Raw genomic sequence first — 57671 nt, 5'->3', positions numbered from 1 at the left:
GCCTGGCGATATCGCCAACGCTTATCGGATCGCTGGTGGTCATGGGCGGGGCGCTGTTTATTCCGCTCGGCGCGATCGTTGTCGGGTTGATTATCAAATGGTTCGACTGGCTGTATGAACTGGGTAACCGGGAGCCCAATCGCTATAAGGCGGCGATTCTGCACAGTTTCTGCTTTGGCGCCATCTTTAATATGATTGTGCTGGCGCGAGAAGGGCTGGATTCGTTTGTTTCGCGCGTGGTTTTCTTCCTGGTGGTTTTTGGCGCCAGCCTGCTGGTCGCTAAGCTTCTGTTCTGGTTATTTGATAGCGCCGGACTGATTCATAAACGTACAACTTCGCTCCCTCAGGCACAGGTGGAAGGAAAACTATGACCAATAATGCCGCTGCGCCCCTTTACTCGCTGCGCGGGTTACCTCTGATTGGCTGGCGCGACATGTCACACGCGCTGAATTATCTGTTTGCCGATGGTCAACTGAAGCAAGGCACGTTGGTGGCGATCAACGCCGAAAAGCTGCTGACGGCGGAAGATAATCCGGAAGTCCGCGCGTTGATAGCGGCGGCGGAATTTAAATATGCCGATGGCATCAGCGTGGTGCGTTCAATACGTAAAAAATTTCCGCAGGCGCAGGTTTCTCGTGTGGCTGGCGCCGACCTTTGGGAAGCGTTAATGGCGCGCGCGGGGAAAGAAGGCACGCCGGTATTTCTTGTCGGCGGCAAGCCTGAGGTGCTGGCACAGACGGAAGCAAAACTGCGGACGCAGTGGAACGTCAATATTGTGGGTAGCCAGGACGGTTACTTTACGCCGGAGCAGCGTCAGGCGCTATTTGCGCGTATCCATGCCAGCGGCGCGAAAATTGTCACCGTCGCGATGGGATCGCCAAAACAGGAATTACTCATGCGCGATTGTCGGGAAGTGCATCCCCATGCGTTATATATGGGGGTGGGCGGGACCTATGATGTGTTTACCGGTCACGTTAAACGCGCCCCAAAAATATGGCAGAACCTGGGGCTGGAGTGGTTGTATCGTCTGCTTTCGCAACCGAAGCGTATTACCCGCCAGATGCGTCTGCTGCGCTACCTTCGCTGGCACTATACTGGCGATCTCTAATTCTCCCTTCTGATGACTTGAGCAGCGGATTGTGCTTATGGCGCTGCTCATTTACAACATAATCGATGATTTCTTACACAATAAGTGCATTTTTTTAATGCTCCATTTGCCATTTGTCCAAATTTAAGAAAATATTCGCAACAATCGATGTACCCATAACAATAACCGGTACTACCGGAACCGTTGCAAACACGACATGAGGATTTATGGCAGAGAAAAAACCGGAGCTACAGCGTGGGCTGGAAGCTCGTCATATTGAATTGATTGCCCTCGGGGGCACCATCGGCGTCGGACTCTTTATGGGCGCCGCCAGTACGCTGAAATGGGCGGGCCCGTCAGTGCTGCTGGCGTATATCATCGCCGGATTGTTCGTCTTTTTCATCATGCGTTCGATGGGGGAGATGCTCTTTCTGGAACCTGTTACCGGCTCCTTTGCCGTGTACGCCCACCGGTATATGAGTCCTTTTTTTGGCTATCTTACCGCCTGGTCATACTGGTTTATGTGGATGGCGGTCGGGATCTCGGAAATTACCGCCATTGGGGTCTACGTCCAGTTCTGGTTTCCGGAGATGGCGCAGTGGATACCGGCGCTGATTGCCGTCGGACTGGTCGCGTTGGCGAATCTGGCTGCGGTGCGCCTGTATGGTGAAATCGAGTTCTGGTTTGCGATGATCAAAGTCACCACGATTATTGTGATGATCATCATCGGTCTGGGGGTGATTTTCTTCGGCTTTGGTAACGGCGGCCAGGCGATTGGCTTTGGTAATCTGACCGAGCATGGCGGCTTTTTTGCCGGCGGCTGGAAAGGCTTTCTGACCGCATTGTGTATCGTGGTGGCCTCTTATCAGGGGGTTGAGTTGATCGGTATTACCGCCGGTGAAGCGAAGAATCCGCAGGTGACGTTGCGTAGCGCGGTGGGTAAAGTGCTGTGGCGTATCCTGATTTTTTATGTTGGCGCGATTTTCGTGATCGTCACCATTTTCCCGTGGAATGAGATTGGCAGCAACGGCAGCCCCTTTGTGCTCACCTTCGCGAAAATCGGCATCACCGCCGCGGCAGGCATTATCAACTTTGTCGTGCTGACGGCGGCGCTCTCCGGCTGTAACAGCGGAATGTATAGCTGTGGGCGTATGCTTTACGCGCTGGCGAAAAACCGTCAACTGCCGGCGGCAGTCGCGAAAGTCTCTCGCCACGGCGTGCCGGTCGCGGGCGTGGCGCTCTCTATTTTGATTTTGCTGGTAGGTTCTTGCCTGAACTACATCATCCCCAATCCGCAGCGCGTCTTTGTTTACGTTTATAGCGCCAGCGTACTGCCGGGGATGGTGCCGTGGTTTGTCATTCTGATTAGCCAACTGCGCTTTCGTCGGGCGCATAAAGAAGCGATTGCGGATCATCCTTTTCGTTCCATTATGTTTCCGTGGGCGAACTATTTGACGATGGCGTTTCTGGTTTGCGTTTTAATCGGCATGTACTTTAATGAAGATACGCGCATGTCGCTGTTTGTCGGCATCATCTTCCTGCTGGCCGTCACGCTGGTCTACAAAGTTTTCGGCCTGAATCGTCACGGAACCGCCCACAAGGTGGGGGAATAAGCGCCAAAATGCGCAAAGCATAACCAAACGCGCATTTTATTTAAAAAGGCACTGGACAGCGGGGTGTGAAGTCCGTATTATCCACCCCCGCAACGGCGCTAAGCGCCCGTAGCTCAGCTGGATAGAGCGCTGCCCTCCGGAGGCAGAGGTCTCAGGTTCGAATCCTGTCGGGCGTACCATTTATTTAGGTGCTTGAGCTGCGGTGGTTTAATACCGCGTAAAAAGTTTCAGTGGTGGCTATAGCTCAGTTGGTAGAGCCCTGGATTGTGATTCCAGTTGTCGTGGGTTCGAATCCCATTAGCCACCCCATTAATATAGAGTTGTGAAACGCGAAGGTGGCGGAATTGGTAGACGCGCTAGCTTCAGGTGTTAGTGTCCTTACGGACGTGGGGGTTCAAGTCCCCCCCCTCGCACCACGACTCAATGAATTGAACTAAAAATTCAAAAAAGCAGTATATCGGCGAGTAGCGCAGCTTGGTAGCGCAACTGGTTTGGGACCAGTGGGTCGGAGGTTCGAATCCTCTCTCGCCGACCAATTTTGAACCCCGCTTCGGCGGGGTTTTTTGTTTTCTGTTCCTTTTCAACCCCTTATCCCGCACGTGTTGCCATTATGATTTGTTGGCGATATCCCAGGCTTCATTTGTCGCTATTCGGTGACGAGTAATCTATTGATTTATAATCACTTTGTAAAAAGCATCCTGTTCTGTCTCCACCGGGCGACACGCTAAAACCTCGCCAGCGGCGGGGGGATGACAATCGCGTGAATTCTCTACGTTTTTTTAATGCCTGCGCCTGTTTTTTAGCGGTACAAAGATGGCACGTTATGTGCAATAATGTACGGGTAGATGCTCATTCCATCTCTTATGTTCGCCTTCTGGCCTCATAAACTCAGGAATGATGCAGAGCCGTTTACGGTGCTTATCGTCCACTGACAGATGTCGCTTACGCCTCATCAAACACCCTGGACACAACGTTGAGTGAAGCACCCCTTTATGTTGTCATACAGACCTGTTTTGACGCCTGCCCCTTAACCGGGCAGGCGTTTTTTTATGCATCCCGAATGATTTTGTGTAGGCGGTAAGCCCGGTAAGCGAAGCGCCACCGGGCAAGAGGGAATTACTGCGGGGGATTGTTCTGTAATGTCAGCATCAGGCCGTCGCGCCGCATGGCGGCGGCCTCTTCCGGTTGATGCAGTCGATCAAGCGCATCGGCAAGCCAGGCATAATCATACGCGTCCGGGCGTTGTTTCAGCGCGGCGCGGAAAGCCAGGGTCGCCTCCTGCCATTCACCGTGTTTCATTAGCGACTGGCCGAGCGTGCTCCATAACAGCGGGCGATCGCCTACCGTCTTGATTTGCTGGCGCAGCACTTTCTCCAGTTGTTCCGGATTATTGGTTCTGAGGCGAGGAATGGGCAGCACCAGCCGATCGTCATACTGGCGTTTCAGACCGTCAATGATAATCTGCTGCGCCATATCATGATCGTCACATTCGATCAGATGCTCGGCCATTGCGACCTGCAGCGCCACCTGATGGCGGGTTTTACGGCTTTGGTTTTTCCACCAGGTGCGTAATCCTTCGCTGCCCTGCTCGGCGCGCGCCTGATCCATGAGTCCTATCCACGCCTGTTGTTCGAGCATGGCGCGATGCGCTTCATCGCCGACGTGCGCTTTCGCCATGGATGGGATGATATCCAGTAAAGAACTCCATGCGCTGGTGCGAATATAGGCCTGCTCCGCCAGACGCAGAACTTCCGGGTGACGCGGCGTGACCTCCAGCAGTTTGTCCACGCCGTGACGCGCTGCGTGATTTTCATTGCGCGCCAGCTGTAAGCGCACGCGCGTGATCTCGACCGGGATGGTGTCGTTCCCCGCCAGCTCTGCCGCACGTTCAAGGTGCTGATTAGCGCGCGCTTCATCGCCGCGCTGCTGCGCCGCTTCTGCCGCCAGCAGATAATTTACCACCGGTTGTTCAGCATGGTCGGCATTTTTTGACATCAGCTTTTCAACCTGCTGATAGTCGCCCTCCGCCAGCTTCAGCAGCGCCTGTTCGGTCTGCTTGCGAGCGCGACGGCGTTTACGACCGGCAAACCAACCGCGGGTGTGCGCGCCGGTACGAAACAGACGGCGTAGTAACCACTCAATGGCGAATAGCACCACCATAGCGACGATGAGAATGATCGCCAGGCCGGTGACGCTGGTTTCAATGTTGTAGGTATCGGTCTGGATTAACACATAGCCCTGGTGACCGGCTATCATCGGGCCGACCACGATACCCGCGAGCAACAACACAAAGAGCAATAATACTTTTAGCATCATTATTCTCCTTGCGGCGCGGCTGCCGGAGCGTCTGTCTGCGTGGCAGGCGCTGCCGTAGAGACTGTCGGTTGCGCCAGCAGATTACGCACGCGGGTTTGCATCAGTTTTTCAAGGATCGCCTGGCTTCCCAGGGTTTCCGGCAGATCCATCGTGATATTTTGCTGGCTTAATTTATCGACCTCCTCCAGGAAGGCTTTTGTCGCGGCGTCGTCAGTATCGTAATAAGCGCGAACCCAGGTCGAAACGTTATCCAGCGCCTGACGGTATGTTTCTTCCTGATGGCGTGGCACGGCCTGCGCGGCGACTAACAGGCGGGAGCGAATATTTTCGCGTAAATAGACGTCCTGGTTGGGCGCCAACAGCGGTACGGCGGTATCATCGCGGCGGCGAATGGTAATAAAGCTGTCCATAAAGTTCTGCCAGCTTTTTTGCAGGTTAACGCGCCATTCGCTTAGCGAGCTGGACAGCTCGCTGCTGTCTGAATCCATCGGCGAACCATCGGTATCGTTATCCGCCAGACGCAGGTTATCGATTTGGTTAGAGAGCTGATTGAGCTTGAGAATAATGCCGTCGTAGTCGATCTGCGCAACGGATGACAGGCTGGCGATATCGTCAGTAATCGCGCGTCGTGCGGTAATCAGGCTGGGGTCGTTCATGTCCGCCAGACTGGCGTCAGCGCTTTTGAGCAGCGCAGCGGCGGTAGTGACGTCCTGATCGCTCCATAGCTTGCGTCCGGCGAGTTTCACCAGGAAATCAGCCTGCGCCAGCAGCCAAGTTTTAGCATCGCTGCCGGAAATGGTGGCGACTTTTTGTTGTACTTCATCAAGCTGTTTCGCCAGCGCCGCCTGTTGGCGATTTGCGTCATCTAACTGCGCCGCTTGTTTTTTGATAATCCCTTCCAGCTCCGCTTTTTGGCTCTCCTGCGCCTTTTGCAAGGCGGTTAGTTGCGTCGCCAGCGCATCGCTGGTTTCCGTTTGCGCGGTTGCCTGCTGTTTCCCCCAGCTATAAAGCCCAATACCTGCCGCCAGGGCAATCGCGATCGCCACCGCGCTTAATACCAGCGCGGCGCCGTTCTTACTTTTTTTCTCGGTATTAACTGGCTGTGGCGTGGTTTCCACGGTCTCCCTGGTCTCATCAACCACGGCGGAGGATTTTTCTTGTTCCGTCATTATGGCATCCCATTATGAGAGTTATTGTAATGCGCGCAACAGCGCATCGTTGTCGGCGTTATCAGCGACCTTAATATCTTGCCAGCCCAGTTCCCGGGCGAGGTGCGCCAGACGTTCACTGACGACCAATAGCCGACAGCGTAGTAACCAGTGCTCACGATACCACTCGGGAGTCAGCGACCAGAGCCGTTGCAACATCTCGCCGCTGGTGACAACAAGCGTTGTTACGCCGCGAGTATGCCAGCGCATCGCTTCTTCCGCGCCATCGTAATGTTTCGCACATCGTTGATAACATTCACAAAAACTGACTTCGGCTCCGCGAGCTGTCAGGGTTTCGCCCAGCAGTTCGCGGCCGCCATTGCCACGCAAAATCAGCGCGCGTTTGCCCGCAATATTTTGTAATTCAGGTAATTGTAGCAAGGCTTCGCTGATTTCCCGATCCAATGGATAACGAATATCGAACCCGCTAACGGTATGAAGGGCGAGCGCCGTGGTGCGGCCAATCGCGAAATAGCGCGGCGACGCAGGCCAGTTTCGACCATCCCGCTGGAGCTGGGAGTGAGCAAAGGCGACAGCGTGCTGTGAAAGGGCAAAAACCAGATCGTTTTCCGTCAGCGTCGCCAGGCGGTCGGCCAGAGTGGGTAGCTCCCGACCAGCGACAAATTCAATCAGTGGAAAACTCCAGGCCACCTGCCCCAGTGCGCGCAGACGGCTCACTAATGCTTCCCCTGCGGGAGAGGGGCGGGTGATCAGAATACTCATGCGGGCGTCTCGCCGTTATAAACTTCCGTCAGAATCGCGCGTGCGCCGTTTTCCAGCAGTTCCTCTGCAAGCGAGATGCCCATTTGCTCCGCCTGCTCGGGAGAACCACGACGTTCGCCGCGCACCATCACCGAACCGTCCGGCGCGCCAACCAGCGCGCGTAGCCAAATTTCACCGTTGATGATTTCTGCATAGCTGCCAATCGGCACCTGACAACCGCCTTCCAGGCGGGTGTTCATAGCGCGTTCCGCCGTTACGCGCAGCGCGGTTTGCGAGTGATTCAACGGTGCGAGCAGCGCCTGCGTTCGCGCGTCGTCAAGACGACACTCAATCCCGACGGCGCCCTGGCCTACGGCAGGAAGCGAAACGTCGGGCGGCAAGGCTGTGCGAATGCGCGACTCCAGACCTAAGCGTTTCAGACCGGCCACGGCCAGGATAATGGCGTCATAGTCGCCGTTGTCCAGCTTGCCGAGACGTGTGCCGACGTTGCCGCGCAACGAACGGATAATGAGGTCCGGACGGCGTTCCGCCAGTTGACACTGACGACGCAAACTGGACGTCCCGACGATACTACCCGCGGGCAGATCGTCCAGACTGTGATATTTATTCGAGACAAACGCGTCGCGCGGATCTTCGCGCTCGCAAATGGTCACCAGACCGAGACCGTCCGGGAAGGCCACCGGAACGTCTTTCATAGAGTGCACGGCGATATCAGCGCGTTTTTCCAGCAGCGCGATTTCAAGCTCTTTAACAAACAGTCCCTTACCGCCCACTTTCGCCAGGGGAGTATCGAGAATCACGTCGCCGCGTGTGACCATCGGCACCAGTTCTACCGTCAGTCCCGGATGGGTTGCCATCAATGCGTCTTTGACATAATGTGCCTGCCAAAGCGCAAGGGGACTTTGGCGTGTGGCAATTCTTAAAACATTGTCTAACATGCTTGTTACCGTCATTATCAATCATTGACCATCCTAACATCCTTATAGAGAGTATGTTAGTTTTCCGGTCACCGTGAGTGAGAGGATAAGGCGCAGTGTCGTCAATGACAGTGAATAATGACGAGAAACCGCCAGCCCGTATTTAAGAATTTACACGCAGCGAACGGTGCTACACTTGTATGTAGCGCATCTTTCTTTACGGTCAATGAGCAAGGTGTTAAATTGATCACGTTTTAGACCATTTTTTCGTCGGTATTAGATAAAAATATGCAGGCGAGAAAGGGTAACGGTTATTTTTGACATACGGTTTATCCCGAATGGCGACGGTCAAGTACTGACCTGCACCATGACGGGTAGCAACATCAGGCGATACGTCTTGTACCTCTATATTGAGACTCTGAAACAGAGACTGGATGCCATAAATCAACTGCGTGTGGATCGCGCGCTTGCTGCCATGGGACCCGCTTTTCAGCAGGTTTACAGTCTTCTGCCGACATTATTGCACTATCACCATCCACTGATGCCGGGTTACCTTGATGGTAACGTTCCCAGCGGTATTTGCTTCTACACGCCTGATGAAACCCAACGCCACTATCTGAACGAACTTGAGCTGTACCGCGGTATGACGCCGCAGGACCCGCCGAAGGGCGAGCTGCCGATTACCGGTGTTTACACCATGGGCAGCACCTCCTCGGTCGGGCAGAGCTGCTCGTCCGACCTGGATATCTGGGTGTGCCATCAGTCCTGGCTCGACGGTGAAGAGCGTCAGTTGCTGCAACGTAAGTGTAGCCTGCTGGAAAGCTGGGCCGCCTCGCTTGGCGTTGAGGTGAGCTTCTTCCTGATCGACGAGAACCGTTTCCGCCATAACGAAAGCGGCAGTCTGGGCGGGGAAGACTGTGGTTCTACGCAGCATATCCTGTTGCTTGATGAGTTTTATCGTACCGCTGTGCGCCTGGCCGGGAAGCGTATCCTGTGGAGTATGGTGCCGTGCGACGAAGAAGAGCATTACGACGACTATGTCATGACGCTCTACGCGCAGGGCGTATTAACGCCAAACGAATGGCTGGATCTGGGAGGCTTAAGCTCGCTCTCCGCCGAAGAGTACTTTGGCGCCAGCCTGTGGCAGCTATACAAGAGCATTGACTCGCCGTACAAAGCGGTGCTGAAAACGCTGCTGCTGGAAGCCTACTCATGGGAATATCCCAACCCACGTCTGCTGGCGAAAGATATTAAACAACGTCTGCATGACGGTGAAATCGTATCGTTTGGACTCGATCCCTACTGCATGATGCTGGAACGGGTCACTGAATACCTGACGGCGATTGAAGATCCGACGCGGCTGGATTTAGTCCGCCGCTGCTTTTACCTGAAAGTGTGCGAGAAATTAAGTCGCGAGCGTGCCTGCGTAGGCTGGCGTCGGGAAGTATTAAGCCAGTTAGTCAGCGAGTGGGGATGGGACGACGCGCGTCTGACCATGCTCGATAATCGCGCAAACTGGAAAATCGATCAGGTGCGCGAAGCCCACAACGAATTGCTCGACGCCATGATGCAGAGCTATCGTAATCTGATTCGCTTTGCGCGGCGCAACAACCTCAGCGTGAGTGCCAGCCCGCAGGATATCGGCGTACTGACGCGTAAGCTGTACGCGGCTTTTGAAGCGTTGCCGGGTAAAGTCACGCTGGTGAACCCGCAGATATCGCCGGATCTGTCCGAGCCGAATTTAACCTTTATCCATGTGCCGCCGGGACGCGCCAACCGTTCAGGCTGGTATCTCTACAACCGCGCGCCGAACATGGACTCCATCATCAGCCATCAGCCGCTGGAATATAACCGTTATCTTAATAAGCTGGTCGCGTGGGCGTGGTTCAACGGCCTGCTGACGTCGCGAACGCATCTGTTTATTAAGGGCAACGGTATTGTCGACCTGCCTAAGTTGCAGGAGATGGTCGCCGATGTTTCGCACCATTTCCCGCTGCGCTTGCCTGCTCCGACGCCGAAAGCGCTCTACAGCCCCTGTGAAATTCGCCATCTGGCGATTATCGTTAACCTCGAATATGACCCGACGGCGGCGTTTCGCAATAAAGTGGTTCATTTTGACTTCCGTAAGCTGGACGTTTTCAGCTTTGGCGAAGAGCAAAACTGTCTGATAGGCAGTATCGACTTGTTATATCGCAACTCGTGGAACGAAGTGCGTACTCTGCACTTTAACGGCGAGCAGGCGATGATCGAAGCGCTGAAAACGATTCTGGGGAAAATGCACCAGGATGCCGCGCCGCCGGATAGCGTCGAAGTGTTCTGCTACAGTCAGCATCTTCGCGGTCTGATTCGCACCCGCGTGCAGCAACTGGTCTCCGAATGTATCGAGCTACGTCTTTCCAGCACCCGTCAGGAGACCGGTCGCTTCAAGGCGCTGCGGGTTTCCGGGCAGACGTGGGGACTATTCTTCGAACGCTTGAATGTCTCGGTGCAGAAGCTGGAGAACGCTATCGAATTCTACGGCGCGATTTCGCATAACAAGCTGCACGGGCTGTCGGTACAGGTGGAAACCAACCAGGTGAAATTGCCGTCAGTGGTGGATGGCTTCGCCAGCGAAGGGATTATCCAGTTCTTCTTTGAAGAAACGGGCGATGAGAAAGGCTTTAATATTTATATTCTGGATGAAAGTAACCGGGCGGAAGTGTATCACCACTGCGAAGGTAGCAAGGAAGAACTGGTGCGCGACGTCAGTCGCTTCTATTCGTCATCGCACGATCGCTTCACGTATGGCTCCAGTTTTATCAACTTTAACCTGCCGCAGTTCTACCAGATAGTGAAAACCGATGGCCGCGCGCAGGTGATCCCATTCCGTACGCAGCCTATCAACACCGTGCCGCCAGCAAACCAGGATCATGACGCGCCGCTATTGCAGCAGTATTTTTCGTAAGTGCTGCGCCGGGCAAAGCTGCCCGGCCGGCGTTCACCGCTTCACATTAACTTCACCCAACTTCGTTACCGTGACCTCCGCATTTGGTTTACAGGAGGAGGTTTGAGGTGGCAGATGCGTTCATTTTGTTAGGGATAGTCATGGCGATGGTCAGCCTCGGCTTCATTCTTATAAATAAGTTATTCTGTTTTATATCTGCTGGGTGCCTGCTCTCGCTATGCGCCAGCATGGCCAGTTTTCAACTCTGGGATGCGTCTTACTGGGGGCGATGGGGAAAAGTATGTCCCGGTCTGGATGTGATCATCTCCTGCGACAATTACCATTTTCTCTATGATCTGGGATGGGAATTGTACGGTATCGCCTTTTTGTTCTTTACCGCGTTAATGCTCACATGTGCGGCCATTATTCTTATCAATATGATTATGGCTTTAGAGCGATACTGTGCCGGATGGCGGCGCTAATACGCCTTATCCAGCCTACATTCGAAGAATGCTCATTGAGCGGAACAAGGTTTAGACAATATTTTTTCTTATACAATTTATGTAGTAATATCCAGACCGTTCAAAACGCTATCGCGTCTTTCATTGTTTTCGTAAATATGTTTTGAAAAACCATATTAGAAACAAAAGCTCTTTAATGGTTTCTTATGGATGTTTTTATAAAAGGATATTATATGTCAATAAACAACCCTATTCTTATTTACGTGAATAAGAAACGACAAATAAAATTAGCTCTGTTTTATTCAGTGGTAGCTATAGCTCTTATGATGAGCCTCTTTCTAAATTATAGTATTATGCTAAAGATGGTGTGTGTTTTTTTAATACTCCTCATGATAGCAGGCGCAAGTGCTTACTGGTACTCCGCCTTTTCAGGAAAGCCACAGCTAACGTTGAACCAGGAGGGAGTAACATTACATACAACCAGGCTACCAATAGTTTACTGGCATGAAATCGACTATGTTGGTGAGCGTGTTAGCGATAATACGCCTGTGCTGGCCATTTTTGTCAAGGATGTTGAGCTTTATTGTCAGCGAATTACTAATGAGAAAATGCGTAATAATTTTCTGTCATTATTAAATAAGCATGGAAGTAATCGCGTGATGAATATCTCTCTAAACGATCTCGATTATGATTCAGATGAGTTACAGGATATTTTTAAAATGGCTGTTGCCAGAAACCTGGAACAATAGGGTAGAGATATATGTTTTTTGTTATTACTCACCATATTGATGTGCTGCCTCTGGCAACCCTACCCACACATGAAACATGCCCTTATTGTAATAATCAGGATGTATGGTTGATTATTCGCCAAAAAAGGACCCGTACATGTGGTCTGTCTCAAGCGAGAAAAAGAGATAAGTTTGGTTTAGCGATATGCAAGCATTGTAGCAATGAAATCAAGGAAAAACGTTGGTCACCAGCGTTACGTCAACTTTTTACCGAGCAGAAGCCACTATTTAACCTAACCTTTTGGCAACGCTACGGTTTTTGGGTTGGTTGGTTGAGTGTATGGCCCGCGCTGTTTCTGGCAACCTGGCTGTATTTCACATTTCGGGGTTGGTAATACGATCGCATATCTCGTTAAATATACGCAGGAAAGCGCTATTCTTCTGGCTCTCCTGCGGAATTAAAACTTAGCGAAAACTCACCTTTTCACCCGCTTGCTGCGTCGCCGCCTGCTCCAGCAGCTCCCAGAACGTTTCGCCGCTGCGATCGCACACCCACTCGTCACCTTTCAGGTCAAAGTGATAGCCGCCCTGTTTGGTCGCCAGCCACACCTGGTGCAACGGCTCCTGACGGTTAATAATGATTTTACTGCCGTTTTCAAAGGTGATGGTCAACACGCCGCCGTTGATTTCACAGTCGATATCGCTGTCGCCATCCCAGTCGTCCAGACGTTCTTCGATGGCTAACCACAGAGTGTCGGCAAGGCGATGAAATTCACTGTCGTTCATTGTTTTATCCCGCTATTTAGTGATATCGCCAGTATAAGGGGAAGCGTCAGCTTCTGGAACTGATACGAATTACCGTTGTGAGCGGTAAAGGATAAAACCCAGCGGTAGATAAATGACGATAAATAGCGCACTGGTGATAAGTATGACGGACGCGTTAACCGGGAAATGGTTCAGAGCCGACAGCATTGCCACCATCAGTGCGACGCAGCCGCCGCAGAGGAGAAAATGCAACAGGATTAAGGGGGCGCGCGGCTTTGCTTTGATATCCAAAAGAGCGCTAAGCAGACCGAGTACCGCGCTTATCGTCAGAACCCCGGCAGCTTCAACACCGTTTATCGTGCCGTGCATAACGCTTTCAACAATGACGTAAATGCATGAACCGATCCCCACGCCCCGAAGGGCGTTTTTCAAATGTTTAATCAAGCGCGCCAAACGGCTTAGCGACGTGATTTTTGGCATTCCTGAGCCTGCGTTATGATGATGATGTCTTTATTGTCGGAGTACATACTCTGATTCAAATTGAGCGTCTTATCCGGACAGGGGGATGCTGTTCGGTAAAGCTGGCTGCCAATCCACGTATAAACGTAGCGGTTATCATACGCAAAACGTTCGGTGACTTTTAGCGGCCCATTGATGCTAAAGACATGAATACCCTGACCTTGCTGGCTATCACGCATAAAATAGTCGTGCTCTTTTCCGGCGTTAATTTCCCGGTTCAGGAAGGGGGTTGCGCTATCCAGTTCCAGCCCTGAGTTGCCGGGTTAATCAATGAATTGGGTAACCGACGCAGGCGTTTGAAACTCACCTCCGGCAACGAAAGATTGTTCTCCTCTTCTGGCTGGAGATAAACCACGCCGCTGCCTTGCCGCTGATAAACATTGTGCGGAGATTCACTCAGCCGGCATCCCCTGGCGGGAGGCAGCAGAAGTGAAAGCGAAAAAAGGCAAAACAAATTACGATATTGCATAAGGTCATCCGGACGTGGTACGTAAACCTAAAGTGATTAGCAAAGCATGTTTCCTGATGTAAATGCGCAATAATCATGGCAACGCGCCGCTTTTCAGATTTTATAAAGAGCCCCTAAACGCTTGCTTTTACGCCTTCTCCTGCGATGATAGAAAATAGAAAGCATGAACTTACAGGCAATCCATAATGAAAAACGTGTTTAAGACACTCGCTGTACTTCTGACTCTGTTCAGCCTGACGGGCTGCGGTTTGAAAGGGCCGCTTTATTTCCCGCCAGCCGATAAAAATGCGCCGCCGCCGACGAAAAAAGTCGATTCGCAAACGCAGTCCACGATGCCCGATAAGAACGATCGCGCAACGGGAGATGGCCCGTCCCAGGTCAATTACTGAGGATAGTTTTCTGTCCCCGCGTGAACGGAGTGAATGATGCAATTCTCTAAAATGCATGGCCTTGGCAACGATTTTATGGTCGTCGACGCGGTAACGCAGAATGTCTTTTTTTCGCCGGAACTGATTCGTCGGCTATCCGACAGACACCTGGGCGTAGGGTTCGATCAGCTGCTGGTGGTTGAGCCGCCCTATGATCCTGAGTTGGACTTTCATTACCGCATCTTCAACGCCGACGGCAGTGAAGTCTCGCAGTGCGGCAATGGCGCGCGCTGTTTCGCGCGATTTGTTCGCCTGAAAGGGCTAACCAATAAACGCGACATTCGGGTCAGTACCGCGAATGGCCGGATGGTACTGAGCGTCACGGAAGATGAACTGGTACGCGTCAATATGGGCGAGCCAAACTTTGAACCCGCGCAGGTGCCTTTTCGCGCCAACAAAGCGGAAAAGACGTATATTATGCGAGCGGCGGAACAGACCATATTGTGCGGCGTGGTTTCAATGGGTAATCCGCACTGTGTCATTCAGGTTGATAACGTCGACACGGCGGCCGTTGAAACACTGGGGCCGGTTCTGGAAAGCCATGAGCGTTTTCCGGAACGTGCCAACATTGGTTTTATGCAGGTTGTAAGACGTGAGCATATCCGGCTGCGAGTCTATGAACGCGGCGCAGGGGAGACCCGTGCGTGCGGCAGCGGCGCGTGCGCTGCCGTTGCCGTGGGGATTCAGCAGGGGCTGCTGGCTGAAGAAGTACGCGTGGAATTACCGGGCGGTCGGCTGGATATCGCCTGGAAAGGTCCGGGTCATCCGTTATACATGACTGGTCCGGCGGCACATATCTACGACGGATTTATCCATTTATGAAGCAACCAGAGGAAGAACTACAGGAAACGCTCACGGAACTGGACGATCGAGCGGTCGTCGATTACCTGCGCCACCACCCTGAGTTTTTTATCCGTAACGCCCATGCCGTGGAAGCGATGCGTGTTCCACATCCCGTGCGGGGAACGGTTTCGCTCGTTGAGTGGCATATGGCCCGCGCGCGTAATCACATCAATGTGCTTGAAGAAAATATGACGCTGCTGATGGAACAGGCTCATGCCAATGAAAGCCTGTTTTATCGCTTGCTGCATCTGCAAAGCCGTCTGGTCGCCGCGGATAGTCTGGATGAGATGCTGATGCGGTTTCACCGCTGGGCGCGCGATTTGGGGCTTGCCGGCGCGACGCTGCGTTTGTTCCCGGATCGGTGGCGTCTTGGCGCGCCATCGCGCTATACGCATCTGGCTTTAAACCGTCAGGCCTTCGAGCCGCTGCGTATTCAACGACTGGGACAGTCGCAGCATTATCTTGGCCCGCTAAACGGCCCGGAACTGCTGGTGGTCTTGCCGGAGGCGAAGGCTGTAGGCTCGGTAGCTATGTCGATGATGGGCAGCGATGGCGACCTCGGGGTGATTCTCTTCAGCAGCCGTGACCCGCACCACTATCAGCCGGGGCAGGGGACGCAGCTTTTACAGGAGATCGCGCTGATGCTGCCGGAACTGCTGGAACGCTGGATTAAACGCGTATGACGGAGGTCGCGCTTTCTCAGGATGTCTCGCGGTTCCTGCGCTATTTAGGCGTGGAGCGCCAGCTTAGCCCTATTACCCTGCAGAACTACCAGCGTCAGCTTGATGCCATTATCGCTTTAGCCGGAGAAACCGGGCTGAAAAGCTGGCAACAATGTGACGCTGCGATTGTGCGCAGTTTTGCGGTGCGCAGTCGGCGCAAAGGGCTTGGCCCTGCCAGTCTGGCGCTACGTCTCTCGGCATTGCGAAGCTTTTTTGACTGGTTAGTCAGTCAGGGCGAATTGAAAGCTAACCCGGCGAAGGGCGTCTCCGCACCGAAAGCGCCGCGTCATCTGCCGAAAAATATTGATGTCGACGACGTTAACCGCCTGCTGGACATCGATCTTAACGATCCGCTCGCCGTACGTGATCGGGCGATGCTGGAGGTCATGTACGGCGCGGGACTGCGTTTATCCGAACTGGTTGGCCTGGATATAAAGCACCTCGATCTCGATACCGGAGAAGTGTGGGTAATGGGTAAAGGCAGCAAAGAGCGACGCCTGCCGATTGGCCGTAACGCGGTGACGTGGATTGAGCACTGGTTGGATCTGCGCGGCCTGTTCGCCAGCGATGAAGAGGCGTTATTCCTGTCGAAGCTCGGCAAGCGTATCTCCGCGCGCAATGTCCAAAAACGGTTCGCCGAATGGGGCATAAAGCAGGGGCTAAACAGCCACGTGCATCCACATAAGCTGCGCCATTCGTTCGCGACCCATATGCTGGAATCGAGCGGCGATCTGCGCGGCGTGCAAGAGCTGCTGGGTCATGCCAACCTTTCCACCACCCAAATTTATACTCATCTTGATTTTCAACATCTTGCTTCAGTGTACGACGCGGCGCATCCGCGCGCTAAACGGGGGAAATAATGCGTTTTTACCGGCCTTTGGGGCGTATTGCCGCGCTCACCTTTGACCTGGATGATACCCTTTATGATAACCGTCCGGTGATTTTGCGTACTGAGCAGGAAGCGCTCGCTTTTATGCAGAATTATCACCCGTCGCTACGTTCGTTTCAAAACGTCGATTTACAGCGGATACGGCAGGCGGTGCGTGAAGCGGAGCCGGAAATCTATCATGACGTTACCCGCTGGCGCCATCGCGCGATAGAGCAGGCCATGCGGGATGCGGGATTATCGGCGCAGGAGGCCATTGCCGGCGCGAATGCGGCGATGATGCATTTTGCCAAATGGCGCAGCCAGATTGAGGTTCCGCAGGCTACCCATGAGACGTTACAGCAGCTTGCGAAAAAATGGCCGTTGGTGGCGATCACTAACGGCAACGCCCAGCCGGAACTGTTTGGCCTCGGCGATTACTTTAAGTTTGTACTGCGCGCCGGCCCGGATGGACGTTCCAAGCCGTTTAGCGACATGTATTTCCTGGCGGCGGAAAAACTGCATGTGCCGATCGGCGAGATCCTGCATGTCGGCGACGATCTGACTACCGATGTGGCTGGCGCTATTCGCTGTGGGATGCAGGCCTGCTGGATTAAACCTGAAAATGCCGACCTGATGCGGACGCAGGACAGCCGTTTACTGCCGCATATCGAAATTTCGCGGTTGGCATCTCTCACCTCGCTGATATAATCACCAGTAGTTCTGTATAAATTCCCAGTTATTCTGGCGGATGGCGCTATGCTTATCCGCCCTACGATAAGTAGCCCCGGTAAGCGAAGCGCCACCGGGCGTTTTTAGTTTTCATGTTTTTACGCGGCGGTGCCAATGGACGTTTCTTACCTGCTCGACAGCCTTAATGATAAACAGCGCGAAGCGGTGGCCGCGCCACGTAGCAACATGCTGGTGCTGGCGGGCGCGGGAAGCGGGAAAACCCGCGTGCTGGTGCACCGTATCGCCTGGTTACTGAGCGTAGAAAACAACTCGCCATACTCCATCATGGCGGTGACCTTTACCAATAAAGCGGCGGCGGAAATGCGCCATCGTATTGGCCAGTTGATGGGGACCAGCCAGGGCGGAATGTGGGTAGGGACGTTCCACGGTCTGGCGCACCGCCTGCTGCGCGCGCATCATATGGACGCTAATTTGCCGCAGGATTTCCAGATTCTCGACAGCGAAGATCAGATGCGTTTGCTTAAACGCCTGATTAAGGCGATGAATCTTGATGAGAAGCAGTGGCCGCCGCGTCAGGCGATGTGGTACATCAATAGCCAGAAAGACGAAGGGCTACGCCCGCACCATATCCAAAGCTATGGCAACCCGGTGGAGCAGACCTGGCAGAAGGTGTATCAGGCCTATCAGGAAGCGTGCGATCGCGCTGGTCTGGTGGATTTTGCCGAGCTACTGCTGCGCGCTCATGAACTATGGCTGAACAAGCCGCACATCCTGCAACACTATCGCGAGCGGTTTACTAACATCCTGGTGGACGAATTCCAGGATACCAACAACATTCAGTACGCCTGGGTTCGTCTGCTGGCGGGCGATACCGGTAAGGTGATGATTGTCGGCGACGATGACCAGTCGATCTACGGCTGGCGCGGGGCCCAGGTAGAGAACATCCAGCGCTTCCTCAATGATTTCCCCGGCGCGCAGACCATTCGTCTGGAGCAGAATTACCGCTCGACCAGCAACATCCTTAGCGCGGCGAACGCTCTGATTGAAAACAACAACGGGCGTTTGGGTAAAAAGCTGTGGACTGACGGCGTTGACGGCGAACCGATATCTCTGTACTGCGCTTTCAACGAACTGGATGAAGCGCGCTTTGTGGTTAACCGTATCAAAACCTGGCAGGACAACGGCGGCGCGCTTGCGCAATGCGCCATCCTTTATCGCAGCAACGCCCAGTCGCGCGTGCTGGAAGAAGCGTTATTACAGGCCAGTATGCCGTACCGCATTTACGGCGGTATGCGCTTCTTCGAACGCCAGGAGATCAAAGATGCGCTCTCTTATCTGCGTTTGATTGCCAATCGCAACGATGATGCCGCCTTTGAACGCGTGGTGAATACCCCAACGCGCGGCATCGGCGACCGCACGCTGGACGTGGTGCGCCAGACCTCGCGCGATCGCCAGCTAACATTGTGGCAGGCGTGCCGTGAGTTGTTACAGGAAAAAGCCCTGGCCGGGCGTGCGGCCAGCGCGCTACAACGCTTTATGGAACTGATCGACGCCCTGGCGCAGGAAACCGCCGACATGCCGCTGCATGTGCAGACTGACCGGGTGATCAAAGATTCCGGCCTGCGCACCATGTATGAGCAAGAAAAAGGCGAGAAAGGCCAGACGCGCATCGAAAACTTAGAGGAACTGGTGACGGCGACGCGGCAGTTCAGCTACAACGACGAAGATGAAGATTTAATGCCGTTGCAGGCCTTCCTCTCTCACGCGGCGCTGGAAGCGGGCGAGGGGCAGGCGGATACCTGGCAGGATGCGGTACAGCTGATGACGCTGCACTCGGCTAAAGGCCTGGAGTTTCCGCAGGTGTTTATTGTCGGCATGGAAGAGGGCATGTTCCCCAGCCAGATGTCGCTGGATGAGGGCGGGCGTTTGGAAGAGGAGCGTCGTCTGGCCTACGTCGGCGTTACCCGTGCCATGCAGAAACTGACGCTAACCTATGCGGAAACGCGTCGTCTGTACGGTAAAGAGGTCTACCATCGCCCGTCGCGTTTTATCGGCGAACTGCCGGAGGAGTGCGTGGAAGAGGTCCGTCTGCGCGCCACCGTCAGTCGTCCGGTGAGCCATCAACGAATGGGAACGCCGCTGGCGGAAAACGACACAGGCTACAAACTCGGCCAACGCGTGCGCCATGCGAAGTTCGGCGAGGGAACTATTGTCAACCTGGAGGGCAGCGGCGAGCATAGCCGGTTGCAGGTGGCTTTTCAGGGGCAAGGGATCAAATGGCTGGTTGCCGCGTATGCGAAGCTGGAAACGGTTTGACCGACTCTCATAGTGCCGGGTGGCACCTCTTATCCGGCCTACGCGCTGGCTAACATTTTGATTTGTAGGCCGGATAAGGCGAAGCCGCCATCCGGCGATATATTGATGTTAATATTCTGAAATCATAGATAAATACTCTCACTCTGCTAACCTTTCTGCATAAGGGGAAATTATTGCTTTTTCGCGTTTCGTTGCGTGTTGACGGCAAATTTTTGCTGGCGTAACATGCGCCCACGATTACGCTAAGAGGACATTCGCCTTGGACACACCCAGTAGATACTGGCTCATTATCCTGTCATCCAGGATCAACTCCTAAGGCTATCCCTTTTTGCTGATAGCCTTAGCGGTTGTCAGCGACCTTTCATTTTTTCCCGTCGCGTTGAGTCAGGCTGTTTAATGGTCTGAAACCCAATTTGTTTCTGTGTGCCCATCTGAACTGTCCGATATTTTTACGCATTGGGAGTCCCGGTCATGCTGAGCGCATTTCAACTGGAAAAAAACCGACTGACCCGGCTGGAAGTCGAGGAGTCACAAAGCCTGATTGATGCCGTATGGGTCGATTTGGTCGAACCGGACGACGACGAGCGATTGCGCGTACAATCTGAGCTGGGCCAGAGTCTGGCGACGCGTCCTGAACTGGAAGATATCGAAGCATCCGCGCGCTTCTTTGAAGACGAAGACGGACTGCATATCCACTCCTTCTTCTTCTTCGAAGATGCGGAAGATCATGCCGGTAACTCTACGGTGGCATTCACTATTCGCGATGGCCGTCTGTTTACGCTGCGTGAACGCGAACTGCCCGCCTTCCGTTTGTATCGTATGCGCGCCCGCAGCCAGGCGATGGTCGATGGTAATGCTTACGAACTACTGCTCGATCTGTTCGAAACCAAAATTGAACAGTTGGCGGATGAAATCGAAAACATCTACAGCGATCTGGAAAAACTGAGCCGCGTCATTATGGAAGGGCATCAGGGCGATGAATACGACGAAGCGCTCTCCACGCTGGCGGAACTGGAAGATATCGGCTGGAAGGTACGCCTGTGTCTGATGGATACCCAGCGCGCGCTGAACTTCCTGGTGCGCAAGGCGCGCTTACCGGGCGGACAGCTGGAGCAGGCGCGTGAGATCCTGCGCGATATCGAATCTCTGCTACCGCACAATGAATCGCTGTTCCAGAAGGTGAACTTCCTGATGCAGGCGGCGATGGGGTTCATCAACATCGAGCAGAACCGTATTATCAAAATCTTCTCGGTGGTTTCCGTGGTGTTCCTGCCGCCGACGCTGGTCGCTTCCAGCTATGGGATGAACTTCGAGTTTATGCCGGAACTGAAGTGGAGCTTTGGTTATCCAGGCGCGATTATCTTTATGATTCTGGCGGGGCTTGCGCCGTATCTGTACTTTAAGCGCAAGAACTGGCTGTAAAATATACGGACTGGCGATTTAACCGCCAGTCCGTTGGAAGTTCTTCATCATGAGGAAAGTTCTTGTTTTGAAGAAGCGATGAAAGATAGCAGTAGTGTTGTGAGTATTACCCAGGCAATATTGAGTTGTATACCAATGTTATCGCAATCAGCCCCATTGAGTGCGACACTGACTGTACAGAAGACATTTACACCTATAGACAATGCGATGAAATAAAGTGCCCTGCAACCTGAATCTCTGATTCTCTTCGCGCCAATATTAATATGGATATAGGTATTGGCAATAATAAATATTAAATTAAGATATTGGTTTTTAGGCATTATAGTAAATAATATTATCCATGATGATAATGTATAAATAACAAACTTTGCTCGCTTCAATGTATCCCTTGGGGAAGGGTGAAAAATATCTTTAATAATCCTAATCATATTATTTTTTCCATATTGATAACCAACTTCAGATCTCACATGTAAATATATTACACTGAATTTTCTAATGACAGCAATGGTAATTAATGTCATGATAATTACGCTGTACAGCAATCGATAATAATTAAATATATTATCTGGTAATTAACAATTTCAATGAATGGATTTCATAAAATGCAAAAGAAAAATTTCTGGCAAATTTATTTTGGTAAAGACCCTTTTTCTAAAGCCGAATTCATTAAAGCCTGGATTGGATGGTGGGTGATTGCTATTGTCCTGCTCGGTGTACTGTCGATTTGTACTTCATTAAATTTGAGGGGGATTGGAATAGCGTTGGGATTCGGCTTTTGCCAGATCCATGCCCGCTATTTAACGTTTGTTGGTTGGAATAAGTTTATTGGTGTGTTGGGCGTGTTTCCAGTAACAAATATTATATTATTTATTGTATTGCTATTTACTAAGAAGAAATAACATAAAATGGCAGCCAGATAATAGCTGCCATTTTATTATTTAATGCTTACGCCGCTGCGTATAAATCGCATCCATCACGAAAATCGCCAGCGCGACCCAGATAAACGCAAATGTCACCATCTTATCCGCGCCCGGCACTTCGCCATAAAACGTCACCGCCAGTAAAAACATCAGCGTTGGGCCGATATACTGGAAAAAGCCCAGTGTAGAGAGACGCAGACGCGTAGCCGCTCCGGTAAAGCACAGCAGCGGAATCGTAGTGACCACACCCGCCGCCATTAACAGTAAGTTCAACGATAGTGCGTTTTGCCCCATATGGCTGGTAGGGCTATCGGCGATGCCAAACAGATAAATTGCCGCGACCGGCAGCAGCCATAGCGTTTCGACCAGCATACCCGTCTGCGCTTCAACGGCGATCTTCTTACGCACCAGGCCGTAAAACGCAAAACTAAACGCCAGCCCCAGCGCGATAATCGGCAGCGAGCCAAAGGTCCAGAGTTGCACCAGCACGCCGCACACCGCCAGAATCACCGCCAGCCACTGCATTCGACGGAAGCGTTCGCCAAGAAAAATCATCCCCAGCAAGATGTTAACCAGCGGATTAATGAAATAACCCAGGCTGGCCTCCAGCATATGGTGATTATTTACCGCCCAAATGAACAATAGCCAGTTACCGCCGACCAGTACGGCGGACAGGGCCAGCAGGAAAATCTTCTTTGGCGTTTTCAGTAAGCGCTTAACCTGTCGCCACTGCCGGCTGACGCTAAGCAGCGCCACCATAAAGAAAAATGACCAAATCACGCGGTGCGTCAGGATCTCATCTGCGGGAACGTAATAGATCAGCTTGAAATACGCGGGGGCGATCCCCCAAATAAAATAGGCGGCAAGAGCGAGTAATACGCCCTGCCGTGTTTGTTTTGCGTCCATCCGGAAAACTCGTATCTGAAGTGTAACAACAGTTTACCTGCTTTTATCCCACCATATAAGTAGCGGTGGCGCTGGCGATGTACAGCTGATCTTCATTGTGTAATTCCACGCGGGCGACGGCCACTTTATTCCCTGCGCGCAGCAGGCTACTGGTGGCCGTAAAGCGGTTGCCTCTGCCCGGACGCAGGTAATCAACGCGCAGGTCAATCGTTCCCATCCGCGACAGGCGCTGGCGTAGTTCATCTTCGCTGATGGTTTCGTGGCGAGTTAGCGTGCTGCCGACGCATACCAGTCCGGCGGCGACATCCAGCGCAGAGGCGATCACGCCGCCGTGTAAAATGCTTTGCGCCCAGTTGCCGACCATCATCGGCTGGTTGTTGAAGGCCAGTTGGGCGAACGCTTTTTCATAGCGTTCCAGCTCCAGCCCTAACGCCCGATTAAACGGCATGTGGTAGACAAACATTTCACCCACTAATTTCAGAGCTTGTTCAGCGGTAAGTACAGCGGACATAGATTCCTGACACCTCATTGGTTAATGAAATGTTGATATTATGCTTCTTAATTGTTGTTTTCTACTTTAAGAAGGGATAACTAACGGCTATGTGTGTAAATATGTAAAAATGGTTGGCAGAGAATGATTCAAGCTGAAAATACTTCGTCAGGAGAACGTCAAGAATGCGGGCGATTTTGAGAGGGTTGTTGCCAGCCACGCTACTGCCATTAGCGGCATATGCACAAGAAGCTACGATAAAAGAGGTTCATGATGCGCCTGCAGTACGGGGAAGTATCATCGCTAACATGCTACAGGAGCATGATAACCCTTTTACGCTTTACCCTTATGACACGAACTACTTGATCTACACGAACACCAGCGATCTGAACAAAGAGGCCATAAGTACCTACAACTGGTCTGAAAACGCACGTAAAGATGAAGTGAAATTTCAGTTGAGCCTGGCGTTTCCGCTGTGGCGCGGAATACTGGGGCCGAACTCGGTACTGGGCGCTTCCTATACGCAGAAATCCTGGTGGCAGCTTTCCAACAGTAAAGAGTCTTCACCGTTTCGCGAAACCAACTACGAACCGCAGCTTTTTCTTGGTTTTGCTACCGATTATCGCTTTGCCGGCTGGACGCTGCGCGACGTAGAGATGGGCTACAACCATGACTCTAACGGACGTTCGGACCCCACCTCGCGTAGCTGGAACCGTCTGTATACCCGTCTGATGGCCGAAAACGGTAACTGGCTGGTAGAGGTTAAACCGTGGTACGTGATTGGCAGTACCGATGATAATCCGGACATCACCAAATATATGGGTTATTACCAGCTTAAAATCGGTTATCACCTGGGCGAGGCGGTATTAAGTGCCAAAGGCCAGTACAACTGGAATACAGGCTACGGCGGCGCGGAAGTTGGATTAAGCTATCCGGTCACTAAACATGTCCGGCTTTATACCCAGGTGTACAGCGGCTATGGCGAATCGCTGATCGACTATAATTTTAATCAGACACGTGTCGGCGTCGGCGTGATGCTTAACGATATCTTCTGATTGGATTGTGTTTTAAACATTGCAGTTTCTCTCGCAGGCGCTGAAAATAGCGCCTGTTTTGATTTATGGTGAACGGGGTTAATGTGGCGCAGGCGGAAGTGTTGAATCTGGAATCAGGGGCCAAACAGGTTTTGCAGGAAACCTTTGGCTACCAACAGTTTCGCCCGGGTCAGGAAGCGATTATTGATACTGCGCTCTCCGGTCGCGACTGTCTGGTCGTCATGCCCACCGGCGGCGGCAAATCTCTGTGCTATCAAATCCCCGCGTTGTTGCTGGACGGATTGACCGTCGTCGTTTCGCCTCTGATCTCGTTGATGAAAGACCAGGTCGATCAGCTACTGGCGAACGGTGTGGCGGCGGCGTGCCTGAACTCCACTCAAAGCCGCGAGCAGCAGCTTGAGGTGATGGCGGGGTGCCGTACCGGACAGATTCGTCTGCTGTATATTGCGCCGGAACGCCTGATGCTGGACAACTTTCTTGATCATCTGGCGCACTGGAATCCGGTATTGCTGGCGGTGGATGAAGCGCACTGTATCTCGCAATGGGGGCATGATTTCCGTCCGGAATATGCGGCTCTCGGTCAGCTTCGCCAGCGTTTTCCCGCTTTGCCGTTTATGGCATTGACCGCCACCGCCGACGACACCACGCGCCAGGATATTATTCGTCTGCTTGGGCTTAACGATCCGTTAATCCAGATCAGTAGCTTTGACCGACCGAATATCCGCTACATGCTGATGGAGAAGTTTAAGCCGCTCGACCAGCTAATGCGCTATGTTCAGGAGCAACGCGGCAAATCGGGTATCATCTACTGTAACAGTCGGGCGAAAGTGGAAGATACCGCCGCGCGCTTGCAAAGTCGCGGCATTAGCGCGGCGGCCTATCATGCGGGGCTGGAAAACGCTATTCGCGCCGATGTGCAGGAAAAATTTCAGCGCGACGATCTGCAAATCGTGGTGGCGACCGTCGCTTTTGGAATGGGCATAAACAAACCTAACGTACGTTTCGTCGTGCATTTCGATATCCCGCGCAATATTGAATCCTACTATCAGGAAACGGGCCGCGCCGGGCGCGACGGACTGCCTGCGGAAGCCATGCTATTTTACGATCCGGCTGACATGGCCTGGCTACGTCGTTGTCTGGAAGAGAAACCAGCCGGACAGCTTCAGGATATTGAACGGCATAAACTGAATGCGATGGGCGCTTTTGCCGAAGCGCAAACCTGCCGTCGCCTGGTGTTGCTTAATTACTTTGGCGAAGGCCGACAAGAACCGTGCGGCAACTGCGATATCTGTCTCGATCCGCCCAAACAATATGATGGCTTAAACGATGCCCAGATTGCGCTTTCTACCATTGGTCGGGTTAACCAGCGTTTTGGCATGGGCTACGTTGTCGAGGTGATCCGCGGCGCGAATAACCAACGCATCCGCGATTTCGGTCATGACAAACTCAAGGTTTATGGCATGGGACGCGAAAAGAGCCATGAGCACTGGGTGAGCGTGATTCGCCAGCTCATTCATCTGGGGCTGGTAATGCAAAATATTGCGCAGCACTCCGCATTACAGTTGACGGATGCCGCGCGTCCGGTACTCCGTGGAGACGTTCCGCTAAAGCTTGCGGTGCCGCGCATTGTCGCCCTCAAACCCCGCGTGATGCAGAAATCGTTCGGCGGTAATTACGATCGCAAATTGTTCGCTAAGTTGCGCAAGCTGCGTAAAGCTATCGCTGATGAAGAGAATATCCCGCCGTATGTGGTCTTTAACGACGCCACGTTGATAGAAATGGCGGAACAGATGCCGGTTTCCGCCAGCGAGATGTTAAGCGTTAACGGGGTTGGGATGCGCAAACTGGAGCGCTTCGGGAAAGAATTTATGGCGCTCATCCGCGCGCATGTCGATGGTGATGACGAAGAGTAGTCAGCCCGGCAAAAAAGTGCCAGGATGGTGACTCACTGAACTATTTCCCCGCGAGCCATTTTTATGATGATGCTATTTTTCACCGTGGCAATGGTGCACATCGTTGCGCTAATGAGCCCCGGCCCCGACTTTTTCTTCGTGTCTCAAACTGCTGTCAGCCGTTCGCGTAAAGAAGCGATGATGGGCGTACTGGGCATTACCTGCGGCGTGATGGTATGGGCGGGCGTGGCGCTGCTTGGCCTGCATCTCATCATCGAAAAAATGGCCTGGCTGCATACGATCATTATGGTAGGCGGCGGCCTGTACCTGTGCTGGATGGGCTATCAGATGCTGCGCGGCGCGCTGAAAAAACAGGATGCGGCGGCGTCTTCTCCGCACATTGAACTGGCGCAGAGCGGGCGCAGCTTTCTCAAAGGGCTGTTGACCAATCTGTCGAATCCGAAAGCGATTATCTATTTTGGTTCCGTTTTTTCACTGTTTGTCGGCGATAACGTCGGCGCTGCGGCGCGCTGGGGTATTTTCGCGTTAATCACCCTGGAAACGCTGGCCTGGTTTACCGTAGTCGCCAGCCTGTTCGCGCTGCCGAAAATGCGCCGCGGCTATCAGCGTCTGGCGAAATGGATTGATGGCTTTGCCGGCGCTTTGTTTGCGGGCTTTGGTATTCACCTGATTATTTCGCGCTAATTTACCTCCGGGCCGGATAAACATCATCCGGCACGACTATCACGCGTGTCTTGCCGACGCCAGGAGCGCGCCTACCAGCATAAACAACGAACCAAACGCTTTATTCAGCGCCTTCATCTGCTTTGGTCCTTTAATCCAGGCGGCAATGCGCTGCGCCAGCGTGGCGTAACCGGTCATCACAATCATATCCACCACAATCGTGGTGACGCCGAGAATGAGGTACTGCGCCAGTTGCGGTTGCTGCGGCATGATGAATTGCGGAAACAGGGCGGCAAGAAAGACAATACTTTTGGGATTGGTTAGATTGACAAATATCGCCCGTTTGAACAGCCGACCCCGCGATTGCGTCTGGGCGAGAGTATGCAGATCGATAGCGCCTGCGGCGCGCCATTGCTGGATACCCAGCCAGATAAGATAAGCCGCGCCAGCCCATTTCAGAATTTCAAAAGCGAGGAGCGAGCGCGAAAAGAGCGTACCCAGTCCGACGCCCACCAGTACGATATGTATCCCCAGCCCGGTCTGGAGTCCGGCGATAGAAGCCACTGCGCCACGATATCCATGGTTGATAGACGTCGTCATGGTATTGATGGCGCCTGAACCCGGAGAAAGACTCAGCAGAGTTGAGGTCAGTAGATAGGCGAACCACCATTCAAAGGTCATGCGAAACTCCCTGGTTGTCTGTTTTTGTGCCACAATACGCTACTGCCGCTGTGTTGTGTCAGGCACGACGCAAAAAACGATTTTACCTGGTAAACGAGGCCGAAAACCCGATGTTTCAGCAGCAAAATGACTGGGAAACAAGAGAAAATGCGTTTGCCGCTTTTGCTATGGGGCCGCTGACCGATTTCTGGCGTCAGCGGGAAGAGGCGGAGTTTATCGGCGTGGGTAACATTCCGGTGCGCTTTGTCCGTTTTCGAAATGATTCCAACGATCGGACGATCGTCATTTGTCCTGGCCGCATTGAGAGTTATGTAAAATACGCTGAACTGGCGTATGACCTTTTTCATCTCGGTTTTGATATCTTCATCATCGACCACCGTGGTCAAGGGCGCTCCGGGCGGATGTTATCGGACCCGCATCGGGGCCACGTTGATCATTTTAACGATTATGTTGAGGACTTAGCGGCGTTCTGGCAGCAGGAAATTGAGCCGGGGCCGTGGCGTAAGCGTTATATCCTGGCGCACTCAATGGGGGGCGCGATAGCCACTCTGTTCCTGCAACGCCATCGTGTGCGGTGCGACGCTATTGCGCTCACCGCGCCGATGTTTGGTATTGTGATACGCTTGCCTTCCTTTATGGTGCGCCATATTCTCGACTGGGCCGAGGGGCACCAGCGTATCCGTGAAGATTACGCTATTGGTACCGGTCAGTGGCGGGCGTTGCCGTTTGGGATGAATGCGCTGACCCACAGCCGCCAGCGTTATCAGCGCAACTTACGATTTTATGCCGACGAGCCGCAACTGCGCGTTGGCGGCCCCACCTGGCATTGGGTACGCGAAGGCATTCTGGCGGGTGAGCAGGTACTGGCCGGGGCGAGCGATGACACGACGCCTACGCTACTGATTCAGGCGGAAGAAGAGCGGGTAGTGGATAACCGCACCCACGATCGTTTTTGTGAAATTCGCGCCGCGGCGGGATACCCTTGTGAAGGGGGAAAACCGCTGGTTATCAAAGGCGCGTACCATGAGATCCTTTTTGAAAAGGACGCCATGCGCTCAGTCGCGCTTAACGCCATTGTTGAATTTTTCAACAAGCCTAATTTATCCAGCGGAAATCGCTTTGCTTAGAGGTTAAATTTTATTATGTATCAGGTTGTTGCGTCTGATTTAGATGGCACGCTGCTCTCCCCCGACCATACGTTGTCCCCTTATGCCAAAGAGACTCTGAAGCTGTTGACCGCACGCGGCATCCATTTTGTCTTTGCCACTGGTCGTCATCATGTCGATGTAGGGCAAATCCGCGATAATCTTGAAATCAAGTCTTACATGATCACCTCCAACGGCGCGCGAGTGCACGATACCGACGGGAATTTGGTTTTTACGCATAATCTGGACAGCGACATTGCCAGCGACCTGTTCGGCGTGGTGAATGCGAACCCGGACATCGTGACTAACGTTTATCGCGACGACGAATGGTTTATGAATCGTCATCGCCCCGATGAAATGCGTTTTTTCAAAGAGGCGGTATTTAACTACTCGTTGTTTGAGCCTGCGCTGCTGGAGCCGGAGGGCGTCAGCAAAGTGTTTTTCACCAGCGACACTCATGAAAAGTTGTTGCCGCTGGAGCAGGCGATTAACGCGCGCTGGGGCGATCGGGTAAACGTGAGCTTCTCTACGCTAACCTGTCTGGAAGTGATGGCGGGCGGAGTGTCGAAAGGTCATGCGCTGGAAGCGGTCGCTCAGGCGATGGGGTACAGTCTGAAAGAGTGTATCGCCTTTGGCGACGGAATGAACGACGCTGAAATGCTCACGATGGCGGGCAAAGGCTGCATCATGGGCAATGCGCACCAGCGTCTGAAAGACCTGTATCCCGAACTTGAGGTGATCGGCATCAACGCGGATAACGCCGTGCCGCATTACCTGCGCGATCTTTTCTTACGCTGATGTGATTGTTTGTTAGTTGACCAGTTGTCAACTTCACTCTCCGCTACAATGGGTGTTCCCTGTTTTAAGAGACATCCATTGTGGCGCTACTCATCATTACCACTATCCTGTGGGCTTTCTCCTTTAGTTTATTTGGCGAGTATCTTGCCGGGCATGTCGATAGCTATTTCGCGGTGCTGATACGCGTTGGGCTGGCGGCGCTCGTTTTTCTGCCGTTTTTGCGTACTCGCGGGCACAACCTAAAAACCATCAGCCTGTATATGCTGGTGGGGGCGATGCAGCTTGGCATCATGTATATGTTGAGCTTCCATGCTTACCTCTATCTGACCGTATCCGAACTGCTGCTGTTTACCGTTCTGACGCCGCTCTATATCACGCTGATTTACGATGTGATGAGTCAGCGTCGTTTGCGCTGGGGCTATGCATTTAGCGCGTTGCTGGCGGTGATTGGCGCCGGGATTATTCGCTACGATCGCGTGACCGACCATTTTTGGGTCGGTTTGCTCCTGGTGCAGCTTTCTAATATCAGTTTCGCTATCGGAATGGTGGGGTATAAACGTCTGATGGAGACCCGTCCCATGCCGCAGCACAACGCCTTTGCGTGGTTCTATCTGGGAGCGTTTTTGGTGGCGGCGGTGGCGTGGTCGCTGTTGGGGAACGCGCAAAAGCTGCCGGAAACCACGCTGCAATGGAGCATTCTGGTGTTTCTCGGCGTGGTGGCGTCCGGCATTGGCTACTTTATGTGGAACTATGGCGCTACCCAGGTAGATGCCGGGACGCTGGGTATCATGAATAATATGCATGTTCCCGCAGGACTACTGGTTAATCTTGCCATCTGGCATCAGCAGCCCCACTGGCCAAGCTTTATTACAGGCGCGGCTGTGATCCTGGCTTCGCTGTGGGTGCATCGAAAATGGGTCGCTCCGCGCTCCGCACAAACGGCAGATGATCGCAGGCGTGATCCCGCGTCGAGCGAATAAACGCCTCGGTCACCGCCTGACGCTGATCGCCGTCGCGCACGGCGGCATACAGGCGGCTCCACAGACCATCGCCCAGGGTTTTGGTCACCACCAGACCCTGGCGCTCAACGCTTTCCACCACCCAGTGCGGCAGGGCGGCAATGCCCATTCTGGCCGCCACCATCTGAATCAGCAGTAGCGTATTATCCACGCTTTTCAGCAGCGGACTGATACCCGCCGGTTGCAGGAAATGTCGCCAGACATCCAGTCGGCTGCGCTGCACCGGGTAAATCAACAGCGTTTCGCTGGCTAAATCTTCCGGCGTAATCTGCGTTTTGCTAGCCAGCGGATGGTCGGGCGCCAGCACCAGTCGGACTTCAAAATCAAACATCGGCGAATAATGCAGCCCGCTGCGCGGCAAAATATCCGACGTCATCACCAAATCCAGCTCGCCTTGTTGCAAGGCCGGTTGCGGATCAAAAGTGACGCCGGATGTGAAATCCATTTCTACCTGCGGCCAGCTTGCACGGAAGTTTTCCAGCGCCGGGGTCAGCCACTGAATACAGCTATGACATTCAATAGCGATGCGCAGACGAGTTTGCTGCGGTTCGTTGCACGCCTGCAGCGCACGGCTGATTTGCGGCAGCACCTGGTTTGCCAGTTGCAGCAGAACTTCCCCCTGCGGCGTAAAGCGCAGCGGCTGGCTTTTACGCACGAACAGGCGGAAGCCAAGGCGTTGTTCCAGATCGCTGAACTGATGAGACAGAGCGGATTGGGTCTGGTGCAGCACCGCCGCCGCGGCAGCCAGCGATCCACTATTCCGCAATGCCTGGAGTGTTTTCAGATGTTTAATTTCGATCATGAAAGTCCTTCACTTCGCCATGAACAAATTGCGCTTGAGGAATATACAGTACCTTTACATTATGGATGTGTAAACATCCAGACGTCTAAAACTCGTCATATTTCGACTTGCAGATGCGTTGGCTTCCTTGCTTACCCCAGTCACTTACTTCAGTAAGCTCCTGGGGATGCGCTGTGTCGCCGCCTTCCTGCAAGCCGAACTATTTAGAGTTTTACTTTCAGATTCAATAAAATAAGAGAGGAAGTAAAATGACAATATTGACTCATACCCTCGGTTTTCCTCGCGTTGGCCTGCGTCGCGAGTTGAAAAAAGCGCAAGAGAGCTACTGGGCGGGGAACTCAACGTGTGAAGCGTTACTGGCGGTGGGCCGCGAACTGCGCGCGCGTCACTGGGAGCAGCAGAAACAAGCGGGTATTGACCTGTTACCGGTAGGCGACTTTGCCTGGTACGACCATGTTCTGACCACCAGCCTGCTGTTAGGCAATGTGCCGGCTCGTCATCAGAACAACGACGGTTCCGTGGACATCGACACTCTGTTCCGCATTGGCCGCGGTCGCGCGCCAACCGGCGAACCGGCGGCGGCAGCGGAAATGACCAAATGGTTTAATACTAACTATCACTACATAGTACCGGAGTTCAGCAAAGGCCAGCAGTTCAGACTCACCTGGACACAATTGCTGGAGGAAGTGGACGAAGCGCTGGCGCTGGGGCATAAGATCAAACCCGTACTGCTGGGGCCTGTCACGTATCTGTGGCTGGGTAAAGTGAAAGGCGAACCGTTTGACCGCCTGACGTTGCTGAAAGACATTTTGCCGGTGTATCAGCACGTGCTGGCTGAACTGGCGAAGCGTGGTATTGAGTGGGTCCAAATTGATGAGCCAGCGCTGGTGCTGGAACTGCCGCAGGCGTGGCTGGATGCCTTCAAACCGGCTTACGACGCGCTCGCCGGCCAGGTGAAGCTGTTGCTGACGACCTATTTTGAAGGCGTGACGCCAAACCTGGACACTATTATCGCGCTACCGGTACAGGGGTTACATGTTGACCTCATTCATGGCAAAGATGATGTAGCGGAACTGCATCAACGTCTGCCGGTCGACTGGCTGCTCTCCGCAGGCTTGATTAACGGGCGTAATGTCTGGCGCGCCGATTTGACCGAAAAATACGCGCAGATTAACGCCATTGTGGGCAAACGCGCGCTGTGGGTAGCATCCTCCTGCTCTTTGCTGCACAGCCCGATCGATCTCAGCGTCGAAACGCGTCTGGATACGGAAGTTAAAAGCTGGTTTGCCTTTGCGCTGCAAAAATGCGGTGAACTGGCGTTGCTGCGCGATGCGCTGAACAGCGGCGAAACGGCGGCGCTTGAGGAATGGAGCGCACCGATTCAGGCTCGTCGTCACTCCCGCCGCGTACATAATGCCGCGGTAGAAAAACGCCTGGCGGCGATCACCGCGCAGGACAGCCAGCGTGAGAATCCGTATGAGGTGCGCGCTGAAGCGCAACGCGCCCGCTTTAAACTTCCCGCCTGGCCGACGACGACTATCGGTTCGTTTCCGCAAACCACGGAAATTCGCGGCCTGCGTCTGGACTTCAAAAAGGGCAACCTCGACGCGAATAACTACCGTACCGGCATCGCCGAACATATCAAACAGGCTATCATTGAGCAGGAGCGTTTAGGGCTGGATGTGCTGGTACACGGCGAAGCCGAGCGAAACGACATGGTGGAATACTTCGGCGAGCATCTGGACGGCTTCGTCTTTACCCAGAATGGTTGGGTGCAAAGCTATGGCTCCCGCTGTGTGAAACCGCCGGTAGTGATTGGCGATATCAGCCGTCCGGCACCGATTACCGTGGAGTGGGCGAAATATGCCCAGTCGCTGACCGACAAGCCGGTAAAAGGGATGTTGACCGGCCCGGTGACTATTCTTTGCTGGTCATTCCCCCGCGAAGACGTGACCCGCGAAACGATTGCGAAACAGATTGCGCTGGCGCTGCGTGATGAAGTCGCGGATCTGGAGGCGGCGGGGATCGGGATTATTCAGATCGACGAACCGGCGCTGCGCGAAGGTCTACCGCTACGTCGCAGCGACTGGGACGCCTATCTGGAATGGGGTGTGGAAGCCTTCCGCATCAACGCGGCGGTGGCGAAGGATGAAACCCAGATCCACACCCACATGTGTTACTGCGAGTTCAACGACATTATGGATTCGATCGCCGCGCTGGACGCGGATGTGATCACCATTGAGACCTCCCGCTCGGATATGGAGTTGCTGGAGTCGTTCGAAGCGTTCGACTACCCGAACGAAATCGGGCCGGGCGTGTACGATATTCACTCGCCGAACGTGCCGAGCGTCGAGTGGATTGAAGCCCTGCTGAAGAAGGCGGCACAGCGTATTCCGGCACAACGCCTGTGGGTGAATCCGGACTGCGGTCTGAAAACTCGCGGTTGGCCAGAAACCCGCGCGGCGTTAGCGAACATGGTCAAAGCGGCGCACAATCTGCGTCAGGCGAAATAACCCATCCTGGTCGCTGCGTTTATCCGGCAGCAATGCGGCGCTACCCTTTGACGGGTAGCGCCCGTGCCTGACCTGATTAACAGCGCCTCTTTCTTCTCATTTCCCTTTTTCTTATTTTCCGTGCTGTCTTTTTCAGGATCTGGCTATTTGGCGATCTTGATAATAAAAAGGTTCTCCGTATGAATGACAACCAGGCGGATAGCGTCCCCGGAAGCAGCGCGGCGGCTTTTATTGCCTCGCAGATCGTTTTTCCTGTCATGATCGCCCAGCGCTCTCATAGCACAAAACGAGGTTTTCCATTCTGTTATGTTCCCTGGCGACGATAAACGTCGCATTGTCTCATGGCGCTGGTGAACCTTATTTTTTAACGGAGATGTCTGACATGGCGGTAGCAGGTTGTCACGTAATGGCCAAACCCGGCGGCGCGATCTGCAATATTGATTGCACATATTGCTTCTATCTTGAAAAAGAGGCGCTGTACCCGGAACGCAATAAAAACTGGCGGATGTCGGACGAGACGCTGGAACAATTTATACGCCAGCATATTGCCGCGCAGAGTGGCGACCGCATTGACTTTGCCTGGCAGGGCGGCGAACCGACCATGATGGGACTACCGTTTTTCCGTCGGGTTGTCGCATTATGTGAAAAGTACGGCGATGGGCGAAAAATCACTCATGCGTTGCAGACGAACGGCATCCTGGTGAATGACGAGTGGGCGCGCTTTTTCGCTGAACAGCATTTTCTCATCGGTCTCTCTATCGACGGTCCGGCGTCGTTACACAACCACTATCGGCTTAATCGCGCTGGAAAAGGAACTCATGAACAGGTCGTCGCAGCAATGGCGCGGCTTAAAGCGCACCATGTCGACTTTAATACCTTAACCGTCGTGGGAAAACATAACGTCGGTCATGCAGCAGACGTCTACGAATTTCTTCTGGCGGCGGGATCGCGTTTTATTCAGTTTATCCCGCTGGTGGAGCGAATGAGCACCGATAACTCATCGGTACTTAATCTGGTGATGCCCGGCGAAAGCGCGGCAAAGCTGGCGCCATGGACGGTACCGTCGTGGCAATATGGCGAATTTCTCAACCAGATCTTTGATATCTGGGTTCGTCGCGACGTAGACCGCGTCTATGTGCAGATGTTTGACGTGGCGTTAGCCGCCTGGACGGCGCAGCAGCCGGTACTGTGTGTACATTCCGAGACTTGTGGACATGCCTTCGCGTTGGAGTCGAACGGCGATCTCTACAACTGCGACCACTTTGTCTACCCGGAGCATCTGCTGGGGAATATCCACCAGCACAGCATCAAAGCCTTAAATAATAGCGAGCGGGCTATTGCCTTTGGTGAGGCCAAGCGGGAGACCCTGACCGCCGATTGTCGTCGCTGTGACTACCGCTTTGCGTGTCATGGCGGCTGTCCGAAGCATCGCTTTGCCGTCTCGCCGTCCGGTCATCCTGCGCATAATTACTTGTGTGCGGGCTATAAGCATTTTTTCCAGCACGTTACGCCGTATATGAATGTCTGGCGGGAGCTGCTGGCGCAAGGCTATCCGATGGCATCGATCATGCGCTGGCTGGCGCAGGACGCGCGTAAAGACACAGGAGCCGTCAGTCGTAACCATCTCTGTCCCTGCGGCAGCGGCAAAAAATATAAAAAATGCTGTGGTAAAGCATAGCTAACGTGGCGATGACGCTTTGTTGAGCCTACACCGACTCCGGTCTCGTAGGCCCAACAAACATCGTAATGCGCTGTGGTTAGCCTTTTTTCCCGCCGTACTGCGCGAACCATTCCAGCATTCTTTGCCAGCCGTCTTTCGCCGAGGCTTCGTGGTAGCCCGGACGATAATCGGCATTAAACGCGTGCCCTGCATCGGGATAGACCACGATTTCCGCCTTCGCATTAGCGGCGCGTAGCGCCTGACGCATGGTTTCCACGCTCTCCTGTGGAATACTGGTATCCTGTCCGCCGTATAAACCCAGTACCGGCGCGTTAAGATCGGTGGCGATATCAACGGGATGCTTCGGCGAATTGAGTGACGTGTCGCCCACCAGCTTGCCGTACCACGCTACCGCTGCTTTTAACTGTGGGTTGTGCGCGGCGTATAGCCAGGTAATCCGGCCTCCCCAACAAAAACCGGTGATCATCAGCCGATGCGCATCCCCGCCGTTGCGCGAAGCCCAACTGGCGACGTGATCCAGGTCGGCAAGGACTTGCGAATCGGGTACTTTAGCCACCAGCCCGCTCAATAATGTGGGTATATCGGCGAAATCATTGGGGTCGCCTTCGCGGAAATAGAGCTCCGGCGCGATAGCGAGATAGCCTTCCAGCGCCAGTCGTCGGCAAATATCGCGAATGTGTTCATGTACGCCAAAAATTTCCTGTACCACAATGACCACAGGCAGCGCGCCGTCGCTCGCTTTTGGTCTGGCGTAATAGGCTGGCATATCGTCGCCCTGAGAGGGAATCGACGTTATCCCCGCGCTAATGGCCCCATCAGGCGTATGAATCATCGTAGGGGCAAGTGGGGAAGCTGCAGGTGCAAAGCCGGATGGATGTGTCGTTGTCATGGTATTCTCCGTACCCTTAAAAAATAGCGCAATCTTAACTATAGACAGTGTGTAACAAACCACATTGCCTTAAAGCGGCTATCTTTTGTGCAATGCCTGGCGATATTGATTATTTATTGTGATAGGCATCACTTTTTAATGGTAAGCGAATGCAATTGTTTTACGCCATAGTGATGGCTGTCACGAAAATATCTTTATGCCTTAGGTAAAGTGTCTTTTTGCTTCTTCTGACAAACCCGATTCACAGAGGAGTTTTATATGTCCAAGTCTGATGTTTTTCATCTCGGCCTCACCAAAAACGATTTACAAGGGGCCCAGCTCGCCATCGTCCCTGGCGATCCTGAGCGTGTGGAAAAGATCGCCGCGCTGATGGATAAGCCGGTTAAGCTGGCATCTCACCGCGAATTCACCTCCTGGCGCGCTGAGCTGGATGGCAAAGCAGTTATCGTTTGCTCTACCGGTATCGGCGGCCCGTCTACCTCTATTGCCGTGGAAGAACTGGCGCAACTGGGTATTCGTACCTTCTTGCGTATCGGCACCACGGGGGCTATTCAGCCGCACATTAACGTCGGCGACGTTCTGGTAACGACCGCATCCGTTCGTCTGGATGGGGCGAGCCTGCATTTTGCGCCGATGGAATTCCCGGCGGTTGCCGACTTTGCCTGCACCACTGCGCTGGTTGAAGCCGCGAAATCGATTGGCGCCACGACTCACGTTGGCGTAACCGCCTCTTCCGACACTTTCTATCCGGGTCAGGAACGTTACGACACCTATTCTGGCCGCGTTGTGCGTCGCTTCAAAGGTTCTATGGAAGAGTGGCAGGCGATGGGCGTGATGAACTACGAAATGGAATCCGCTACGCTGTTAACCATGTGCGCAAGCCAGGGGTTACGCGCAGGTATGGTGGCGGGCGTTATCGTCAACCGTACCCAACAAGAGATTCCGAATGCGGAAACGATGAAACAAACTGAAAGCCACGCGGTGAAAATCGTCGTGGAAGCGGCCCGTCGTCTGCTGTAATTCTCCTCTCTTTTGCAAAGGCCGACGCGTTCGGCCTTTTCTTTTTGCGTGGCGCCTCGCAGGAAATCCCTTTTAAACTGGACGTTTATACAGCACAATTCTATTTTGTGCAGGACAGTGTGGTTCCAGGAGAGGTGTTGTGGATATTACTCTTATGATAAGCGCCGTCGTGGCGCTGGCGGCTGGGGCGGTGATTGGCTGGCTGGCGACGAAAGCGCACGCCGATCAAATCCGCGCCGATCTTATCGAAGAACGGCGTGAGCTGGATATCGAACTTAGCGCGGCCCGGCAGCAATTAGCGCAAGAAGCGCACTGGCGCAGTGAATGCGAGTTACTTAATAACGAACTGCGCAGCCTGCACAGTATTAATACCTCTCTGGAAGCCGATCTGCGTGAAGTCACGACCCGTCTGGAAGCGACTCAGCAACACGCGGAAGACAAAATCCGTCAGATGATCAACAGCGAACAGCGTTTAAGCGAGCAGTTTGAAAATCTGGCGAATCGTATCTTTGAACACAGTAATCGTCGCGTAGACGAACAAAACCGACAAAGCCTGAATAGCCTGCTGACGCCGCTGCGTGAGCAACTGGACGGTTTTCGCCGCCAGGTTCAGGAGAGTTTTGGCAAAGAAGCGCAGGAGCGGCATACGCTGGCGCACGAAATTCGTAATTTGCAGCAGCTTAACGCGCAAATGGCGCAGGAAGCGATCAACCTGACGCGCGCCCTGAAAGGGGACAATAAGGCGCAAGGAAACTGGGGCGAAGTTGTGCTGGCGCGGGTGCTGGAGGCATCCGGACTGCGTGAAGGCTACGAATACGAAACCCAGGTCAGTATTGAGAACGATGCGCGCTCGCGGATGCAGCCGGATGTCATCGTCCGCTTGCCGCAGGGCAAAGATGTGGTCATCGACGCTAAAATGACGTTGGTCGCCTACGAGCGTTACTTTAACGCTGAAGATGACTACACGCGCGAGGCCGCTTTACAAGAGCACATCGCCTCGGTGCGCAATCATATTCGCTTACTGGGGCGTAAAGACTACCAGCAGCTTCCCGGCCTCCGCTCGCTGGACTATGTTCTGATGTTTATCCCCGTAGAACCCGCTTTCCTGCTGGCGTTAGATAAACAGCCCGAACTGATAACCGAGGCGCTGAAAAATAACATTATGCTGGTAAGCCCCACGACGCTGCTGGTGGCGTTACGGACAATCGCCAACCTGTGGCGCTATGAACACCAGAGCCGCAATGCGCAGCACATCGCAGACAGAGCCAGTAAGCTCTACGATAAAATGCGGTTGTTCGTTGATGATATGTCAGCGATCGGTCAGAGTCTGGATAAAGCGCAGGATAACTACCGCCAGGCGATGAAAAAACTTGCGTCGGGGCGTGGCAACGTTTTGGCGCAGGCGGAGGCCTTCCGGGGGCTAGGCGTGGAAATCAAACGCGAGATTAATCCGGATTTAGCGGAACAGGCCGTTACGCAAGATGAAGAATATCGTTTACGATCGATCCCTGAAGGGCGGCAGGATGAACATTATCCCAATGATGAACGGGTGAAGCAGCAGTTAAGTTAACCCATACGGAGTAGTTTAGTCCTGGCGCAGAGTAGGGCAAATTGGCCCAATCTGTTACACTTCTTGAACATTTTTATCGATAAGCAGGCACTGAGATGGTGGAAGATTCACAAGAAACGACGCACTTTGGCTTTCAGACCGTCGCTAAAGAGCAGAAAGCTGACATGGTGGCCCACGTTTTTCATTCTGTGGCGTCAAAGTACGATGTGATGAATGACTTAATGTCATTTGGCATTCATCGTTTGTGGAAGCGCTTCACCATTGATTGCAGTGGCGTGCGTCGTGGACAAACCGTTCTCGATTTAGCGGGCGGGACGGGCGATCTTACCGCGAAATTTTCACGTATGGTCGGGGAAACTGGCAAAGTTATCCTGGCGGATATTAATGATTCCATGCTCAAAATGGGGCGTGAGAAGCTGCGCAATATCGGCGTGATCGGCAACGTAGAGTATGTGCAGGCGAATGCCGAAGCTCTGCCTTTCCCTGATAATACGTTTGATTGCATTACCATTTCGTTTGGTTTGCGCAATGTAACGGAAAAAGAAAAAGCGCTGCGGTCAATGTTCCGTGTGTTGAAACCCGGCGGACGTTTACTGGTGCTTGAATTTTCCAAGCCTATCATTGAGCCGCTGAGTAAAGCGTATGACGCCTATTCTTTCCATATTTTACCGCGTATTGGCTCGATGGTCGCGAACGATGCGGATAGCTATCGGTATCTCGCGGAATCCATCCGTATGCATCCCGATCAGGATACCTTAAAAGCCATGATGCAGGACGCCGGATTTGAGAGCGTGGATTATTACAATCTGACGGCGGGTGTTGTGGCATTGCACCGTGGTTATAAATTCTAGGAGGGTGGAATGCCTTTTAAACCCTTAGTGACCGCAGGAATTGAAGGTCTCCTCAATACGTTTCTGTATCGTTCGCCAGCGCTGAAATCAGCCAGAACGCGCTTACAGGGAAAAGTACTGTGTGTGAAACTAAAGGGATTTTCGACGCCATTAGTCCTGGTATTCAGCGAACGCCAGGTTGATGTGCTGGGGGCATGGGAAGGCGAAGCGGACTGTACGGTAATCACTCAAGCTAGCGTTTTGCCAAAACTACGCGATCGTCAGCAGTTGGCCGCGCTTATTCGCAGCGGCGAACTGGAAGTGCAGGGCGATATTCAGGTCGTGCAAAATTTTGTGGCGCTCGCCGATCTCGCCGAATTCGATCCTGCGGAGCTGTTGGCGCCATACACGGGTGATATTGCGGCGGAAAGTATCGGTAAGGCCGTGCGTGGCGGGGCTAAATTCCTGCGCCACGGGTTTCAACGCCAGCAGCGTTATGCCGCTGAAGCGATCACTGAAGAGTGGCGTATGGCGCCTGGCCCGCTGGAAGTCGCATGGTTTGCCGAAGAAACCGCGGCTGTTGAGCGCGCCGTAGATTCTCTGACCACACGGCTGGAAAAACTGGAGGCCAAATGACGCCAGGTGAAGTACGGCGCCTATATTTCATCATCCGCACGTTTTTAAGCTACGGCCTTGATGAACTCATCCCCCGAATGCGTCTTACACTGCCACTCCGATTATGGCGCTATTCGCTGTTCTGGATGCCAAACCGGCATAAAGATAAATTGCTGGGTGAACGATTAAGACTGGCGTTGCAAGAGCTGGGACCGGTCTGGATCAAATTTGGTCAGATGCTCTCCACGCGCCGTGACCTGTTCCCGCCGCAAATCGCCGATCAGCTCGCTTTGCTCCAGGATAAAGTCGCGCCATTCGATGGTCGGCTGGCGAAAGCCCAGATTGAAGAGGCGATGGGGGGGCTACCTGTCGAAGCCTGGTTTGACGACTTTGATATCCAGCCTTTAGCGTCGGCGTCAATCGCCCAGGTACATACCGCGCGATTGAAATCAAACGGTAAAGAAGTGGTTATTAAGGTCATTCGCCCGGATATTTTGCCGGTAATTCAGGCAGACCTGAAACTGATTTATCGCCTTGCTCGCTGGGTACCACGCCTGTTGCCGGATGGGCGTCGTCTGCGCCCGACGGAAGTGGTGCGTGAGTATGAGAAAACGCTGATCGATGAGCTGAATCTGCTGCGGGAATCGGCCAACGCGATTCAGTTACGCCGCAATTTTGAAAATAGTCCCATGCTGTATATCCCGGAGGTGTACTCCGATTACTGTAGCCAGAACATGATGGTGATGGAGCGGATATACGGCATTCCGGTTTCGGATGTGGCGGCGCTGGAAAAGAACGGCACCAACATGAAACTGCTGGCGGAACGCGGGGTTAAAGTTTTCTTCACCCAGGTTTTCCGCGACAGCTTTTTCCATGCGGACATGCATCCGGGAAATATTTTTGTCAGCCATGAACACCCTGAAAACCCGCAATATATCGGCATTGACTGCGGTATCGTCGGGTCGCTAAACAAAGAAGATAAGCGCTATCTGGCTGAAAACTTTATCGCGTTCTTTAATCGCGATTACCGAAAGGTGGCGGAGCTGCATGTCGATTCAGGCTGGGTTCCGCCAGATACCAACGTTGAAGATTTTGAGTTTGCCATCCGCACCGTCTGTGAACCTATCTTTGAAAAGCCGCTCGCGGAAATCTCGTTTGGTCATGTGTTGTTAAACCTTTTCAATACAGCGCGTCGATTTAACATGGAAGTCCAGCCGCAACTGGTGTTGTTGCAGAAAACATTATTGTATGTTGAAGGGGTTGGGCGGCAACTTTATCCTCAGCTTGATTTGTGGAAAACGGCGAAGCCGTTTCTTGAGTCCTGGATCAAAGATCAGGTGGGTATTCCGGCTCTCACGCGGGCTCTTAAAGAAAAAGCGCCGTTCTGGGTCGAAAAAATGCCAGAAATACCTGAACTGGTGTACGACAGTTTGCGCCAGGGCAAATATTTACAGCACAGTGTTGATAAGATTGCGCGCGAGTTACAGGTAAACCATGTGCGCCAAAGTCAGTCTCGTTATTTATTGGGAATTGGCGCAACGCTGTTACTGAGCGGGTCATTCTTACTCGTCAACCGCCCTGAATGGGGATTGATGCCTGGCTGGCTCATGGTCGGCGGCGTAGTTGTCTGGCTGGTTGGCTGGCGTAAAACTCGTTGAGATTTTTTATCGCTCAACGCCGGTTGTGTCACGCAGGTACATATTATCACTCGAGGCAGTACTCAGGCCGCAAGTCAATGTCGTCCCGGTCGTATGTAAAAGTATGTGAATAGGGCGGGCGAAAGCGGCTAACAAAGAGGCAGCGCGAAGGATAATGTGTATAATGCGGCCCTATTAATTCATCATCTATCACAGAGGAACATGTATGGGTGGTATCAGTATTTGGCAGTTGTTGATTGTTGCCGTTATCGTCGTACTGCTGTTCGGCACCAAAAAACTCGGTTCCATCGGTTCCGATCTTGGCGCGTCTATCAAAGGCTTTAAAAAGGCCATGAGCGATGATGATGCCAAACAGGATAAAACCAGTCAGGACGCTGATTTTACCGCTAAATCTATCGCGGATAAGCAAGGCGAAGCGAAAAAGGAAGACGCTAAAAGCCAAGATAAAGAGCAGGTATAATCCGTGTTTGATATCGGTTTTAGCGAACTGCTGTTAGTGTTCGTTATCGGCCTCATTGTGTTGGGGCCGCAACGATTGCCAGTAGCGGTAAAAACGGTAGCGGGCTGGATTCGCGCGTTGCGATCCCTTGCGACAACGGTTCAGAATGAACTGACTCAGGAACTGAAACTTCAGGAGTTCCAGGACAGTCTGAAAAAAGTCGAAAAGGCGAGCCTGGAAAATCTGACTCCCGAACTGAAAGCATCTATGGATGAACTGCGTCAGGCGGCGGAGTCGATGAAACGCACCTACAGCGCTAACGATCCCGAACAAGCGAGCGATGAAGCGCATACCATCCATAATCCGGTGGTAAAAGGGAACGAAACGCAGCATGAGGGCGTCACCCCTGCCGCCGCTGAAACACAGGCGAGCGCGCCGGAACAAAAGCCGGAGCCCGTTAAAGCTAACGTGCCTGAGTCGACGGAAACCGCTTCCGTAGCCACGATAGACGCCGAGAAGAAATCCGCTGCGCCTGTTGTCGAATCTTCCCCCTCGTCGAGTGATAAACCGTAAACATGGCTGTAGAAGATACTCAACCGCTTATCACGCATCTGATCGAGTTGCGTAAGCGCCTGCTAAACTGCATCGTCGCAGTGCTTCTGATTTTTCTGGCGTTAATTTATTTCGCCAATGATATTTATCATTTAGTCGCCGCACCGCTGATTAAACAGATGCCGCAAGGGGCGACAATGATTGCGACGGATGTGGCGTCGCCGTTTTTTACGCCTATCAAACTCACCTTCATGGTGTCTTTGATCTTATCCGCGCCTGTCATTTTGTACCAGGTTTGGGCCTTTATCGCCCCGGCGCTGTATAAGCATGAGCGTCGTCTGGTCGTACCGCTGCTGGTATCCAGTTCGCTGCTTTTCTACATTGGTATGGCCTTCGCCTATTTTGTCGTATTCCCTTTGGCCTTTGGTTTCCTGACGCATACGGCGCCGGAAGGGGTACAGGTTTCGACAGATATCGCCAGCTATCTTAGCTTTGTCATGGCGCTTTTTATGGCCTTTGGCGTAGCCTTTGAAGTGCCGGTGGCGATTGTGTTGCTGTGCTGGATGGGCATCACCACGCCAGAAGATTTGCGTAAAAAACGGCCTTATATCCTGGTCGGGGCATTCATTGTGGGAATGCTGCTTACGCCGCCAGATGTTTTCTCGCAAACGTTGCTGGCGATACCGATGTACTGCCTGTTTGAAATTGGCGTTTTCTGCTCACGCTTTTATGTCGGTAAGCGACGGACGCGCGACGAAGATAACGAGGCCGAAACCGAAAAGGCCGAGCACACTGAAGACTAAACACAACCGCCCGCCAGGGCGGTTGTCATATGGGGGCAAGCATGTTTGATATTGGCGTTAATTTAACCAGTAGCCAGTTTGCAAAAGATCGTGATGATGTGGTCGCCCGTGCGTTTGCGGCGGGAGTAAAAGGTATGCTACTGACCGGAACGAACATCCATGAAAGTCAGCAGGCGTTAAAACTGGCGCGGCGCTACCCCCATTGTTGGTCGACGGCTGGCGTCCATCCCCATGACAGCAGTCAGTGGTCATCCGCGTCTGAAGACGCCATTATTGCGCTGGCGAACCAGCCGGAAGTCGTCGCTATCGGTGAGTGCGGGCTGGATTTCAATCGCAATTTTTCTACGCCGCAGGAGCAGGAGCGTGCCTTTCAGGCGCAGCTACAAATTGCCGCCGAATTACAGATGCCAATCTTTATGCACTGCCGGGACGCGCATGAGCGATTTCTGGCATTGCTTGATCCCTGGCTGGATAGTCTTCCTGGTGCAATACTGCACTGCTTTACCGGTTCACGCCAGCAAATGCAGGCCTGTGTGGACAGAGGGCTCTATATCGGTATTACCGGGTGGGTTTGCGACGAACGACGCGGACTTGAGCTACGTGAACTCTTACCGTTTATTCCAGCGGAAAAGCTACTGATAGAAACCGACGCGCCGTATCTGTTGCCTCGCGATCTTACGCCGAACCCAACGTCACGACGCAACGAGCCCGCGTATCTGCCTCACATCCTGGAGCGCATAGCGCTATGGCGTGGTGAAGATCCGCAATGGTTAGCGGCGATGACAGATGCCAACGCCAGAACCTTATTTGAGGTCGTATTCTGAACGATAGCTAAATCTTGCGAAAACCGGTGTTTTTTACGCTCTGCTTCACTTCTTTATTGAGTAAATTAAGCAGTAACATCGAACGCGTTTCGCCATCCGGTTCGGTAAAAATCGCTTTCAGCCCTTCAAATGCGCCTTCCGTGATGATGACGCTATCGCCGGGATAGGGGGTTTCAGGATCGACAACGCCTTCGGGCTTGTAGATAGAAAGCTGATGAATAACGCTGGAAGGCACGATCGCAGGATGCGCGCCAAAGCGCACAAAATGGCTGACGCCGCGCGTGGCGTTGATTGTAGTGGTATGTATCACTTCCGGATCAAATTCAACGAACAGATAATTAGGAAAGAGCGGTTCGCTGACGGAGGTACGTTTTCCGCGTACCATTTTTTCCAGGGTGATCATCGGTGTCAGGCAACTTACCGCTTGTCTTTCGAGGTGTTCCTGAGCACGCTGAAGTTGCCCGCGTTTGCAGTACAGTAAATACCAGGATTGCATAATGACTCTTATCCGCTTGTTCGGGGCGCAAGCATAGCAAAAGCCATGCGCGAAGTTAATTATACACTTCATCCTTTAAGCCGTATCTGGATTAGCGTTGGTTGCCAGAGTTCACGCTAATTTAACAAAAATACAGCATCCCGATGATGAACGCCGTATAATGATGCGCTTACCAAGAGGCTACAATGGACGCCATGAAATATCACGATTTACGCGACTTCCTGACGCTACTTGAGCAGCAGGGGGAACTAAAACGCATCACGCTACCTGTGGATCCTCATCTGGAAATCACGGAAATCGCTGACCGCACGCTGCGTGCGGGTGGACCGGCGTTGCTGTTTGAAAATCCTAAAGGTTACGCCATGCCGGTGCTGTGCAACCTTTTTGGCACGCCAAAACGCGTGGCGATGGGCATGGGGCAGGATGATGTTTCCGCCTTACGGGAAGTGGGTAAATTATTAGCGTTTCTGAAAGAACCTGAGCCGCCGAAAGGCTTTCGCGATCTGTTTGACAAGCTGCCGCAGTTTAAGCAAGTGCTGAATATGCCGACGAAACGGTTACGCGGCGCGCCTTGCCAGCAGAAAATCGCGTCTGGCGATGATGTCGATTTAACGCGTCTTCCTGTCATGACCTGTTGGCCGGACGACGCCGCGCCGCTGATTACCTGGGGACTGACGGTAACGCGTGGCCCGCACAAAGAACGGCAAAACCTGGGCATTTATCGTCAGCAGTTGATAGGTAAAAATAAGCTGATTATGCGCTGGCTGTCTCACCGCGGCGGCGCGCTGGATTTTCAGGAGTGGTTAGCCGCGCGTCCGGGTGAACGTTTCCCGGTCTCCGTCGCATTGGGCGCCGATCCGGCGACGATACTTGGCGCCGTGACTCCAGTTCCCGATACTCTGTCGGAGTATGCCTTTGCGGGCCTGCTGCGCGGCACGAAAACTGAAGTGGTTAAATGTCTTTCTAACGATCTGGAAGTGCCTGCCAGCGCCGAGATTATCCTTGAAGGTTACATTGAGCCGGGAGAGATGGCGCCGGAAGGACCGTATGGCGATCATACGGGCTATTATAATGAAGTGGATAGCTTTCCGGTCTTTACCGTCACGCATATTACACAGCGTGAGGATGCCATCTATCACTCCACCTATACCGGGCGTCCGCCCGATGAGCCTGCGGTGTTAGGGGTGGCGCTCAATGAAGTCTTCGTGCCTATTCTGCAAAAACAGTTTCCGGAAATCGTCGACTTTTATCTGCCGCCGGAAGGGTGTTCTTACCGCCTGGCGGTAGTGACGATGAAAAAGCAGTACGCTGGTCATGCGAAACGCGTCATGATGGGCGTCTGGTCGTTTTTGCGCCAGTTTATGTATACGAAATTTGTTATCGTTTGCGATGATGACGTTAACGCACGCGACTGGAATGATGTGATCTGGGCGATTACCACCCGTATGGACCCTGCGCGGGATACGGTGCTGGTTGAAAATACGCCGATTGATTACCTGGATTTTGCCTCGCCGGTCTCCGGGCTGGGTTCAAAAATGGGGCTGGATGCCACAAACAAATGGCCGGGCGAAACCCAACGCGAGTGGGGTCGTCCTATTGTTAAAGATCCTGAAGTTACCGCGCGTATTGATGCGATTTGGGATGAGCTGGCTATCTTTAAATAACTGAAAGCGGACATCGACATTTCAGGCTGCGGCGACTCGGCTTGAAAAATGTCGGTATTGACCCGACACCCGACAGAGGGAGCGCATGACAACCTTAAGCTGTAAAGTGACCTCGGTAGAAGCTATCACCGATACCGTATATCGGGTTCGTTTAGTGCCGGACGCGGCGTTTACATTCCGCGCTGGTCAGTATTTGATGGTCGTAATGGACGAGCGTGACAAACGCCCGTTTTCGATGGCTTCAACGCCGGACGAGAAAGGGTTTATTGAATTACACATTGGCGCCTCCGAGCTCAATCTGTATGCGATGGCGGTCATGGATCGAATTCTGAAAGACCGGGAAATCGTCGTCGATATTCCGCATGGCGACGCCTGGCTACGTGACGATGAAGAGCGTCCGTTGATTCTGATCGCGGGCGGTACGGGCTTTTCTTATGTGCGCTCCATCCTGTTGACGGCGTTAGCGCGCAACCCGAACCGCGATGTTACCATTTACTGGGGTGGTCGCGAAGAAAAGCACCTCTATGATCTCTCTGAGCTGGAAGCACTCTCTGTTAACCATCCGAATTTGCGTATTGAACCTGTTGTCGAGCAGCCGGAAGAAGGCTGGCGTGGACGTACAGGAACGGTACTTACGGCGGTATTGCAGGATTATGGTACGCTGGCGGGGCACGATATTTATATTGCCGGACGTTTTGAGATGGCGAAAATCGCCCGCGATCTGTTCTGTCATGAGCGTAACGCGCGGGAAGATCGTCTGTTTGGCGATGCGTTCGCATTTATTTAACTATTTTATGGGACGCAGTAGCGTCCCTTTTTACGTTAGCCTACCTAAAAGTCCTCTTAAATATTAATTAATCGTCAACTATAAAACGTTATGATATTGAATATCTACAGGCTTTGTATTGCGTGTAATAAATTAAGTAATATTATGTCCTGAGACTATCAATAAAAATAGTTAATTATATATGCTTCATTTATTTTTATAAAAGAAACATAAAATGGAAAGTTATTTATTTATAAGATGGAGAGTGTTATGAAATTTAAATATGCTTTAACTTCTCTCGCATTATCTGTTGCAATTTTGTCATCAGTACCTTCTACTGCTTTCGCCATCGGCGGCGCCAGCGGCGCTAAAGTGGACTATCAGGTCCAGGGAAAAATTGGCGAAGTTGTTATGAACCCCTATGATATCGCGCCGCTAACCGCCGTTATTCGTAATGGCGGTTACCAGTTACGTGACGTGCATGTACGGATTGTACCCAAAGAAAATGGCCAGGAGATCGCGTATAAAGTTAATAATAAATACCTTTTAACGTATGGCGGTATTCCCGTCTTTGGTCTTTACCCGGATTATGTCAATACCGTTGAAGTTGAATATACAAGGATCCAGGGTAGTAAAACCGAAAATGTAAAAGAAAGCTATAAAATGTATGCGCCGCCTGCCTATATTGAATCAGCGGGTACAAAAGAAGAACAATCAGCACTCTTTACTATCGATGTTAAAAAGGTTTCCCCAGAATTTAAAGATCGCTTGTATCTTTTGAATAATACGAAAGATAAGTCTGGGAATGGAACGCGTACTGTCTGGAACAACCCTACTGGGGGTGCATTAGAATGGAACTTCACTACAGCTAACGCTATTATCGACACCTCCGGTGATATTCGTTGGTTTATGAATCCAAGTTCAATTTATGATTTAAAGTCAATTTATCGTGCTGGCGTTATGATGGGCTTTAAACAAAACCAGGATGGCGCACTATCGTGGGGCTACGGTCAGCGTTATGTGAAATACGATATCATGGGGCGTGAAATCTTTAACCGCCGTCTGCCGGATAATTATAACGATTTTTCACACTCAATGGATAACGCGGCCAACGGTCACTACTTCCTGCGTGTAGCCAGCTCTAACTATAAACGCCCTGATGGGAAAAATGTTCGTACCGTGCGTGATGTGATTGCCGAAGTTGATCAGAACGGCGTGGTAGTGGATGAATGGCGTCTGTTTGATATCCTCGATCCTTATCGTGATGTGATAATGAAAACCCTCGATCAGGGCGCTGTGTGCCTGAATATCGACGCCAGCCAGTCCGGCCATACGTTGAGCGAAGAAGATCTGGCGGCGCTGGACTCCTCCGACAAATTCGGGGATATCGTGGGTTGTGGGGCTGGCCGCAACTGGGCGCATGTCAACAGCGTCGACTATGACAGTGAAGATGATTCCATCATCATCAGCTCCCGCCACCAGAGTGCGATTATCAAAATCGGCCGCGATAAGAAAGTGAAGTGGATACTGGGTACGCCTGCTGGCTGGAAAGCGCCATTTAATGCCGCAATTCTGACGCCAGTGGATAGCAAAGGCCAAAAAATTGCTTGCCAGGACAGTGGCTGCGAGGGTGACTTCGACTGGACATGGACGCAACATACGGCCTTTAAAATTGATAGTAAGAGTAAAGGCGATATCTTATACCTTTCCGCTTTCGACAATGGCGATGGCCGCGGCTTAGAACAGCCTGCTATGCAGAGTATGAAATACAGCCGCTCCGTGATTTACAAAATCGACCAGAAAAACAAGACAGTCCAACAGATCTGGCAATACGGTAAAGAGCGCGGGAACGAGTGGTTTAGCCCGGTAACCTCTATCACCGAGTACCAGACTGACAAGAATTCTGTGTTCGTGTATTCCGCAACAGCAGGTGGTGCGTTTGATTTGTCGGTAGGCGCATTTACCAGCTTGCCTAATCCGTATCTGGAAGAGTTCAAATGGGGAGAAAAAGAGCCTGCGGTCGAAATGCAAATACATGGTGCGCGTGGATATCAGGCTATGCCATTTAGCCTGACCAAAGCGCTTACTGAGTAGAACGGGCCATACGGTGAAAAAACCCGCCCCTGACGGGCGGGAAAAACGGCAACTAAACTGTTTCCCGTCATAATTCGCGCAGCCTCTTTGTTGGCTGCCTTTGCTCATCCCGGGCACATAGTTATCTATGTGCCCGGGGATTCGCTCAGTTGCCGCTGCGCTGCAATGCGAGTTATTTAGGGGATATTATCTTTGATTAAACCCGCTCAAACACCGTGGCGATGCCCTGACCCAGACCAATACACATCGTCGCCAGACCAAACTGCGCGTCTTTGCGCTCCATCAGGTTGATAAGCGTGGTGCTGATACGTGCTCCGGAGCAGCCGAGCGGATGACCAAGCGCGATCGCGCCGCCGTTGAGGTTGATCTTCTCGTCTATCTGCTCCATCAATCCCAGATCCTTAATGCATGGCAGGATCTGTGCGGCAAACGCTTCGTTCATCTCAAACACATCGATATCGCTGGCCGACAGTCCCGCTTTTTTCAACGCCAGTTTTGACGCCGGAACCGGCCCGTAACCCATAATTGACGGATCACAACCCACCACTGCCATTGAGCGAATACGGGCGCGAGGTTTCAGGCCCAGCTCACGGGCACGACTTTCGCTCATTACCAGCATGGCGGCTGCGCCATCGGAAAGCGCGGATGAGGTGCCCGCCGTGACCGTGCCACTAACCGGATCAAATGCCGGACGCAGCGTTGATAGCGCTTCGACCGTGGTTTCCGGGCGGATCACTTCATCGTAGTTAAACTGCTTCAACACGCCGTCTGCATCATGACCGCCAGTCGGGATAATCTCCGTTTTGAATGCGCCAGACTGCGTGGCGGCCCAGGCGCGAGCATGAGAACGCGCGGCGAACTGGTCCTGCATTTCCCGGCTAATGCCGTGCAGGCGGGAGAGCATTTCCGCCGTTAGCCCCATCATCCCTGCCGCTTTGGCGACGTTGCGACTCAGACCCGGGTGAAAATCCACGCCGTGACTCATCGGCACGTGCCCCATATGCTCCACGCCGCCAACCAGACAAACCTGCGCATCGCCGGTCATGATCATTCGCGCTGCATCGTGTAACGCCTGCATCGAGGAACCACACAGACGGTTGACGGTGACCGCCGGTACCGAATGGGGAATTTCTGCCAGCAGCGCGGCGTTACGGGCAATGTTGAAGCCTTGCTCCAGCGTTTGTTGTACGCAGCCCCAGTAAATATCATCGAGGGTCGCCGCTGTAAGCGACGGATTACGCGCCAGCAGGCTACGCATTAAGTGGGCGGAGAGATCTTCTGCCCGCACGTTGCGAAACGCGCCGCCCTTCGAACGGCCCATCGGGGTGCGAATAGCATCGACAATGACAACCTGTTCCATTGTGACTCCTTAAGCCGTTTTCAGAGAACCAACCGGACGGGCTGGTTCAACCGGGGGATAATACGGTTCGTTATGGCGCGCTTTATTACGCAGCCCTTCCGGCACTTCATACAGCGGGCCGAGGTGTTGATACTGCTGCGCCATATCAAGATATTTCGCGCTGCCCTGTGTATCCAGCCAGCGGAATGCGCCGCCGTGGAATGGAGGGAAGCCCAGGCCGTAGACCAGCGCCATATCGGCTTCCGCCGGGCTTGCGATAATGCCTTCTTCCAGACAGCGAACCACTTCGTTAATCATCGGGATCATCATACGGGCGATTATCTCGTCGTCGCTGAAGTCGCGTTTCGGCTGACTGACGCTTGCCAGCAGGTCATCCACCGCAGCATCTTCTTCTTTCTTCGGCTTACCCTTGCTGTCTTCTTTATAGCGCCAGAAGCCCAGACCGTTTTTTTGCCCAAAACGGCTGGCGTCAAACAATGCGTCGATCGCGTCGCGATACTCTTTCTGCATCCGTTGCGGGAAGCCTGCCGCCATTACCGCCTGCGCGTGATGCGCGGTATCAATGCCGACAACATCCAGCAGATAGGCCGGGCCCATCGGCCAGCCGAACTGTTTTTCCATCACTTTATCGACCTTGCGGAAATCCGCGCCGTCGCGCAGCAGTTGACTGAAACCGGCGAAATAGGGGAACAGCACGCGGTTAACAAAGAAGCCGGGGCAGTCGTTGACTACAATCGGCGTCTTGCCCATTTTGCTTGCCCAGGCGACGACTTTGGCGATGGTTTCGTCTGAACTCTTCTCGCCGCGAATGATTTCAACCAGCGGCATCCGGTGTACCGGGTTGAAGAAGTGCATTCCGCAAAAGTTTTCCGGACGTTCCAGGGCGCTTGCCAGTTCGCCAATCGGGATGGTGGAGGTATTTGAGGCCAGCACGGTTTCCGGGCGCACTTTCTGCTCGGTTTCCGCCAGTACCGCTTTTTTGACTTTCGGATTTTCGACTACCGCTTCGACAACAACATCTACGCGATCGAAACCGGCATAATCGAGAGTCGGGTGGATGGTCGAAATGACGCCCGCCAGCTTCAGACCGTCGATCTTGCCGCGCTCCAGCTGTTTGTTCAGCAGCTTGGCCGCTTCGGTCATGCCGAGGTTCAACGATTTATCGTTGATATCTTTCATGATGACCGGTACGCCTTTCCAGGCCGACTGGTAAGCGATACCGCCGCCCATAATACCCGCGCCCAGTACGGCTGCCTGTTTCGGCGTCTCAATATCTTTGGTCAGCTTTTTGGCTTTACCTTTTACATATTGATCGTTGAGAAAGATACCGACCAGCGCACGAGCCTCATTGGTATGCGCCAGCGGAACAAAGCTTTTATTTTCCAGATTCAGCGCTTCTTCACGACCAAAACGCGCGGCGGCTTCAATGGTTTTCACTGCGGTCATCGGCGCCGGATAATGTTTACCCGCCGTTTGTGCGACCATGCCTTTAGCGATGGTAAAGCTCATCGCCGCTTCAATCTTACTGAGTTTCAACGGTTCCAGTTTCGGCTGGCGTTTAGCTCTCCAGTCGAGATCGCCGGTAATGGCCTGGCGTAACACCGCTATCGCGCCTTCAATTAGCTTCTCTTGTTTGACCACGCCGTCCACAAGGCCGATTTTCAGCGCGTGCTCAGCACCGACATCTTTACCTGCCGCGATAATCTCCAGCGCGCTGTCTGCGCCCAGCATACGCGGCAGACGAACGGAGCCGCCGAAACCCGGCATGATGCCCAGTTTAGTTTCCGGCAGACCGATACGGAGGTCTGGCGTCGCCAGACGGTAATCGGTGGCCAGCACGCATTCGCACCCGCCGCCCAGCGCATAGCCGTTTACGGCGGCAAGGGTCGGTACGGGTAAATCTTCCAGACGGTTAAAGACGCTATTAGCGAAATGCAGCCATTGGCTTAACTGCTCTTCGGGGACGAGGAACAGTGAAAGAAATTCGGTGATGTCCGCGCCGACAATAAAGGCCGCTTTATTCGAGCGCAGCAGCAGCCCTTTTAAATCGTGTTGCTTTTCCAGCACCTCAAGCGCCTGGCCGAGGCTGGCGACGGTTGCGGTGTCGAGTTTATTGACCGAGCCTGGAGCATCGAACACCAGTTCGGCGATGCCATCTTCCAGCCAGTCGAGGTACAGGGTGTCGCCTTTATAAAGCATGTCAGTCTCCTGAATCCACAAGGTGATCTGGTCGTACCAGATGAAGCGAAGTGTGTATTTTGTGTTAATAAAATGCAAATAAATGATTAAAGAAATGCCGATGTGATCACGCTCGGCATAGATCACGCTCTCGTGGGGCGATGTGCTAAGATGCGGGAACTTGAGGTCAAAAAAACAGAAGGGTAAAAAATGGAATCACTGGCCGCGCTCTATAAAAATCATATTGTTACCTTACAAGAACGGACGCGCGATGTTCTGGCGCGCTTTAAGCTGGATGCGTTACTTATTCACTCCGGCGAGCTATTCAACGTCTTTCTCGACGATCACCCTTATCCGTTTAAGGTCAATCCGCAGTTTAAAGCGTGGGTGCCGGTAACTCAGGTTCCAAATTGCTGGCTGCTGGTCGATGGCGTCAACAAACCCAAATTGTGGTTTTATCTGCCGGTCGATTACTGGCATAACGTTGAACCGCTGCCAACGTCCTTCTGGACGGAAGAAGTCGAGGTCGTCGCCTTGCCGAAAGCGGATGGCATCGGCAGCCAACTGCCTGCCGCGCGTGGCAATATCGGCTATATCGGCCCGGTTCCTGAGCGCGCGCTACAATTGGATATCGCCGCCAGCAACATCAACCCGAAAGGTGTTATCGACTATCTGCATTACTACCGCGCCTATAAAACGGATTATGAACTGGCCTGTATGCGCGAAGCGCAGAAAATGGCGGTGAGCGGTCATCGTGCGGCGGAAGAGGCCTTCCGTTCCGGCATGAGCGAGTTTGACATCAACCTGGCGTACCTGACCGCCACGGGACATCGCGATACCGATGTTCCATACAGCAACATTGTGGCGCTGAACGAACATGCCGCCGTGCTGCATTACACGAAACTGGATCATCAGGCACCGTCTGAAATGCGCAGTTTCCTGCTGGATGCGGGCGCGGAATACAATGGCTACGCGGCGGATCTGACGCGGACCTGGTCGGCGAAAAGCGATAACGACTACGCCCACCTGGTGAAAGATGTTAACGATGAACAGTTGGCGCTGATCGCTACCATGAAGGCGGGCGTCAGCTATGTGGATTATCATATTCAGTTCCATCAGCGCATCGCGAAGCTGCTGCGTAAACATCAAATCATTACCGACATGAGTGAAGAGGCGATGGTGGAAAATGATCTTACCGGGCCGTTTATGCCGCACGGTATTGGTCATCCGTTGGGTCTGCAGGTACACGATGTGGCCGGGTTTATGCAGGATGATTCCGGTACGCATCTCGCTGCACCGTCCAAATACCCGTATCTGCGCTGCACGCGTGTGTTACAGCCGCGAATGGTGTTGACCATCGAACCGGGGATTTACTTCATCGAATCGCTGTTAGCGCCGTGGCGCGAAGGCCCGTTCAGCAAGCACTTCAATTGGCAGAAAATTGAAGCGCTCAAGCCTTTCGGCGGTATTCGCATTGAAGATAACGTGGTCATCCACGAAAACGGCGTGGAAAACATGACGCGGGATTTAAAACTGGCGTAATGGACAGTTGGTTAATCCCTGCAGCGCCGGTCACCGTTGTTGAAGAGATCAAAAAAAGCCGCTTTATTACGCTATTGGCGCATACCGATGGCGTAGACGCGGCGAAAGCGTTTGTTGAGTCAGTCAGAGCTGAGCACCCTGATGCGCGCCACCATTGTGTGGCGTGGGTGGCGGGTGCGCCGGACGACTCACAGCAACTGGGCTTTTCAGACGACGGCGAACCGGCGGGAACGGCAGGCAAGCCAATGCTTGCGCAATTGATGGGCAGTGGCGTCGGAGAGATTACTGCCGTCGTCGTGCGCTACTATGGTGGTATTCTGCTGGGTACGGGCGGGCTGGTAAAAGCCTATGGCGGCGGTGTGAATCAGGCATTACGTCAGCTTGCCACACAACGCAAGACGCCATTAACCGAATATACTTTGCAGTGTGAGTACGGTCAGTTGGCCGGAATCGAAGCATTATTAGGACAGTTTGCCGGGAAGATCGTTTCCAGCGATTATCAGGCGTCTGTTCGGCTCAGGGTGGCGCTTCCTTTTGCTCATATGAATGCATTTTCCACAAAACTGGCGGATTTTAGCCGTGGTTCATTGCAATTGTTAGCGATTGAAGAATAATCCCCACCTCATTTTTAAGAATAAAGGAAGCGGCAGAGATGCATTTTCGCGCCATTACCCGAATCGTTGGACTACTGGTTATCTTATTTTCGGGGACAATGATTCTCCCGGGACTGGTAGCGCTAATATATCGTGATGGCGCAGGAAGAGCGTTCACGCAGACCTTTTTTGTCGCGCTGGCGATCGGTTCCATACTGTGGTGGCCAAACCGTAGGGAAAAGGGCGAGCTGAAATCCCGCGAAGGATTTCTTATCGTGGTGCTGTTCTGGACCGTGCTGGGCAGCGTGGGTGCGCTGCCGTTTATTTTCTCGGAAAGCCCAAACCTCACCATTACCGATGCTTTTTTTGAATCGTTCTCCGGGTTAACCACCACGGGCGCCACTACGCTGGTGGGGCTGGATTCATTACCGCACGCCATTCTCTTTTATCGTCAGATGCTGCAATGGTTTGGCGGTATGGGGATCATTGTGCTGGCGGTGGCGATTCTCCCTATCCTCGGCGTCGGGGGGATGCAGCTCTATCGGGCAGAAATGCCGGGGCCGCTCAAAGATAACAAAATGCGCCCGCGTATTGCCGAGACGGCGAAAACGCTGTGGCTTATCTATGTTTTGCTAACGGTAGCCTGCGCGCTGGCGCTATGGTTTGCAGGGATGCCCGCGTTTGACGCTATCGGACACAGCTTCTCCACTATCGCTATCGGCGGCTTCTCAACGCATGACGCCAGCGTAGGCTATTTTGATAGTCCCACTATTAATACCATCATCGCTATTTTCCTGCTGATCTCCGGTTGTAACTATGGCCTGCATTTCTCTTTATTAAGCGGGCGTAGCCTGAAGGTATACTGGCGCGATCCGGAATTCCGCATGTTCATCGGCGTACAGTTGACGCTGGTGGTGATCTGCACGCTGGTACTGTGGTTCCATAATATCTACGACTCGGCGCTGACAACGCTAAATCAGGCATTCTTCCAGGTTGTGTCGATGGCGACAACGGCAGGGTTTACCACGGACAGCATTGCGCGCTGGCCGCTGTTTTTGCCCGTCTTGCTGCTATGTTCCGCGTTTATTGGCGGTTGCGCCGGGTCAACGGGCGGGGGGTTAAAGGTCATCCGTATTCTGTTGTTGTTTAAACAGGGGAACCGCGAACTCAAACGTCTGGTGCATCCGAATGCCGTTTACAGTATTAAGCTGGGGAACCGGGCGCTGCCAGAACGTATTCTGGAAGCCGTCTGGGGATTCTTTTCTGCCTACGCGCTGGTATTTATCGTCAGTATGCTGGCTATTATCGCTACAGGCGTAGATGATTTCTCGGCTTTCGCCTCGGTAGTGGCTACGCTTAATAACCTGGGACCGGGGCTGGGGGTGGTTGCTGATAACTTCGCCAGTATGAATCCGGTTGCGAAATGGATACTCATTGCCAACATGCTATTTGGTCGTCTGGAAGTATTCACTTTGCTGGTACTTTTTACCCCGACTTTCTGGCGTGAATAATGGAGTAACACGTGAAAACATTGATTCTTTTCTCTACCCGGGACGGACAAACGCGCGAAATTGCCTCTTATCTGGCTTCTGAACTCAAAGAGATGGGGATCTGGGCCGATGTCGTTAATCTGCATCGCGCAGAAGAACCGGACTGGGATAGCTATGATCGCGTAGTGATTGGCGCGTCTATTCGTTATGGCCATTACCACAGCGCCTTTCAGGAGTTCGTTAAGAAATACGCCACGCGGTTGAACGGAATGCCGAGCGCCTTTTATTCCGTTAACCTGGTGGCGCGTAAAGCTGAAAAACGGACGCCGCAGACTAACAGCTACGCGCGGAAGTTTTTAATGAGCTCTCCGTGGCGACCTGACTACTGTGCCGTCATTGCAGGCGCGCTTCGCTATCCCCGCTATCGCTGGTATGACCGTCTGATGATCAAGCTTATTATGAAAATGTCGGGCGGCGAAACGGATACCAGTAAAGAAGTGGTGTACACCGACTGGGAACAGGTTGCGCACTTTGCCCGTGAAATAGCCCATTTAACCAACAAATCGTCGGCAAAATAAACGTAAAGAATAAAAAGTGCGCACTCAGAAAATTATTTTAAATTTCCTCTTGTCAGGCAGAAATAACTCCCTATAATGCGCCACCACTGACACGGAACAACGGCAC

General features: G+C 52.9%; 56 protein-coding genes, 4 tRNA genes and 1 pseudogene (1 of these 61 running past the window's edge). 44 read left to right on the top strand and 17 right to left on the bottom strand.

The annotated features are described in order from the left end of the window. The 7 genes from wzyE to ACLJTG_RS21645 all read left to right on the top strand — a co-directional run. Positions 1-371, top strand: the end of a protein-coding gene (wzyE, locus tag ACLJTG_RS21675) for an ECA oligosaccharide polymerase (protein WP_000055609.1). The gene continues 988 nt to the left of window position 1, outside the view; the window shows 371 of its 1359 coding nt (coding positions 989-1359); its start codon lies beyond the left edge, outside the window; the stop codon is at positions 369-371. Next, a complete protein-coding gene (wecG, locus tag ACLJTG_RS21670; protein ID WP_000183617.1) occupies positions 368-1108 on the top strand; it encodes a lipopolysaccharide N-acetylmannosaminouronosyltransferase in 741 nt (246 codons plus the stop codon). Before wzyE ends, wecG begins: the two co-directional genes overlap by 4 nt. A 206-nt stretch (positions 1109-1314) precedes the next feature. Next, positions 1315-2700 carry a bifunctional threonine/serine APC transporter ThrP gene (thrP, locus tag ACLJTG_RS21665; protein WP_001621209.1) on the top strand — a complete coding sequence of 462 codons (1386 nt, stop codon included), beginning with the start codon at positions 1315-1317 and terminating at the stop codon, positions 2698-2700. 102 nt (positions 2701-2802) lie between these two features. Continuing rightward, positions 2803-2879 (top strand) — tRNA-Arg (locus tag ACLJTG_RS21660). Positions 2880-2933: 54 nt separating this feature from the next. Beyond that, positions 2934-3009, top strand: a tRNA-His gene (locus ACLJTG_RS21655). Between the two features lie 20 nt (positions 3010-3029). Beyond that, positions 3030-3116, top strand: a tRNA-Leu gene (locus ACLJTG_RS21650). A 42-nt stretch (positions 3117-3158) separates the two neighbouring features. Further along, a tRNA-Pro gene (locus ACLJTG_RS21645) sits at positions 3159-3235 on the top strand. A 581-nt stretch (positions 3236-3816) separates the two neighbouring features. On the opposite strand, the gene hemY is transcribed toward ACLJTG_RS21645, so the two are convergent. The 4 genes from hemY to hemC are packed head-to-tail and all read right to left on the bottom strand — an operon-like array spanning position 3817 to position 7885. After that, positions 3817-5013 carry a protoheme IX biogenesis protein HemY gene (gene hemY, locus ACLJTG_RS21640; protein WP_023602562.1) on the bottom strand — a complete coding sequence of 399 codons (1197 nt, stop codon included), beginning with the start codon at positions 5011-5013 and terminating at the stop codon, positions 3817-3819. A 2-nt stretch (positions 5014-5015) separates the two neighbouring features. Then, positions 5016-6185, bottom strand: a complete 1170-nt coding sequence (gene hemX, locus ACLJTG_RS21635) for a uroporphyrinogen-III C-methyltransferase (RefSeq protein ID WP_023209829.1) — start codon at positions 6183-6185, stop codon at positions 5016-5018. A gap of 21 nt (positions 6186-6206) precedes the next feature. After that, entirely contained in the window at positions 6207-6947 is a 741-nt protein-coding gene (gene hemD, locus ACLJTG_RS21630) for a uroporphyrinogen-III synthase (RefSeq protein WP_021000946.1), read from the bottom strand. Further along, the gene (hemC, locus tag ACLJTG_RS21625; RefSeq protein WP_001521319.1) at positions 6944-7885 is read right to left on the bottom strand and encodes a hydroxymethylbilane synthase; all 942 of its coding nucleotides are present in this window, start codon (positions 7883-7885) and stop codon (positions 6944-6946) included. Before hemC ends, hemD begins: the two co-directional genes overlap by 4 nt. A gap of 376 nt (positions 7886-8261) precedes the next feature. On the opposite strand from hemC, the gene cyaA reads away from it, so the two are divergent. From cyaA to ACLJTG_RS21605, 4 genes are all read left to right on the top strand, one after another. Next, positions 8262-10808 (top strand): class I adenylate cyclase, encoded by a 2547-nt coding sequence (cyaA, locus tag ACLJTG_RS21620; RefSeq protein WP_000281718.1) that lies wholly within the window; start codon positions 8262-8264, stop codon positions 10806-10808. 107 nt (positions 10809-10915) lie between these two features. Then, a complete protein-coding gene (locus ACLJTG_RS21615; RefSeq protein ID WP_000752579.1) occupies positions 10916-11269 on the top strand; it encodes a membrane protein in 354 nt (117 codons plus the stop codon). A 185-nt stretch (positions 11270-11454) separates the two neighbouring features. Then, a complete protein-coding gene (locus ACLJTG_RS21610; RefSeq protein WP_061424546.1) occupies positions 11455-11997 on the top strand; it encodes an STM3941 family protein in 543 nt (180 codons plus the stop codon). Positions 11998-12008: 11 nt separating this feature from the next. Continuing rightward, on the top strand, positions 12009-12371 hold the full coding sequence (locus ACLJTG_RS21605) for a hypothetical protein (RefSeq protein WP_001641751.1): 363 nt from the start codon (positions 12009-12011) through the stop codon (positions 12369-12371). Positions 12372-12441: 70 nt separating this feature from the next. Here ACLJTG_RS21605 and cyaY read toward each other — a convergent pair whose 3' ends face one another. The 4 genes and pseudogenes from cyaY to ACLJTG_RS21585 all read right to left on the bottom strand — a co-directional run bounded on the left by cyaY (position 12442) and on the right by ACLJTG_RS21585 (position 13729). Continuing rightward, entirely contained in the window at positions 12442-12762 is a 321-nt protein-coding gene (gene cyaY / locus ACLJTG_RS21600) for an iron donor protein CyaY (protein WP_198898390.1), read from the bottom strand. Positions 12763-12831: 69 nt separating this feature from the next. Further along, the gene (locus tag ACLJTG_RS21595; protein ID WP_103133387.1) at positions 12832-13221 is read right to left on the bottom strand and encodes a DUF3021 family protein; all 390 of its coding nucleotides are present in this window, start codon (positions 13219-13221) and stop codon (positions 12832-12834) included. After that, positions 13200-13508 (bottom strand): annotated as a pseudogene (locus tag ACLJTG_RS21590) (hypothetical protein); the annotation flags it as partial. The gene ACLJTG_RS21595 and the pseudogene ACLJTG_RS21590, both read right to left, overlap by 22 nt. Further along, positions 13478-13729: a hypothetical protein gene (locus ACLJTG_RS21585; protein ID WP_080111236.1), complete on the bottom strand. Its 252-nt coding sequence runs from the start codon at positions 13727-13729 to the stop codon at positions 13478-13480. The gene ACLJTG_RS21585 and the pseudogene ACLJTG_RS21590, both read right to left, overlap by 31 nt. A 185-nt stretch (positions 13730-13914) precedes the next feature. Here ACLJTG_RS21585 and lptM point away from each other — a divergent pair, with 185 nt between their 5' ends. The 8 genes from lptM to corA all read left to right on the top strand — a co-directional run bounded on the left by lptM (position 13915) and on the right by corA (position 21018). Then, positions 13915-14118 (top strand): LPS translocon maturation chaperone LptM, encoded by a 204-nt coding sequence (gene lptM, locus ACLJTG_RS21580; RefSeq protein ID WP_000799903.1) that lies wholly within the window; start codon positions 13915-13917, stop codon positions 14116-14118. Between the two features lie 36 nt (positions 14119-14154). Then, positions 14155-14979 (top strand): diaminopimelate epimerase, encoded by an 825-nt coding sequence (gene dapF / locus ACLJTG_RS21575; protein WP_001160671.1) that lies wholly within the window; start codon positions 14155-14157, stop codon positions 14977-14979. Next, entirely contained in the window at positions 14976-15683 is a 708-nt protein-coding gene (locus ACLJTG_RS21570) for a DUF484 domain-containing protein (RefSeq protein ID WP_000812760.1), read from the top strand. The genes dapF and ACLJTG_RS21570 overlap by 4 nt, the downstream gene beginning before the upstream one ends. Then, positions 15680-16582, top strand: a complete 903-nt coding sequence (gene xerC, locus ACLJTG_RS21565; protein ID WP_000141124.1) for a tyrosine recombinase XerC — start codon at positions 15680-15682, stop codon at positions 16580-16582. Before ACLJTG_RS21570 ends, xerC begins: the two co-directional genes overlap by 4 nt. Further along, positions 16582-17298, top strand: a complete 717-nt coding sequence (gene yigB, locus ACLJTG_RS21560; RefSeq protein ID WP_001213560.1) for a 5-amino-6-(5-phospho-D-ribitylamino)uracil phosphatase YigB — start codon at positions 16582-16584, stop codon at positions 17296-17298. The genes xerC and yigB overlap by 1 nt, the downstream gene beginning before the upstream one ends. 135 nt (positions 17299-17433) lie before the next feature. After that, positions 17434-19596: a DNA helicase II gene (gene uvrD, locus ACLJTG_RS21555; protein WP_000383436.1), complete on the top strand. Its 2163-nt coding sequence runs from the start codon at positions 17434-17436 to the stop codon at positions 19594-19596. 259 nt (positions 19597-19855) lie between these two features. Beyond that, the gene (gene ysgD, locus ACLJTG_RS21550) at positions 19856-19912 is read left to right on the top strand and encodes a YsgD/CorL family protein (RefSeq protein WP_212723238.1); all 57 of its coding nucleotides are present in this window, start codon (positions 19856-19858) and stop codon (positions 19910-19912) included. A gap of 155 nt (positions 19913-20067) precedes the next feature. Then, entirely contained in the window at positions 20068-21018 is a 951-nt protein-coding gene (gene corA, locus ACLJTG_RS21545; protein WP_000947139.1) for a magnesium/cobalt transporter CorA, read from the top strand. Between the two features lie 47 nt (positions 21019-21065). On the opposite strand, the gene ACLJTG_RS21540 is transcribed toward corA, so the two are convergent. Next, positions 21066-21446, bottom strand: a complete 381-nt coding sequence (locus ACLJTG_RS21540) for a hypothetical protein (protein WP_000619297.1) — start codon at positions 21444-21446, stop codon at positions 21066-21068. A gap of 174 nt (positions 21447-21620) precedes the next feature. Here ACLJTG_RS21540 and ACLJTG_RS21535 point away from each other — a divergent pair, with 174 nt between their 5' ends. Continuing rightward, the gene (locus tag ACLJTG_RS21535; protein WP_001170054.1) at positions 21621-21917 is read left to right on the top strand and encodes a hypothetical protein; all 297 of its coding nucleotides are present in this window, start codon (positions 21621-21623) and stop codon (positions 21915-21917) included. 39 nt (positions 21918-21956) lie between these two features. Here ACLJTG_RS21535 and rarD read toward each other — a convergent pair whose 3' ends face one another. Further along, entirely contained in the window at positions 21957-22844 is an 888-nt protein-coding gene (rarD, locus tag ACLJTG_RS21530) for an EamA family transporter RarD (RefSeq protein ID WP_000339081.1), read from the bottom strand. A 43-nt stretch (positions 22845-22887) separates the two neighbouring features. Beyond that, complete coding sequence (gene yigI / locus ACLJTG_RS21525; protein WP_001277136.1) at positions 22888-23355, bottom strand: acyl-CoA thioesterase YigI; 468 nt, start codon at positions 23353-23355, stop codon at positions 22888-22890. Between the two features lie 164 nt (positions 23356-23519). On the opposite strand from yigI, the gene pldA reads away from it, so the two are divergent. From pldA to rhtC, 3 genes are all read left to right on the top strand, one after another. Next, positions 23520-24389: a phospholipase A gene (gene pldA, locus ACLJTG_RS21520; protein ID WP_001201692.1), complete on the top strand. Its 870-nt coding sequence runs from the start codon at positions 23520-23522 to the stop codon at positions 24387-24389. An 83-nt stretch (positions 24390-24472) separates the two neighbouring features. After that, positions 24473-26302 carry an ATP-dependent DNA helicase RecQ gene (gene recQ, locus ACLJTG_RS21515; RefSeq protein ID WP_001533487.1) on the top strand — a complete coding sequence of 610 codons (1830 nt, stop codon included), beginning with the start codon at positions 24473-24475 and terminating at the stop codon, positions 26300-26302. 63 nt (positions 26303-26365) lie between these two features. Continuing rightward, positions 26366-26986, top strand: coding sequence for a threonine export protein RhtC (rhtC, locus tag ACLJTG_RS21510; protein WP_000980080.1), 621 nt, complete (start codon positions 26366-26368; stop codon positions 26984-26986). A 39-nt stretch (positions 26987-27025) separates the two neighbouring features. On the opposite strand, the gene rhtB is transcribed toward rhtC, so the two are convergent. After that, a complete protein-coding gene (rhtB, locus tag ACLJTG_RS21505) occupies positions 27026-27646 on the bottom strand; it encodes a homoserine/homoserine lactone efflux protein (protein ID WP_000142527.1) in 621 nt (206 codons plus the stop codon). Positions 27647-27756: 110 nt separating this feature from the next. On the opposite strand from rhtB, the gene pldB reads away from it, so the two are divergent. The 3 genes from pldB to ACLJTG_RS21490 all read left to right on the top strand — a co-directional run bounded on the left by pldB (position 27757) and on the right by ACLJTG_RS21490 (position 30569). Beyond that, positions 27757-28773: a lysophospholipase L2 gene (gene pldB, locus ACLJTG_RS21500; protein ID WP_000487685.1), complete on the top strand. Its 1017-nt coding sequence runs from the start codon at positions 27757-27759 to the stop codon at positions 28771-28773. A gap of 15 nt (positions 28774-28788) precedes the next feature. Further along, positions 28789-29589: a sugar/pyridoxal phosphate phosphatase YigL gene (gene yigL / locus ACLJTG_RS21495; protein ID WP_000285338.1), complete on the top strand. Its 801-nt coding sequence runs from the start codon at positions 28789-28791 to the stop codon at positions 29587-29589. Between the two features lie 80 nt (positions 29590-29669). Then, positions 29670-30569: a carboxylate/amino acid/amine transporter gene (locus tag ACLJTG_RS21490; protein WP_001196257.1), complete on the top strand. Its 900-nt coding sequence runs from the start codon at positions 29670-29672 to the stop codon at positions 30567-30569. Here the strand turns inward: ACLJTG_RS21490 and metR are convergent. Further along, on the bottom strand, positions 30457-31410 hold the full coding sequence (gene metR, locus ACLJTG_RS21485; protein WP_000569786.1) for an HTH-type transcriptional regulator MetR: 954 nt from the start codon (positions 31408-31410) through the stop codon (positions 30457-30459). The genes ACLJTG_RS21490 and metR overlap by 113 nt on opposite strands. Positions 31411-31658: 248 nt before the next feature. Here metR and metE point away from each other — a divergent pair, with 248 nt between their 5' ends. Both metE and ACLJTG_RS21475 read left to right on the top strand, forming a co-directional pair. Then, a complete protein-coding gene (metE, locus tag ACLJTG_RS21480) occupies positions 31659-33923 on the top strand; it encodes a 5-methyltetrahydropteroyltriglutamate--homocysteine S-methyltransferase (RefSeq protein WP_079951529.1) in 2265 nt (754 codons plus the stop codon). A gap of 334 nt (positions 33924-34257) precedes the next feature. Next, positions 34258-35601: an anaerobic sulfatase maturase gene (locus ACLJTG_RS21475; RefSeq protein ID WP_073998953.1), complete on the top strand. Its 1344-nt coding sequence runs from the start codon at positions 34258-34260 to the stop codon at positions 35599-35601. Between the two features lie 79 nt (positions 35602-35680). Here the strand turns inward: ACLJTG_RS21475 and ACLJTG_RS21470 are convergent, their stop codons facing one another. Further along, positions 35681-36493 (bottom strand): dienelactone hydrolase family protein, encoded by an 813-nt coding sequence (locus ACLJTG_RS21470; RefSeq protein WP_000213959.1) that lies wholly within the window; start codon positions 36491-36493, stop codon positions 35681-35683. Between the two features lie 258 nt (positions 36494-36751). Between ACLJTG_RS21470 and udp the strand changes: the two genes are divergently transcribed. From udp to tatD, 9 genes are all read left to right on the top strand, one after another. Continuing rightward, entirely contained in the window at positions 36752-37513 is a 762-nt protein-coding gene (gene udp / locus ACLJTG_RS21465; protein WP_000045169.1) for a uridine phosphorylase, read from the top strand. A 139-nt stretch (positions 37514-37652) separates the two neighbouring features. Beyond that, positions 37653-39083, top strand: coding sequence for a DNA recombination protein RmuC (rmuC, locus tag ACLJTG_RS21460; protein WP_000355562.1), 1431 nt, complete (start codon positions 37653-37655; stop codon positions 39081-39083). Between the two features lie 95 nt (positions 39084-39178). After that, positions 39179-39934 carry a bifunctional demethylmenaquinone methyltransferase/2-methoxy-6-polyprenyl-1,4-benzoquinol methylase UbiE gene (ubiE, locus tag ACLJTG_RS21455; RefSeq protein WP_000229009.1) on the top strand — a complete coding sequence of 252 codons (756 nt, stop codon included), beginning with the start codon at positions 39179-39181 and terminating at the stop codon, positions 39932-39934. A 9-nt stretch (positions 39935-39943) separates the two neighbouring features. Beyond that, positions 39944-40549, top strand: a complete 606-nt coding sequence (gene ubiJ, locus ACLJTG_RS21450) for a ubiquinone biosynthesis protein UbiJ (RefSeq protein WP_001116090.1) — start codon at positions 39944-39946, stop codon at positions 40547-40549. Next, positions 40546-42186: a ubiquinone biosynthesis regulatory protein kinase UbiB gene (ubiB, locus tag ACLJTG_RS21445; protein WP_000187559.1), complete on the top strand. Its 1641-nt coding sequence runs from the start codon at positions 40546-40548 to the stop codon at positions 42184-42186. The genes ubiJ and ubiB overlap by 4 nt, the downstream gene beginning before the upstream one ends. 205 nt (positions 42187-42391) lie before the next feature. Further along, positions 42392-42646 carry a Sec-independent protein translocase subunit TatA gene (gene tatA, locus ACLJTG_RS21440; protein ID WP_000508972.1) on the top strand — a complete coding sequence of 85 codons (255 nt, stop codon included), beginning with the start codon at positions 42392-42394 and terminating at the stop codon, positions 42644-42646. 3 nt (positions 42647-42649) lie between these two features. After that, on the top strand, positions 42650-43198 hold the full coding sequence (gene tatB / locus ACLJTG_RS21435; RefSeq protein ID WP_000459612.1) for a Sec-independent protein translocase protein TatB: 549 nt from the start codon (positions 42650-42652) through the stop codon (positions 43196-43198). 2 nt (positions 43199-43200) lie between these two features. Beyond that, positions 43201-43980: a Sec-independent protein translocase subunit TatC gene (gene tatC, locus ACLJTG_RS21430; protein WP_000257554.1), complete on the top strand. Its 780-nt coding sequence runs from the start codon at positions 43201-43203 to the stop codon at positions 43978-43980. A 41-nt stretch (positions 43981-44021) separates the two neighbouring features. Further along, on the top strand, positions 44022-44804 hold the full coding sequence (gene tatD / locus ACLJTG_RS21425; RefSeq protein ID WP_000459643.1) for a 3'-5' ssDNA/RNA exonuclease TatD: 783 nt from the start codon (positions 44022-44024) through the stop codon (positions 44802-44804). Between the two features lie 7 nt (positions 44805-44811). Here tatD and rfaH read toward each other — a convergent pair whose 3' ends face one another. Continuing rightward, positions 44812-45300, bottom strand: coding sequence for a transcription/translation regulatory transformer protein RfaH (gene rfaH, locus ACLJTG_RS21420; protein WP_001192410.1), 489 nt, complete (start codon positions 45298-45300; stop codon positions 44812-44814). A gap of 185 nt (positions 45301-45485) precedes the next feature. Here rfaH and ubiD point away from each other — a divergent pair, with 185 nt between their 5' ends. The 3 genes from ubiD to ACLJTG_RS21405 all read left to right on the top strand — a co-directional run bounded on the left by ubiD (position 45486) and on the right by ACLJTG_RS21405 (position 49824). Next, on the top strand, positions 45486-46964 hold the full coding sequence (gene ubiD, locus ACLJTG_RS21415) for a 4-hydroxy-3-polyprenylbenzoate decarboxylase (protein ID WP_000339764.1): 1479 nt from the start codon (positions 45486-45488) through the stop codon (positions 46962-46964). Positions 46965-47049: 85 nt separating this feature from the next. Then, positions 47050-47751, top strand: a complete 702-nt coding sequence (gene fre / locus ACLJTG_RS21410) for an NAD(P)H-flavin reductase (protein WP_000209838.1) — start codon at positions 47050-47052, stop codon at positions 47749-47751. Positions 47752-48000: 249 nt separating this feature from the next. Then, a complete protein-coding gene (locus tag ACLJTG_RS21405) occupies positions 48001-49824 on the top strand; it encodes an aryl-sulfate sulfotransferase (protein ID WP_198898389.1) in 1824 nt (607 codons plus the stop codon). Between the two features lie 196 nt (positions 49825-50020). Here the strand turns inward: ACLJTG_RS21405 and fadA are convergent, their stop codons facing one another. Then, complete coding sequence (fadA, locus tag ACLJTG_RS21400; RefSeq protein ID WP_000438778.1) at positions 50021-51184, bottom strand: acetyl-CoA C-acyltransferase FadA; 1164 nt, start codon at positions 51182-51184, stop codon at positions 50021-50023. Positions 51185-51193: 9 nt separating this feature from the next. Beyond that, complete coding sequence (gene fadB, locus ACLJTG_RS21395; protein WP_000966001.1) at positions 51194-53383, bottom strand: fatty acid oxidation complex subunit alpha FadB; 2190 nt, start codon at positions 53381-53383, stop codon at positions 51194-51196. Between the two features lie 189 nt (positions 53384-53572). Here fadB and pepQ point away from each other — a divergent pair, with 189 nt between their 5' ends. From pepQ to hemG, 4 genes are read left to right on the top strand one after another with little or no spacing between them, the layout of a single operon-like run. Then, a complete protein-coding gene (gene pepQ, locus ACLJTG_RS21390; protein ID WP_000444529.1) occupies positions 53573-54904 on the top strand; it encodes a Xaa-Pro dipeptidase in 1332 nt (443 codons plus the stop codon). Continuing rightward, positions 54904-55518 (top strand): IMPACT family protein, encoded by a 615-nt coding sequence (locus ACLJTG_RS21385; RefSeq protein ID WP_079951531.1) that lies wholly within the window; start codon positions 54904-54906, stop codon positions 55516-55518. The genes pepQ and ACLJTG_RS21385 overlap by 1 nt, the downstream gene beginning before the upstream one ends. Before the next feature lie 38 nt (positions 55519-55556). Continuing rightward, positions 55557-57008, top strand: coding sequence for a Trk system potassium transporter TrkH (gene trkH, locus ACLJTG_RS21380; RefSeq protein ID WP_000545688.1), 1452 nt, complete (start codon positions 55557-55559; stop codon positions 57006-57008). Between the two features lie 11 nt (positions 57009-57019). Beyond that, positions 57020-57565, top strand: a complete 546-nt coding sequence (gene hemG, locus ACLJTG_RS21375) for a menaquinone-dependent protoporphyrinogen IX dehydrogenase (protein WP_000853982.1) — start codon at positions 57020-57022, stop codon at positions 57563-57565. Positions 57566-57671: the final 106 nt, after the last annotated feature.

The organism is Salmonella sp. SAL00672 (assembly GCF_046552175.1).
GTDB lineage: Bacteria > Pseudomonadota > Gammaproteobacteria > Enterobacterales > Enterobacteriaceae > Salmonella > Salmonella enterica.
The sequence above is the reverse complement of the archived record's forward strand: the minus strand, read 5'-3'. Positions and strand labels throughout refer to the sequence as shown.

Bases quoted from the DNA above. Each gene is read 5' to 3' on its own strand.
- wecG (WP_000183617.1), top strand. From the start codon at position 368: ATGACCAATAATGCCGCTGCGCCCCTTTACTCGCTGCGCGGGTTACCT.
- thrP (WP_001621209.1), top strand. From the start codon at position 1,315: ATGGCAGAGAAAAAACCGGAGCTACAGCGTGGGCTGGAAGCTCGTCAT.
- hemY (WP_023602562.1), bottom strand. From the start codon at position 5,013: ATGCTAAAAGTATTATTGCTCTTTGTGTTGTTGCTCGCGGGTATCGTG.
- hemX (WP_023209829.1), bottom strand. From the start codon at position 6,185: ATGACGGAACAAGAAAAATCCTCCGCCGTGGTTGATGAGACCAGGGAG.
- hemD (WP_021000946.1), bottom strand. From the start codon at position 6,947: ATGAGTATTCTGATCACCCGCCCCTCTCCCGCAGGGGAAGCATTAGTG.
- hemC (WP_001521319.1), bottom strand. From the start codon at position 7,885: ATGTTAGACAATGTTTTAAGAATTGCCACACGCCAAAGTCCCCTTGCG.
- ACLJTG_RS21610 (WP_061424546.1), top strand. From the start codon at position 11,455: ATGGATGTTTTTATAAAAGGATATTATATGTCAATAAACAACCCTATT.
- ACLJTG_RS21605 (WP_001641751.1), top strand. From the start codon at position 12,009: ATGTTTTTTGTTATTACTCACCATATTGATGTGCTGCCTCTGGCAACC.
- cyaY (WP_198898390.1), bottom strand. From the start codon at position 12,762: ATGAACGACAGTGAATTTCATCGCCTTGCCGACACTCTGTGGTTAGCC.
- ACLJTG_RS21595 (WP_103133387.1), bottom strand. From the start codon at position 13,221: ATGCCAAAAATCACGTCGCTAAGCCGTTTGGCGCGCTTGATTAAACAT.
- ACLJTG_RS21585 (WP_080111236.1), bottom strand. From the start codon at position 13,729: ATGCAATATCGTAATTTGTTTTGCCTTTTTTCGCTTTCACTTCTGCTG.
- lptM (WP_000799903.1), top strand. From the start codon at position 13,915: ATGAAAAACGTGTTTAAGACACTCGCTGTACTTCTGACTCTGTTCAGC.
- dapF (WP_001160671.1), top strand. From the start codon at position 14,155: ATGCAATTCTCTAAAATGCATGGCCTTGGCAACGATTTTATGGTCGTC.
- ACLJTG_RS21570 (WP_000812760.1), top strand. From the start codon at position 14,976: ATGAAGCAACCAGAGGAAGAACTACAGGAAACGCTCACGGAACTGGAC.
- xerC (WP_000141124.1), top strand. From the start codon at position 15,680: ATGACGGAGGTCGCGCTTTCTCAGGATGTCTCGCGGTTCCTGCGCTAT.
- yigB (WP_001213560.1), top strand. From the start codon at position 16,582: ATGCGTTTTTACCGGCCTTTGGGGCGTATTGCCGCGCTCACCTTTGAC.
- uvrD (WP_000383436.1), top strand. From the start codon at position 17,434: ATGGACGTTTCTTACCTGCTCGACAGCCTTAATGATAAACAGCGCGAA.
- corA (WP_000947139.1), top strand. From the start codon at position 20,068: ATGCTGAGCGCATTTCAACTGGAAAAAAACCGACTGACCCGGCTGGAA.
- ACLJTG_RS21540 (WP_000619297.1), bottom strand. From the start codon at position 21,446: ATGATTAGGATTATTAAAGATATTTTTCACCCTTCCCCAAGGGATACA.
- ACLJTG_RS21535 (WP_001170054.1), top strand. From the start codon at position 21,621: ATGCAAAAGAAAAATTTCTGGCAAATTTATTTTGGTAAAGACCCTTTT.
- rarD (WP_000339081.1), bottom strand. From the start codon at position 22,844: ATGGACGCAAAACAAACACGGCAGGGCGTATTACTCGCTCTTGCCGCC.
- yigI (WP_001277136.1), bottom strand. From the start codon at position 23,355: ATGTCCGCTGTACTTACCGCTGAACAAGCTCTGAAATTAGTGGGTGAA.
- pldA (WP_001201692.1), top strand. From the start codon at position 23,520: ATGCGGGCGATTTTGAGAGGGTTGTTGCCAGCCACGCTACTGCCATTA.
- rhtC (WP_000980080.1), top strand. From the start codon at position 26,366: ATGATGATGCTATTTTTCACCGTGGCAATGGTGCACATCGTTGCGCTA.
- rhtB (WP_000142527.1), bottom strand. From the start codon at position 27,646: ATGACCTTTGAATGGTGGTTCGCCTATCTACTGACCTCAACTCTGCTG.
- pldB (WP_000487685.1), top strand. From the start codon at position 27,757: ATGTTTCAGCAGCAAAATGACTGGGAAACAAGAGAAAATGCGTTTGCC.
- yigL (WP_000285338.1), top strand. From the start codon at position 28,789: ATGTATCAGGTTGTTGCGTCTGATTTAGATGGCACGCTGCTCTCCCCC.
- metR (WP_000569786.1), bottom strand. From the start codon at position 31,410: ATGATCGAAATTAAACATCTGAAAACACTCCAGGCATTGCGGAATAGT.
- metE (WP_079951529.1), top strand. From the start codon at position 31,659: ATGACAATATTGACTCATACCCTCGGTTTTCCTCGCGTTGGCCTGCGT.
- ACLJTG_RS21470 (WP_000213959.1), bottom strand. From the start codon at position 36,493: ATGACAACGACACATCCATCCGGCTTTGCACCTGCAGCTTCCCCACTT.
- udp (WP_000045169.1), top strand. From the start codon at position 36,752: ATGTCCAAGTCTGATGTTTTTCATCTCGGCCTCACCAAAAACGATTTA.
- ubiE (WP_000229009.1), top strand. From the start codon at position 39,179: ATGGTGGAAGATTCACAAGAAACGACGCACTTTGGCTTTCAGACCGTC.
- ubiJ (WP_001116090.1), top strand. From the start codon at position 39,944: ATGCCTTTTAAACCCTTAGTGACCGCAGGAATTGAAGGTCTCCTCAAT.
- ubiB (WP_000187559.1), top strand. From the start codon at position 40,546: ATGACGCCAGGTGAAGTACGGCGCCTATATTTCATCATCCGCACGTTT.
- tatA (WP_000508972.1), top strand. From the start codon at position 42,392: ATGGGTGGTATCAGTATTTGGCAGTTGTTGATTGTTGCCGTTATCGTC.
- tatC (WP_000257554.1), top strand. From the start codon at position 43,201: ATGGCTGTAGAAGATACTCAACCGCTTATCACGCATCTGATCGAGTTG.
- tatD (WP_000459643.1), top strand. From the start codon at position 44,022: ATGTTTGATATTGGCGTTAATTTAACCAGTAGCCAGTTTGCAAAAGAT.
- rfaH (WP_001192410.1), bottom strand. From the start codon at position 45,300: ATGCAATCCTGGTATTTACTGTACTGCAAACGCGGGCAACTTCAGCGT.
- ubiD (WP_000339764.1), top strand. From the start codon at position 45,486: ATGGACGCCATGAAATATCACGATTTACGCGACTTCCTGACGCTACTT.
- fre (WP_000209838.1), top strand. From the start codon at position 47,050: ATGACAACCTTAAGCTGTAAAGTGACCTCGGTAGAAGCTATCACCGAT.
- ACLJTG_RS21405 (WP_198898389.1), top strand. From the start codon at position 48,001: ATGAAATTTAAATATGCTTTAACTTCTCTCGCATTATCTGTTGCAATT.
- fadA (WP_000438778.1), bottom strand. From the start codon at position 51,184: ATGGAACAGGTTGTCATTGTCGATGCTATTCGCACCCCGATGGGCCGT.
- fadB (WP_000966001.1), bottom strand. From the start codon at position 53,383: ATGCTTTATAAAGGCGACACCCTGTACCTCGACTGGCTGGAAGATGGC.
- pepQ (WP_000444529.1), top strand. From the start codon at position 53,573: ATGGAATCACTGGCCGCGCTCTATAAAAATCATATTGTTACCTTACAA.
- ACLJTG_RS21385 (WP_079951531.1), top strand. From the start codon at position 54,904: ATGGACAGTTGGTTAATCCCTGCAGCGCCGGTCACCGTTGTTGAAGAG.
- trkH (WP_000545688.1), top strand. From the start codon at position 55,557: ATGCATTTTCGCGCCATTACCCGAATCGTTGGACTACTGGTTATCTTA.